We start from the raw sequence: 57671 nt of genomic DNA, 5'->3' as shown, positions 1-57671 counted from the left end.
GGGAATGACGAAATCCGAATGACGAACCTGAGGAAGGCAGGTCTCATTTTGTCGCAAGCCTCTGCGATGGAGATCGTTCTTTCTGGCCATGTTCCGACCCTTTTTAGTTCTTCTCCTTGGCCTTGTTTCCTTTTCCACGCTTCCGGCGGCGGAGAAGCCGAACATCATTGTGATCATCGCGGATGACCTGGGGTATGGGGATCTGAGCTGCTATGGGGCCACGGAACTGACGACGCCGAACATTGACAAGATCGCGGCGGAAGGGCTGCGGTTTACCAGTGGGTATTGCTCGGCCTCGACCTGCACGCCTACGCGGTTTTCGCTGCTGACAGGGACTTATGCGTTTCGCCAGAAGGGCACGGGCATCGCGCCGCCGAATGGGCCCGCGATCATCAAGCCGGGCACGGAAACGATTGCGTCGCTTTTGAAGAAAGTTGGTTATGCCACGGCAGCGATTGGGAAGTGGCATCTCGGGCTGGGGGATCCGAAGCCGGACTGGAACGGGGAGTTGAAGCCGGGACCGCTGGAGATCGGCTTTGATCATTGTCATCTGCTGCCGACCACAAACGACCGTGTGCCGCAGGTGTATGTGCATGATCATCGGGTGCTGAACCTGGATCCGAAGGATCCGCTCTGGGTGGGTGACACGGCCCCGGATGAGAATCATCCCACGGGACTGAAGAATCGCGATACCCTGAAGCTGGACTGGAGCCATGGGCATAACCAGACGATCCACAATGGCATCAGCCGCATCGGGTTTTACACGGGGGGTGTGGCGGCACGCTTCCGGGATGAGGATCTGGGGGATGAATGGGTGAAACGCTCCAATTCATGGATTGAAGCGCACAAGGATGGGCCGTTTTTCCTCTATCTGGCCAGCCATGACATCCATGTGCCGCGCATGCCGCATGAGCGCTTCCAGGGGAAGACGAAGCTCGGGCTGCGAGGCGACAGCATCGTGGAGTTTGATGCGACAGTGGGTGAGATCCGCAAGACGCTGGAGCGGCTCAAGATCGCCGAAAACACGCTGATCGTGATCTGCTCCGACAACGGGCCGGTGCTGGATGATGGCTACAAAGATGGTGCCGTGGAAAAGCTGGGCGATCACCAGCCTGCGGGACCTTTCAGCGGTGGCAAATATAGCGTGCTGGAGGGTGGCACGCGCACGCCTTTCATCGTGAGCTGGCCGGGCCGGGTGAAGCCGGGAGTTTCGGACGAAGTTGCGTGCACCGTGGACCTCGCGGCGAGTTTCGCGGCGCTGACGGGAGCGGCTTTGCCGGAGAATGGCTGCCTGGACAGTCTGAATGTGCTGCCTGCCCTGCTGGGAGAGGCTGGAGCGAAGGGGCGTGACCATCTGCTACAGCAGGACAACAATGGGGTGAACCTGGGACTGCGTGTGGGTGAGTGGAAGCTGGTGAAGCAGAAAAATCAGGTCAAAACGCAGGCCACGGTGAGCCGGAAGAAGGCGGCCGAGGCCGGTGGCAAGGGACCGTTTCGGCTTTATCGGCTGACGGATGATCCGGCGGAGACGAAGGATCTGGCGGCCCAGGAGGCGGGGAAGCTGGAGGAGATGAAGGCGAAGATGGAGGAGATCCTCACGAAGGGGCGGACGAGGGTTGTGCAGTAGCCGCCACACCTTTGGTGACGACGCGGGTGCATCTCGATTTGCCAGCCCCAACGCCATCGAATGACGACCATGAAAATGCCTGCCTTTAATCGCGAAGCTCTCACCTTTGCCGTCATGTGTGCTGTCCTGGCTCTGGTATCAACGTGGGTGCCTTTGGCCCAACAATTTCCACGGTTAAAGTGGGGCTTTTTTTTCATGGCCCTTATTCTTGCTGAATTGATGCTAACCACCCATTGCTGGCCTGTCGGGAAGGACTGGAGAATGTATTGGGGAACCCAATTTTGGATTCTACTGATCTTTGCTTCCGTTTATACTCTCCGTCTAAGATGATCATTCGGACACAGGGCGACACTCATGAGCGCCTGCTAACCTGTTCGATTTGAATATTTTAGACACGGAGCAGCGCCACCCTCGACACCGGAGGACTACTGTGCATTGACATTCACCTCCCGGGCTACGATGTGAAGGGTTCCCAAAACCGCCCCTCCGCTCGAAAATGAAAACTGTCGCCATCGTTGGCCGCCCGAATGTGGGCAAATCTGCCCTGTTCAACCGCCTCGCCGGGCTGAACATCTCCATCGTGCATGATCTGGCCGGGGTGACGCGTGACCGCATCACGGCGGAGTGCCGTCGCGGACCGCAGGTGTTCCAGATCATGGACACGGGCGGTATCGGCGCTAACACGGAAGACATCCTGACCGAGCAGGTGCAGGTGGAGGCGAGCATCGCCCTGGATGTGGCGGACCTGCTGCTCTTCGTGGTGGATGTGTTTGAGGGTGTCTCGCCCATTGACCAGACCCTGGCGACCATCATGCGCCGCACCCGCAAGCCAGTGATCCTGGTCTGCAACAAAGCGGACTCGGAGAAGCGCCGCCTAGGCTCTGGCGAGTTCTCCCGACTGGGCTTTGAAGACATCGCCGAAGTCAGCGCGGTGCACGGATTCGGCATCGATCCGCTGGTGGACATGATTTCAGAAAAGCTGGAGCTCAGGGAGATCAGCGAGGAAGAAGAAAATGAGGTGCAGGAGCAGCGCCGCAACCGCCCGCTGAAGCTGGCGATCATTGGTCGACCGAACGCAGGCAAGTCCTCCCTGGTGAATGCCATCCTGGGCCAGGAGCGAGCCATTGTGAGCGAGGTGGCTGGCACCACGCGCGACAGTTTGGACATCCACTGCACCTTCAACGGCAAGCAGTACCAGCTCATTGATACCGCAGGCATCCGCCGTCAGGCGAAGGTGGACACGGATGTGGAGATCTTTTCCATCCAGCGGAGCTATCAGGCCATCAAGCGTGCAGACATCTGCCTGCTGGTGGTGGATTGCGCCGAGGGTGCGAAGATGCAGGACCGCAAGATCGCCCAGCTCATTTTGGAAGAGAAGAAGCCGTGCATCCTGGTGATGAACAAGTTTGACCTGTTCCATCCGACCGCGAAGCAGAAAGACCGCCTGGACGAGCTGAAGGAGATGATGGGCCGCGAGTTCTTCTTCCTGACTTATGCGCCGCTGGTGGCCACCTCCGCGAAGGAGAAGGACAACATCGGAAAGCTCTTCGTGCAGATCGAGGCCGTGCGCAAAGGCGTGCAGACACGCATCGGCACAGGCGTGCTGAACCGCCTGCTTCATGAGGCGATTGAAAACACGCCGGGGCCGCTTGGGCGCAGCCGCTATGCCTTCAAGCTGCTCTACGTCACGCAGGTGGGTGACACGGATGAATACGCACAGGTGCCAGTGCCGCACTTTGTGATGTTTGCCAACCGCGCCACCAAGATGACAGAAAGCTACCTGCGCTTCCTGGAGAGCGTGATCCGCACGGAATGGCCCGCCCCAGGTGTGCCCTTCCGCATGAGCGTGCGCGGCAAGGACCCCAAGGCCACCGGCAACCGAGTCGGTGGAAAAGGCGCGCGAGGCGGGAAGGGCAAGTCTTAGACCTGCTCTCAAGAATTCTAACCGCAGATAGCGCTGAGATCACGGATGTCTGATTGCTTCAGACACCTGGGCTGGAGACCATGACTTTCCGTTCCTGCCACTTCCGTAGCAGGAAGAAGGGGAAGTAGAGGATGGAGTAGAAGACCACGCAGAGGCCGACCATGCTGGCGATGTACCAGGGCCAGGCACCGAGGTGGTCCATGAGGCTGGCGGCCTCAGGCTTGTGGCAGAGGAAACCGTAGTTCGTGCTGCAGACCTTGTTCACCAGACCCGCCAGAGCGGCATAGGAAAGAGTGAGGGCGACCATGCGGGGCAGGCAGCCGCGACGAGGAGGGCAACCCATGGCGGTCGTGACATGGATGGCAGCGATCACGACCCCGGCGTGGGTCATGAAGAAGGCCAGGAAGCGCATGTCCGGGAAATCAGCCTTCAGGTTAGGCGTGATCAGGCCCTGAAGAGTGCCTGCGAGGCCGAAGAAGTAGAGGATCTCACTGGCGGTGCGGTTCTGGGTCCAGAGGGCGATGCCTCCGCTGATGGCGGCGATATCGCAAAAATGACAGGGCAAGGCATTGTCCATGGTAAAATCTCCCGCGAGGAGGTGCCCGGCCATGCTGGCCGGCCAGGTCGTGAGGAGGAGGGACCCTAGGATTTTCTCACCCAAAACGGCCATTTTTGGGGACCAGCGGCGCAGGATGGCGAGCAGGATGATGGAGAGGACCGTCAAGGCCAGCACCCACTGATGACTCGGGCTGAAGGCATGAAAAGGGACTGAAGATAACATTAAGACCTATCTTGGCCGCTTCTGGCGGAAGGAAAAGATGATTATAGCCGATGTGGAAAAGGCTGTTGCCAGTGCATGACGACCCGCTAGACTCCGCCGCTTTTTCCCAACCAACCATCCGCCCTCCCACCTGTGAACTTGTCATTCCTCCTTACCCAAGGCATTCCGACCTCCCTTGCCCTCGCAGTTGTGGGCTTGGCTTTCGCGATCCTGCTCATCCGCAACGTCATGGGAGCCTCTGCGGGCAATGAAAAGATGGCCGAGATCGGTGGTGCCATCCAGCAAGGTGCCAAGGCTTATCTGAACCGTCAGATCCGTGCGGTGAGCCTGATCGCCGTGGTCATCTTTGTGGCCGTGTATTTCATCCGCGGTGGTCTCGCCAGTGCAGGTTTCGTGGTCGGCGCAGTCTGCTCCCTGGTGGCCGGTTACATCGGCATGATGGTGGCCGTGCGTGCGAACGTCCGCACTGCCTGGGCTGCCAGGATCGGCGCTCATCCGGCGCTGAAGATCGCCTTCAACGGCGGTGCCGTGACCGGCCTGCTGGTGGTGGCGCTCGGTCTGCTCTCCGTGGGTCTCTTCTTCCTCGTGGTGGAAAAGATGTACAGCACCAAGGCCAGCATTGATGCCCTCATCGGCCTGGCCCTGGGCAGCTCGCTGATCTCCGTGTTTGCCCGTCTCGGCGGCGGCATCTACACCAAGGCTGCTGACGTGGGTGCTGACCTCGTGGGCAAGATCGAGCAGAACCTGAACGAAGACGATCCTCGCAACCCAGCCACCATCGCCGACAACGTGGGCGACAATGTGGGTGACTGCGCAGGCATGGCCGCTGACGTGTTTGAGACCTATGCGGTGAGCCTCATCGGTGCCCTCTTCGTGGGCCACCTCACGGCTCCTGAAGGCAACCACGCGGTGCTGGTTTATCCTTTCGTGCTTTGCGGCCTGTCCATCATCGCCTCCCTTCTCGGCATTGGCTGGGTGAACTTCGTGAAGCAGAAGGCCACCCCTGCCCTCGTCGGTGGTGTGGCTGTGTCCGGCATTGTGGCCGCCATCCTCTTCAAGTTTGCGACCAGCGCCATCTTCACCGCTCCGGTGACCATGGCTGGCATCGCCGTCACGCCTTCCGCTCTCTTTTACTGCACGCTGATCGGTCTGGCGCTCACCTTCGCCGTGGTGTGGATCACGAACTACTTCACCAGCACCGCTCACAATCCCGTGCGCCGCATTGCCAAGGCTTCTGAAACCGGTCACGCCACGAACATCATCGCGGGCATCAGCGTGGGTCACCATGCCACACTTCTGCCGGTGCTTTGCATCGCGGCCTCCATCTGGACCTGCTGGGATCTCGCCGGTCTCTACGGTATTGCCATCGCCGTGGTCTCCATGCTCAGCCTGAGCGGCATCATCATCTCTCTGGACGCCTTCGGCCCCATCACTGACAACGCCGGCGGTATCGCCGTGATGTCCGGTCTGCCGGAAGATGTGCGCAAGATCACCGACGAACTGGATGCTGTGGGCAACACGATGAAGGCCGTGACCAAGGGGTACGCCATCGCTTCCGCCGGTCTGGCCGCCATGGTGCTCTTCGGCAGCTACGTCGAAGAATTGAAATCCTTCCTGAAGCTGGATGAGGTCGTCTTTGATCTCATGAATCCAAAGGTCATCATCGGCATGTTCATCGGTGGTCTTCTGCCTTACCTCTTCACTGCTTTCGGCATGGACGCCGTGGGCAGCGCCGCTGGAGCTGTGGTGTTGGAAGTGCGCCGCCAGATCGCGCTGAAGCCAGGCATCCTCAATGGCACTGAAAAGCCTGAATACGGCCAGTGCGTGGACATCGTGACCAAGGCTGCGCTGCAGCAGATGATCGTGCCAGCGCTGCTGCCGATCGTGTTTGTGGTTGGCGTGGCCTTCCTGGGTAAAGAAGCTCTCGGTGGTCTGCTCATCGGCACCATCGTCACCGGTCTCTTTGTCGGTATCGCGATGACTAGCGCCGGTGGTGCCTGGGACAACGCCAAGAAGTATGTGGAAGAAGGCAACCACGGTGGCAAAGGCAGCTTCGCGCATGCCGCTGCCGTGACCGGTGACACCGTGGGCGATCCTTACAAGGACACCTCCGGCCCTGCCGTGAACCCGATGATCAAGGTCGTGAACGTGCTGGCGATTCTGGTGATCCCACTGTTCTTCAAGTAAGAGATCACAAGGTTTTCAAGCGAGGCGCGGGGCAATGCTCCGCGCCTTTTTTGTGGTCGTGTGTCAGGGATTTTTAACCGCAGATAACGCAGAGGGCACGGATGGTCGGGAGCCGGTCATCTGAGATATTTGTATCATCTGGGGTGAATCGGGACGCGCAAAGGTCACATACCAGAGGTTTTTAACCGCAGATAACGCAGAGGGCACAGATGGTCGGGAGCCGGTCATATGAGATATTTGGATCATCTGGGGTGAATCGGGGCGCGCAAAGGTCACATACCAGAGGTTTTTAACCGCAGATAACGCAAAGGGCGCAGATGATCCAATCAGGTCCATCTGAGATATCTGTGTCATCTGCGGTTAAGATGTCCTGGTTGCTTCCATGCACGTAGAATCATCGGACGAAACGATCCAACGCATATGGAAACGAACTCTGAATTTCGTGAACTGGCGCCGAATCTCTGGCGGAAGGCTTATCCGCTGAAAATGCTCGGGGCGGATTTGTTGAGGGTGGTGACGATCATCCGGCTGCAGTCGGGGAAGCTGATCATTCACTCCACAGCACCGTTTACCCATGGTGATGTGGCGGCGATTCGGGCGCTGGGAGAGCCTGGGTGGCTGCTGGATGGTATTTTGCGGCATGACACGTTTGCAAAGGAAGGGCGCGCGGCTTTCCCCATCATTCCTTATCTGGCGCCACCAGGCTTTTCTGAGGCCGTGGGGTTTGCCACGGAGCCGATCATGCCTGCGCCGAGTGAATGGAGCGGTGAGGTCCTGGCGCATGAGATCCAAGGGGCACCAGTGGCACGAGACACGGCGCTGCTGCATGTGCCATCACGCACGCTGGTGCTGACGGAGCTCGTCTTCAATTTTGACGACCATCAGCCGCTGTGGACGGAGCTGCTGCTGCGCGTGGCGATTGGCGGAGAGCATCATCCTGGCATGACACGTCCGTTCAAGGCAGGCATCAAGGATGTGGAGGCCTTCAAGGACTCAATGGCGGAGATCCTGGGCTGGGACTTTGATCGCGTGATCGTGGGTCACGGGGAGGTGATTGAAAGCGATGGCAAAGCGAAGCTAAGGTCGGCTTTGACTGCGGCGGGGTTTTGAGCCGATCCTTTTTAACCGCAGATGACGCAGAGGGCACAGATAGTCGGGAGCCGGCCATCTGAGATGTCTGTGCTTGTGGTCGTGATGCGCGTTTTTTGACCGCAGATAACGCAGAGGACACAGATGGCCCCAGCAGATACGTTTGCGATATTTTTAGTTAGGCTTGATCAATCAAACCCTGTCACTCTAGGAGCTGAGCTTCTCGAGGGCGATGAGGGAGGCGGCGTTGCGGCTTTCGACGCCGAGTTTTTCGAAGATGTGCTGGACGTGCTTCTTCACGGTGTTTTCGGTGGCCTGGATGATGGCGCCGATCTCGCCGTTGGACTTGCCCTGAGCGACCCAGAGGAGCACCTCGGCCTCACGAGGAGTGATGCCGAGCTTTTGCAGAGGTTCGGGGGAACTGAAGTCGGGTGAGAAGCCGCTCTCGCGCATGGTTTCACGCTGAAGACGGGCGCGGATGGCATCGATGATCTCCGCGGCGCTCGCAGGCTTGGTGAGGTAGTCGTCGGCACCAAGATTCATGCCCTGGCGAAGGTCGGCACGATCACCGCGCGCGGTGAGAAAGATGAAGGGCGTGTGGCGCAGATTTTCATTCCGACGGACCTGGGTGAGCACGGAATAACCATCGGTGTCGGGCATGGTGATGTCACACAGGATCAGATCAGGCTTCTCCGAGATGGCGGCGGCGATGCCCTTGCCACCATCCGAGGCGGTGCAGGTGTCATAACCCTCCATGCGCAGGATGAGGGCTATGTTTTCCCGGGTGAGGGGCTCGTCTTCGATGACCAGGATTTTCATGAGGGGGCAAGGGATGGCTTGGTGGTGGCGATGGTGGCCGGAAGATGGACGCAGAAAGTGGTGCCATCACCGGGGTCGCTCTCGCAGGTGATGCTGCCGCCATGCGCGCGGGCGCAGCGTTCCGCGATGGCGAGGCCGAGACCAGTGCCGGCGGTTTCGCCGACATTGCTGCCGCGGTGGAAGGGCTCGAAAATACGCGGACGGTCCATGGTGGGCACGCCCATGCCCTGGTCATGAATGGTGAAGCAGACGCCGATGTCATCCAGGCAGACATTCACATCCACGCAGAGGCCGGGAGGGGAGTATTTGACGGCATTGCTGATGAGGTTTCCGAGGATGTGATGCAGCATACTGGTGTCCAGCATGAGGTTCGGGAGGGTCTTCTCAACGCAAAGTTCGATAGGGCAGCGGGCATCACTGACGGAGCGGATCTGGTCTACAAGACGCTGGCAGAAGGACTGCATGTTCACCGGCTCCGGATTGCACGGCAGACGGCCCGCCTCGGCACGGCCGAGCAGGAGCACCTCCTCCATCATGTCCGCCATGCGGCGCACGTTCAGCTGGATGCCGCTGATCTGGCGCTCATGCTCCTCGGGTGTGAGCTTGCCCTTCGCACGCTGCAGCACATCACTGCAGGACATGATGATGGCCAGAGGATTGCGGAACTCATGACTGACCGTGAAGACGAAGCGGCTTTTCATCTCGCTCAGCTCCTTTTCCTGATCGAGCTGCTCCTGAAGCTGGAAGGCGTTCTTGCGAAGCTGGGCGGTCTGCTGAGCCACCTGCCTGCGCAGCACAAAGATCCACATGACCCCGAACCCGAGCACCGCAGCCCCGACCAGCACCCAGCGGATGACTTTGGCACTTCTCCACGCGGGTGGCGGCGGCAGGCTGTGGATGCTTTCCATGTCATTCAGATTGATCCGGAAAGGCGTGCGCCCGACGACGTTTGGCGCAGTGGTCACCACGCCGGTCATGTGCGCGTAATCCCCCACTTTCACGGGGGCCTTGGCCTTCCGGCGCATCTGCACAATGGCGCTGAAGTCGACCCCTTCCGACTGCATCCAGAAGGTGTGGACGGCAAAGCCCTGGTAATCCGTGGAGATGTCCACATCCACCACGCGACCGGTCACGGATACCGGCCTGCCATCATAACCACCTTTGATAATGGCGGAGGCCGAGGCAGCCAGGAAGGGCGGCGGCTCGGCATGACCGGTCTGGCGCCACTCACAGCGGGTGAAGGAGATGCTGCCGGTGGATTTGACCTCGGGCATGCCGACGACCTCCACGATGTCACCGGGAGAAAGCTGAGGCTCAGAACGATCACTGCGATACAGCCAGCCGATCTGCTGCGGCATGAAGTCCGCGTTGTTCACGCGGGCGGTGCCCGTCTCGTCCTGCAGATGAAACCAGCCAGCATCCGACCAGTAAGTCACGACGCCCTTGATGAGGTGACGCTGGTTCTGATGAGAGGTCATGCCGCGGAAGCTCTCCAGCGTGCGCAACGGGCGGGTAAAGATGTCTGGCGAGCCATTCTTCAGTACCTTCAAATCCTCCGGATCCGCAGAGGCCATGATCAGCCGGAAGCCATTGCGATAGCCCGCCTGGCTAAACTGCGGCACGGCGGCCCCCACGAGCTCCACATCCGCATCCATGAGATCCATGCGCGGAGCGAGCACGCGAGTTTCCGAATGGGGCTGATAACCGGGCCACATGGCGATGAAGGAGGCGCTGCCGGACTGCACCTGGAGGACCAGCATGCCGCTGCTGACACCGACCTCATGCACCGTGCCTGTCACGCGCACGCGCTGATGCTGCGACTCGCTGGCATCCAGCTGCTCCCCGGTGAAGGTCTTTGTCGCTGGCAGTGCTGCGATGCCGGTCTTGGTCAGCGAAAGGCCATTGAGGCCAAGCCCGGCCCCCTGCCCCGTGGTGGTGCCTTTGATCTCCACGTAGTCTCCCGGAGCCACGGGCTGGAAGACGGCCGCGCGGATGACGCCGATGGCCCCGGTCTCGTCCTGCACATAGATGCGCACCACATCCATGGCAGTGACCACGCCGCGCACGGCGGCGGGAATGTTCGCCTTGTTCTTGGTGCGGATCTCTTTGATGGTCATCAAAGGCACCGAGTCAGCCATGGCCAGCCCGGAGTTTGGCCCCTGCCCGCACAAAGTCCCGGCCATGCACAGCATGGCTGCCAGCAGCACGACGGCTGGGAGACGGTGAATCATGGGAGAGCGGGGCCTGGAGACTGCGGGACAGATCGGGAGATCTCACAAAAAGAATCGCGGGGAGGTCCGGGTGCCACAAGACATTTCACTAATGACTACCTCCAAAGTAGGAGGCCGGAGCGGGCTGCTGCGGGAGAGAGCGAAAAGGTGTTTCGGAAGGTGCTTTACAGGAGGCCAAGAGTCACCATTCATGGCTGTTCTCCCCCTACTTTCCGACCCCATCGATGACGACCAAGCTCGATCCCAAATTTACCGCCCTTCTCAACGACACCGCCGCCAAGCTCGAAACACTGGAGGTGCTGAACAAAGTCCATGCCGAGGCAGCTCCCGTGCTGACCGAGACCGCCACTGAACTGGGGCGGCAGTTGCGCGCCTTTGCGGCGCATCTGGCGGAGGCTCAGGAAGCGAAGCTGGCGGCTGACATCGCCTCCCGCGAGGCGTTGATCCTGGCCCGTGAGCATGAGATCGCAGAAAAGGCTGCTGAGAAAGCGCGCCAGGCCGCCGAGAAGGAAGCGGCGAAGCTGGCGGCTGCCGAGGCGCGCATCAAGGCTCTGGAGGAGAAGGAAGCGGCGCGCATTGCCAAGGAGCAGGCGGAGGCAGAAAAGGCTGCCGAGAAAGCCCGGATCCTGGCTGAGAAAGAGGCGGCGAAGCTGGCAGCCATCGAGGCGAAGGCAAAGGCCGAAGCTGAGAAGGAAGCGGCGCGTCTGGCCAAGGAACAGGCGGACGCTGAGAAGGCGGCCGAGAAGGCTCGTCTACAGGCCGAGAGAGATGCGGCGAACCTGGCGGCAGCTGAGGCACGCATCAAAGCGGCTGAAGAGAAGGAGGCTGCTCGTGTGGCCAAGGAAGAGGCCGCTGCCGCAGCAGCGGCTGAGAAGGCTCGCCTTCAGGCCGAGAAGGAAGCTGCCCGTGTGGCGGCTGCCGAGGCCAAGGCTCAAGCGGCGGCTGAGAAGGAAGCGGCGCGCATTGCCAAAGAGCAGGCCGATGCGGAAAAGGCGGCTGAGAAGGCACGCCTGCAGGCGGAGAAGGAAGAGGCACGCAGGATTGCTGCGGAAGCCAAGGCCAAGGCGGATGCCGAGAAGGAAGCCGTGCGTGAGGCTGAGCGCGCGCAGGCGAAGCTGGAACTTGAAGCCGTGAGAGCGGCGGCTGCGGCGCTGAAGATTCGTCAGGACGCTGAGAAGGAAGTGGCCCGCAAGGCCGAGGAAGAAGCGAAGGCACGCCGTGAAGCCGCACAGGCCAAGGCGCGCGCTGAGCAGGAAGCCAAGGATCGGGCACGCCGGGCCTCTGCCATGGCTGTCATGGCCGCTGAGAAGGCGGCGATGGAGGCTGAGGAGAAGCGGAAGAAGGAGGAGGCGAAACAGGCGGCTGAAGCGGCACAGGGATGAGTCCCTCAGGGGGCAGATAGTAGGCGCGACTCGTCGACAGATGAGCCGCGCTGAAGTGCCTCTTATGACCATCTTGGAATGGTGCGATTTTTCGTCCCGATGAGTGCATGACACGCGCTTTCAGCGCTTTGCGGTCTGTGAGGCTGCCCGTCCCTGGGGTTGAAACCCCAGGCTTTGATGGGACGCGCACGTTGGCGCTTTGAGGGATGGGTGCTCGAAGGTGTGATGATCTATCCGTGGCTTGCTTCGTTTCTGGGTTGCCACTCAGGTTTGGGCCGTTCAGGCTGAACTCATGATGTCATTCTCTCGCTGTTTTGTTCTCGTCTTTAGCGTCTTCAGCTTGAAGTGCTTTGCGGCTGACCGGCCGACGGAGGATCTGGCGGGGCCACCGGCGGTGACGGCGAAGTCATGGATCATTGCTGATCTTGAGAGCGGTCAGGAGGTCGCCTCGTTGCTGGCTAATGAACCGCGCAAGGCGGCGAGCACGACCAAGATCATGTGTGCCTACGTGGTGCTGGAACTGGTTCAGAAGGATCCGGCGGTACTGGATGAATGGGTGAGCATTTCCAAGCTGGCGGACAGCACCGCTGGATCCACGGCCGATGTCAAGGCGGGTGAGAAGGTGCAGGTGCGTGATGGTCTCTATGCGCTCATGCTTCCCTCTGGCAATGACATGGGAAACGCCTTTGCCGAGCACTTCCATTCGCGTCTGGCCGCACCTGGTGAGGAGACACCTAAGGGGGTGAAGGCTCCGGCCTATGCCTCAAGGGCCAACTTCATCGCGGAGATGAACCGCACGGCTGGGAGGCTCGGTATGACTGACTCCACGTATCGCATTCCCTTTGGGGATGGCGGCGCGGAAACGGACTACACCACCACCGCGCGTGATCTGGTGAAGCTCACGCTGGCGGCGCGCAAGCATGCGCTGTTTCGCGAGGTAGTTGCGGCGCAGACACATCGGGCGCAGATCCGGATGCCTAACAAGAAAGAGCGCGAGGCGGAGTGGAAGAACAGCAATGAGCTGCTGAAGCTGGCCAACTATGATGGTGTGAAGACTGGGACCACGACAAGCGCGGGGGCGTGTCTCGTGGCCACGGGGTCCTATGAGGGACGCGGGTTCATCGTGGTGACGCTCGGGTCCGCCTCCGAGGAGGCGCGGTTTGCGGATAACCGGAATTTGTTTCGCTGGGTGTGGGGAAAACGGGATTGATGCGTTTTTCGTTAGGCTATGCTATACCTATATGAGCGCTGGGCGTATCAGCAGCGAACGCGGAGGTCTTTGACTTGAAGACTTTCTTGGGAACAGGGCACCATACCTCGCGTTCCACCTGCTGCGGACTGAAGTCCGCGCTCCTTGGGCACGCTGGTCTGCGACACGGTTAGGTGTCTGATGACTCCAAAGATGCGAGGCTGGGCCGGCCAGAGAGGTCTCAGGCGGCTTCGGGGAGGGCGGCTTCTTCCTTGAACTCGAGTTCCTTCTCGATGCGGAGGTTCGCGACGATGTCGGTCTGGCGCTCGGGGGTGTTCTTGCCCATGTAGTAACTGAGGAAGTCCTTCATGTTCTTGTAACGGGAGATGAAATTGTTGGGAGCTGCCCCCTCAACCTCTCCCTCCGCTTCCGTATGAGCCACCGGACTCGCGAAGTGGGGTCTGATCACCGGCTCCAGGCGCATGTTCGGCCCGATGAAGTGCTTGAACTCGTCCGGGCTGATCTCACCCAGACCTTTGAAGCGGGTGATCTCGGCGTTCTTGCCGCAGCGATGGATGGCGCGCTGACGCTCCTCGTCACTGTAGCAGTAGAAGGTTTCCTTTTTGTTGCGCACGCGGAAGAGCGGAGTCTGCAGGATGTAGAGGTGACCTTCATTCACGCCTGGATCACGAGCCAGCTGGGGAAAGAACTGCAGGAACCAGGTGATCATGAGCAGACGGATGTGCATGCCGTCCACATCAGCATCAGTGGCGAGCACGATCTTGTTGAAGCGCAGGTCCTCAACGTCCTCGTCAATCTGCAGGGCGTTGGCGAGGAGGTAGAACTCCTCGTTTTCATAGACGACCTTCTTGGTCATGCCGTAGCAGTTCAGCGGCTTTCCACGCAGGCTGAAGACAGCCTGGGTTTCGACATCGCGGCTCTTGGTGATGCTACCGGAGGCGCTGTCACCCTCGGTAATGAAAATGGTGCTTTCCTCGCGGCGCTTGTCCTTCGTGTCGAGGTGGATGCGGCAGTCACGCAGCTTTTTGTTATGCACCTTGGCCTTGCGCGCGTTTTCACGGGCGGCCTTCTGGATGCCGCTGATTTCTTTGCGCTCCTTTTCGTTCGCCAGAATCTTCTCCTGGAGGGACTTCGCCACCTCGGCATTTTTGTGGAGGAAATTGTCCAGCTCCTTCGCCACGGTGTTGATGATGTGGGTACGGAGGTTGCGGCCGTTGGGCTCCATGTGGGTGGAGCCGAGCTTGGTCTTCGTTTGAGATTCGAAGACGGGCTCCTGTACCTTCACTGACACGGCGGCGATGATGCCGGTGCGGACGTCGCTGGGCTCGAACTGCTTCTTGAAGAACTCACGGCACTCCTGCACCACGGCCTCGCGGAAGGCGGCCATGTGAGTGCCGCCCTGGGTGGTGTGCTGGCCGTTGACGAAGGTGTAGAACTCCTCGCCATAACCAGTGCCGTGGGTGAAGGCGACCTCGACATCCGTGCCATCGAGATGGATGACGGGATACTGCGGGGACTCGGTGAGCTTCGCGGCGATGAGGTCACGCAGACCGTCCTTGGATTTAAAGGTCTCGCCATTGAGCTTCAGGACCAGGCCGGGGTTCAGCCAGGCGTAGTAGCGCAGCATCTCGCGGATGAAGTCGAGATTGTACTTCACCTTCGGCGAGAAGGAGGTGGGGTCCGGACGGAAGGAGATGCGGGTGCCATCGGCTTCCTCACTCGCCTTGGGCTTGCCCATGTCATACTTCACCTCGCCGCGGCAGAACTCGATGGCGCGTGTCAGCTTTTCACGCACGGCCTTGATCTCGAAGAACTCAGAGAGAGCGTTCACTGCCTTGATGCCGACGCCGTTCAGACCGACGGAGCGCTTGAAGACCTCGCTGTCGTATTTGGCACCGGTGTTGATCTGCGCGGCACACTCGAGCAGCTTGCCGAGCGGGACGCCGCGACCGTAGTCGCGAATGGTGACCAGATTCTCCTCACTGACCTCGATCTCGATCAACTTGCCGAAGCCCATGACGTGCTCGTCGATGCAGTTGTCGACCACTTCCTTGAGCAGCACGTAGATGCCGTCCTCAGGCTGCGAACCATCACCGAGCTTGCCGATGTACATCCCCGGACGCAGGCGGATGTGCTGGCGCCAGTCGAGGGACTTGATGCTGTCTTCGGTGTAGTTGTGGGCGGGGGTGGCCATGGGTGTAAGAATGACGAAATCCGAATGTCGAATGACGAAGGGGTAGGAGACGGGTGAACAGTGCCCTTTTGAGGTAGAGGAAGATCAGCGTGAGTCAATCCCGGGGATAGTGTTCAGGAGATCTTGGAGCTGGTGGCCTCAGGGGCGTGAAGATGGAACGCCCCTTACTGGAGGGCTGCCATGCCGCCGGACATGATCCACGGTTTCAGCGCCGTAAACTGCTCAGCGTCAATGGGGATGGCAGAACCGAAGGGGGCGCTGTTCACGGAGGTGAGGTCGATCAGGCCCTCCTGGACGTCGAGCGTGGGAAAGCCGAGTTCGTGGCGGCGGTAGAAGCCCGGGTGGGCCTTCAAGGCAGCTTCCTGGAACTCCGGGGAGTAGACACTGAGGCCGCGGAAGTAGTGGTGGCCATTCCGCTCCACATGGGTGATGCCGAGCAGGGCCATCATGGCGAGGTCCTGAAGAAGCGAGACTGGGCCGGTGTTGGCCAGATCTTCACCGCTTAGGATGGGGGGGCGGGCCATCTGCGGAGCGCGCACCTTGAGCAGGGCGGCATTGACGATGCCCTTCACGATACCTTTGCAGCTCTTGTGACTGGTGCCGTTGTAACCGAGCTCCAGGGCACGCGGCAAGTCGGTCAGCGAGCCATCGGACTCGTCCATGATCATGCCGGGGCCGTCTTTCCAACCGGCGATGGCGGCGGCGACATCGTCTTTAAGAGCGTGATCGCGATGCAAGGGCTGCTCGATGAGGAGCAGGCTTTTGAAGAGCGAGGCTAGCGCGGGGTCTGCGGCCAGGATGTCATAAAACTCACGGAAGGAGGCGAGGTCGGTGAACTGCTCATTGCCATCCAGCGTGGCGTGGAAGCCCTGCGGGCAGCCAGCCTCCAGAACCTCGGCAATCTGATGCAGGCGCGGGATGTCCACCTCGATCTGGCCGGTGACCTTGATCTTAAAATAGCGCAGACCATAGGCGCGGATGGAATCTGCCAGGGTTTCCGGCAGGCCATCGTTCAGGCCGGGAGAGTCTTCAGCGCGCAGGGGATCTCCCAGACCGATGGTGTGGCGCACGGCGACCCTGGCGAGAGGTTCCGGACTCAGGACATCCTTCACCTGCACGCCGCGCAGTTCTTCATGCACCGCGCCGAGATCGATGCCGAGGGCGTCTGTTTTGAGGACGCGATGCAGGGGCTGGCCGGCGGCTTTGCAGAGGCCATCCAAGACAGCGCGCTCCATGAGGCTGACGCCGAGGTTCGCGAGGAGCGGTGGCTGGGAGCGCAGCTTGGCCCAGCGGCCCTGCTCGGCATACAGGTCCTGCCACCAGGCGAAGTAGCCCACGGGCTTGAGAGCGATGTTCTCCGCGATGCGGGCCGCGTTTTGAATGACGGCGATCATTTCCGCCCAATCCAGCTCCAGCGAAGATTCAGGATTCTTGGTGAACCACTTGGGGGCGAGACCTTCCGAAGCGAGCCCCTGGGCCGGTTTGCCATCCACCACGAGGTCCGCCGTCACAAACAAATGCGGGATGCCGATCATGCTGGCGATGCCATAGCGGAAAGGAAAACGAGTCCGCATGGGCAGAACGTGGAAACGGATGTCCTGGATCGAGAAAGTCATGGCGACGCACTCACTCAGATTCGCGGGGCTGACAAGCGGCACGAGCTGCAAAAGCAGTGTTTCACCAAGCCGAGGCAGAGGAATGCAAAAGCACGCGGAGGCTGGGCATGGAACCGCCCTCATCAAGACACACTTTTCGTTATTCCAATCCTGTGAGCCGCGCGCGAAACGCCCCCCCTTTGGCGGCGGGCCACATACGTTTTCCAAGGGGAAAGCGGCCCTGCTCTTTTTGCGAACTGGCTCAATTATAAGTTACTCCGTTTTTGAATATTCATCAAAAAGCCCAGGTCTAACCCGGCGTCATGAAAACATATCTTCAACGCATCATTGCCGCGCTCCTGATCGGAGCGACCGGTGTCAGCTGCACAACCGCCTACGACGCGTATGGGAATCCTCGTCCCGTCGTAGAACCCGGAACGGCAGCCCTCGGCATGGCAGCAGCCGGCCTTGCCGGTTATGCCATTGCCAACAGTCGAAATGACAGTCATCGTCACCGCCACTACAGCCGTGGCTATGGCTACAGCGGGTATCGCAACGTCGGGTACCGCCCCTACTATGGGCGCTCCTCCTACGCGCGCTCGCCGTACCGGTATTCTGGCTACGCCCCTAGTGGTCGCACCTTCCAGGGCTATCGCCAGATCCGCTACTAACGCTATCTAAAATCCGCTTATGAAGTGTGGCAGGCAGATATCATCTGCCTGCCACTCCGCCTTTAATCTCAGTGGCGTGGGTGCGGAGCACCTCGATACCGCTGATGATGGGCTGAGCTGATTCTCCGGGCGTTTTCGTCGCAGGAACGAGGTCGAGACGCAGGACATCTGTCACAGGAATGTTTTGGAATTCTTCGACCAAGGCTTTTTGAGTGGCGCCAGCTTTGGCGGTGACATCAAGCCCTTGGATGACTGGCTTGCCCTGAAGCTGCACGTCAAACATACGCTGGCCGGGCTTATCGCCCTCCAAGGCAGCGAAGTAGAGGCGGACTGTGTAGGTTTCGGCCTTCTCGCCTTTGCCGATAAGCGGCAGCTCCACATGCTGAAGGCCACGCGCGCCAGAGGTGTAAACCCAAGGGGTTTGAGTATCGGCGATCTTGTGGGACTCTTCGTTGAGGGCGTAGAACTCACCGCCCTTCACGAAGTCCTGATTGAGGTCGAGCGGGAGATCGATGCCCGCACGTGAAGATGGGCGTGGATAGCCGAGCCAGAGCTTGCCCTGATTATCACGACGATCTCCTGGAGCACCGAGATTCAAGGCCATGTGCTGCACGGGAGTGCTGGCACCGGTGGCGCTGTAGACGCCCCAGCTCATGCGATCCGCACGCGGCTCAAACACGACCGTGGCGGCGATGGAGAACAAGCAGACACAACCGGCGCTGGCTTCGGGGATCATGACGAGACCATTCGCGGGAATGGTGTTGATCCAGCAGCCGAGACGCTGGCCGGCGAAGTGCTCCGTGCCTTCGTCCTCATCCATGTTGTAGTAGGCGGTGGATTTGGAGCGGAAGAACATGAGGTTCGCGGTGGCGGAGATGGCGCCGCAGTGATGACCGGGACGTGCAAACATCCATGGGGTTTTCTCGCCCGTCAGCGGATGTGTACGCATCTTTTGTTCGCCAGTGTAGAGATCATAAGCCCAGGGTTCGGCGATGACCTCATTGCCAATGACGACCGGACGATGACGGTAGTTTGCATCCTTGGCCCAGATCTTGTTCCCCTTCTCCGCATCGAGAACGACAAGCCTGCGGCGGGCGAACTCGCCCGCGAGGAACTGCTCCCAGTAGTGACCATTGGCATTCGCACCGCCGAGCACGAGGTGGCCGTTTTGATACATCATGGTCAAGGCACCGCCGCCGATGCCGATCTCGCTGCAATCCGTGACATCCACCGGCTGCGCCCATTTCTGCGCGCCGGTTTTGGCATCGAGTGCCACCGCCAGACGAAGGTCGGCATTCTTCGTGCGCTCTTCGGCGAGGTCCTTGGCCTTGCCAGTGAGCTTGGCGAGATCTGACTTGTCCTGACGCAGCATCTCCTCACGCTGGGCCGGTGTGAGGGAGGCATCGACAAAGAACACGCGGCCATCACCGATGGCGATGGAGACATGCGAGATGTGCTTGCCCTGATGAGACCACTTCAGCTCACCGGTCTTCACATCATAGGCAAAGAGCGTGTCTGTGGAGATGGAACCGGTTTTACCGCGACGCGCGACTTCCGCGGCATTCTCAACGCGCTGTGTCTCGGTGCCGTAGAGCATGCCGTCATAGTAGGCGATGTAACCCCACTCGAGGTTAGGCTTGCCAGCGCCGGGGATTTTCAGTTCGCGTACGGTCTTGCCGGTCGCGGCGTCAAACTGGATGCACTTGTCTTCCAGCAGCATGAAGAGGTAGTCATCACTCGCGGCCATGTTTCCTGGCTCGCGTGAGTTGTAGACGCCGATGCGCATGGCACCGGGGTTCTTCACTTCCCAAAGGAACTGCCCATTGAAGGCATCATGGGCCTGGATGCTGGTGTCACCTTGCGTGAAGAGCCTGCCGTTCACCGAAAGAGGACCGACAGCACCATCATGACGGTTCACGGTTTCCGCCGGACCTGGATCGCCATACCAGAGGACATTCAGGCCACCTTTGACGCGCTGGTCGTTGTTGCTGCTGGTGTTCGCGGCATTGCCGTATTGATGCGACCAGGAGTCGGCTCCGGGCAAAGCAGCACGTGTGAGCAGTGACCAGTCGCCTGACTTCGTGAACGTGGCTTTTTCTTCGGTGAGCTTGGTGGCTGCGAGCCACTCAGCGGCATTGGTTTCCTTGCCGGAGGCACCGAGACAGATGACACCGCCGATGGGTTTCAAGGTGCGGGCCACTTCGACGGGAATGCCGGGGACTTTGCCGGTGATCAAGGCAGCGTCTGACACGATGAGGTTCGCGAAGTAGCTGGAATACGGAACCATGGAGAGATCGAGATGATCGATGGTGATGCGCGAGCCATACAGGCCTGTGCGCAGCAGGACCTCACGTGAAGACTTCACCTTGGCTTCGTCAGGCTCGACCCCAAAGACAGCCAGCTGGCTGCGCTTCGCGATCTCATAAGCGAGGCGGCCCTGCTCGCTGCCGAGCACGAGGCAGAAACCTTGCTTCACCTGGGTCTCTTTGAGGATGGACTCGGCGGCCTTCGCATACATGTCACTGAGGGCATCTTGCGGGAATGGATCCGTGATGATCTTTGGAGTCTCCGCGAGTGCTGGCAGGTTTGGACGAGAGGCATCCGCAAAGGCATACACATGGCCGGAGGTGGTGCTGACGATGAGGTGACCTTCTGAAACAGCGAGGCCGCGCGCATCACCATCGACCTTGCCCTGCCAGAGCACCTTGCCGGTTTCAGCATCGAGGCAGACGACTTCACCTTTACCGCCAACGATGACCGTGCCGCCGGCATGGATGAGCGCGGACTCATGCGTGGAAGGCCAGGTCCATTTGATGCCGACGCCTTTCATGCCAGCGAGCTTCTCTTTGTTCGCCGCCACGAGGGCTTTTTTTTCCTTATACTCGATCCGGAGTGGCTCATACTTCTGCGCGGCCTTGGCCAGATCCTTTTGCAGAGCTTCTGCTTCGGCGGGAGCGGCCTTCTTGATCGCGGCGGTGAGCTTGTCGATCTTCTTCAGTTCAGCCAGGGCTGGATGCTTGGCGAGATCCTTGGAGAGCTTGGAGGTGGACAGCTCAAGGGCATGGCGTTCGCGCGTGCCTTCTGCATGTTTGTCACGATCAATGGCGACGATCTCCTTACCCGTGGCCATGAAGCCGGCATTTCCCGTCATGGTCATCTGGGTGCCCTGGAACCAGGCATAACCTGTTTTGCCGGTCTTTTGATCGAGCGAGAGGATGTGGTGCTCTCCCACGGCGAAGATTTGATCATCCACCAGCATGGCCTGAGTGCCGCCGATCTGGCCGCCGGCATCGCCACGCCAGCCGGGGGTGGGTTTGTTCACCTGCTTGCCGGTCTTGCGATCAAAGGCGACGGACAAAGCGCGGCCTGAGGGCACGAAGAGAAGCTCTTTGCTGGCGAGCAGATAGCCCTGAGGGGAGAGGTCATTACGACCTGCGTCTTCCTGGCTGATGGCGTCATTCACCCACTGAACCTTGCCGGTGGCAGCATCGACCGCATATAAATAGATGGTCTCATGCGGGAACACGCCTGCGCCGAAGTAGACGGTGCCGTCATCAATGAGCAGGCCGGTGCGCACCGGCCAGCGTGAGATCATGCGGCTGCGGGCGAGGATGCGTTCATCATTCGGACCGGCGCGCAGCTTCCACACCAGGGCACCGGTTTGGGCATCGAGGCAGTAGGCATAACCATCATCGGAACCGAAGTACACTTTGCCCTCCGAGATGGCAGGCGCGAGGTGCACAGGGCCGTTCGTGAAGAAGGACCAGACCTCTTTACCCGAGGCGAGATCCACGCAGTTCACCCGGCCATCGACGGTGGAGCCGAAGTAAACTTTGCCAGCACTGATGGCGACGTGGAAGCAGTCATCAAAGCGGACGCGATTGAAGAGCTCAAGCCCTTCGATGACGCGACCATCCTCGCCCGAAAAGGCCATCTGGGGTGGTGAGGGTGAGGTGATGTCCCAGCGCGGGGCGAGCGGTGCCTTCAAGGGCTCCTCAGTGTGGCCGACGCGGCTGTTGTCATGCTGATAGGCCGGCCACTCGGCACGGGCGATGATCAGCGAGGCAAGGAGCAGGAGGAGAGGAAACGCTTTCATGAGGGTGGTCGGGATGCCAACGCGATGCAAAGTGGTGGTAAGCAGAAACGTAACTTTCCGCTCCCAGCTATCTGCCCGCCACATGCCCGTCCACACTTCCCCTTCCCTGTCCGGGCGCATGCTTGCTTTCCTGCTGCTGTCAGCCGCCTCGGCGCTGGCCTGCTCAGTTCCGGTGTTTCGCTATGCACTGGAGCACTGGGAGGCGGATCCTTTTCAGGCGATTGTCTATCATCGCGGTGCGCTGACGGCGGAGCAGCAAAAGCAGATCACCGCGCTCAAGCCGCCCGCCGATGCAGCGGAGAGCGCGAATCTGAGTGTGACGACGGTGGATGTGGCGGCGGAGATGAGTCCTGATCATGCGGAGATCTGGAAGCAGCAGCCTCAGGACAGCGAGCTGCCGCATGTGGTGCTGCGCTATCCGCGCAGCACGGGTGTGCGAGAGGACATCCTCACCACGCCGCTGGCCAGGGCAGCGGCGCTGAATCTGACCGACTCTCCGGTGCGGCAGGAGATCCTTCAGCGGCTTGGCGAAGGACAGAGCGCGGTGTGGGTGCTCTTAGAATCTGGTGACGCGGCGCTGGATGATGGGGCGGCGAAGCTGCTGCAAGACCGGCTGGACTATCTGATGGGTGTGCTGACGCTGCCGGAACTGGACAACCAGGATATCGCCAACGGACTGGTCTCGGTCGGTCAGGATGAGCTGAGGCTGGAGTTCTCACTGGTGCGTGTCTCACGGAAGGACGCGAAAGAAAGCGCGCTGATCTCAACACTGATGGGGTCCGAGAAGGATCTGAGCGAGTGGACGAAGGAACCGATGGTGTTCCCTGTGTTTGGACGCGGTCGTGCGCTGTATGCGCTGATCGGCAAAGGCATCCGGGCAGAGACGATCGAGGAAGCGGCGACCTTCCTGATCGGTAAATGCTCCTGCCAGGTGAAGGAGCAGAATCCGGGGATCGACCTGCTGTTCACAGCAGACTGGAAGAAGCTGGCGAAGGGATCTCCGCTGCTGGATCGCGAACTGCCGGACCTGACGGAACTGGCGAAGACCTCCGAGCCGGTGACGGTGAGGACCAGCCCTGAGGGGACGGTGGTCTCCATGACGATCCCGATTCCCCCCTGGGTGATGATGGGGGGCATGGCGCTGGTCCTGATGGCTGCGGGCTTTTTGTGGAAGAAGCGGTGAGGTGAGTGATGATCATGTTCCTTTCCATGATTCAGGCGCATTCGCTCTTCTCTGATCTTGTTTCGTCCTCCGGCAAAAACGGCGAGGAAGTTTTCACGACGCTCTTTGAAAAGGCGGGTGTGAAAGTGGAGCGCATTGACTCCTATGGACAGACGAGCCCGGAAGGGTTTTGGTATGATCAGGCGCAGGATGAATGGGTGCTGCTGGTGAAGGGTGAGGCGAGGCTGGAGATCGAGGGACAGGCGGCGCTGGAACTACGAGCCGGGGATCATGTGCTGATTCCTGCAAGGGTGAGGCATCGGGTGGCGCGGACGACGGCGGATGCGGTTTGGGTGGCGGTGCATGTGGGGTGAGATCGTTCGCAGTTCTCGGTTCACTGTTCCCGGTTGTGAAAGGACGGAAATGAAGATCTGGGCGCGGTGTCCAAAGGGGCTGCTTGGGTCACTTTCTCGAGGGACGGTGATGGTGGAGAGTGCGGGGCTATGAATGCGTTCTTTTCACAGGAGATTTGGAGTTGGGGACAGACCTTCGCCATGGCTACGGACTGCAAGGTGGGGGAGTATTGGCCTACGGAAGACACGGGAGGGGGAGGGAACGGTTTGAGGTTATTGACGGTGGTTTCAGAGGAGAGGGGCGATCCGAGTCAATCCGACTGGATCCGACCTGTTGCGATGGGGGGGGGACGAGGGGAGACTGCGGGGTCGTGGGCTCATCACACGGAGTGTGATGGCTGCTTTGCTGGCGCGGTGCCGGGTGCCGCGAGATGGAGAGATCCGAGTGAATCCGACCGGATCCGACCTGTGGCGAGAGGGGGTGGAAAGTGTTGGCGGGGCTTGGGCTCAACTTTCGGAGAAAGTTGGCCACGTTGAGCGATCCAGGCTAATCAAGGTAGATCCAGGTTCAAAGAACGGCAGGCTGACGCCAGCCGCTACGTGGGGTCAGGGGCGATCCAGGTGAATCCAGGTAGATCGTGGTTGGCGATTTTCGGGAAGGCTTTGAGGGGATGAGGAGCTTGGATGCGTGTTTTTTGACTGTTTTCGGAGTCCGGACCTCGAACGATGATCAAATACCCCTCGGAAAATCCAATTTTCAGCCCATCAAGGTGATCGAATTCATGAAATTGACCTCAAAATAGCCAATTTTCGATTGCAGAAACAGACTTTTGAAGCAATTTCACCCTCGAAATCGCAATTTTCACTCTCAACCACCATGAGCCAGCAAAAAATGGACGGAGCACAAGCCCTTATCAAAACTCTCGCCGACCTCGGCATTGAGTATGTCTTCGGTTATTCGGGGGGCGCTGCCATCCCGATCTTTGACGCCCTGCAGACCGTGAAGACGGACATGAAGTTCATCCTGGTCCGCCATGAGCAGGGTGCTGTTCACATGGCTGACGGCTATGCCCGTGCCACTGGCAAGCCTGCCGTGGTTCTCGTGACCTCCGGCCCTGGCGCTGGTAATACCATCACCGGTCTGATGACGGCCCAGATGGACAGCGTTCCGATGATCGTCCTTTGCGGTCAGACGGTGAGCTGGATGCTGGGCAAGGACGCTTTCCAGGAAGCGGACATCTTTAACATCACGAGCCCGGTCGTGAAGCACAACTACCTGGTCAAGAGCAGCAATTCCCTGCCCCGTATCGCCAGGGAGGCCTACCACATCGCCACCACGGGCCGTCCAGGTCCGGTGCTGATCGACATTCCGAAGGACTACAGCCAGGGCGCCTTCACCGGCACCTTTGATGAGCCGATGGACCTGCCGGGCTACAACCCCGAGGAGAATTTCAAGATTGATCCGAAAGGCATCAAGGAAGCGGCGCGCCTCATCTCTGAAGCGAAGCGTCCGATCATCCTCGCCGGTCAAGGCGCGATGATCGCCCGTGCGGACAAGGAACTGCTGACGCTGGCGGAGACGCTGGGCTGCCCGGTGACCACCACGCTGCTGGGCAAGGGTGTCTTCCCTGAAACCCACGCTCTCTCCCTGGGCATGCTGGGCATGCACGGCACCGCTTATGCCAACAAGGCGATCTGCGAGGCTGACCTGATCCTGAACGTCGGCTCCCGCTTCGATGACCGCATCATCGGCAAGCCGCACATGTTCGGCCGCAACGCCAAGCTCATCCACATCGACATCGATGCGGCTGAGTTTAACAAGATGATCAAGGTGGACGTGGCGATCAAGGGTGATGCCAAGGCCGCGCTGAGCGACCTGCTGCCGCACATTGAGAAGCTGCCGACCGAAGGCTGGCTGGAGCATCTGGATGGCTACAAGAAGAAGTACCCTCTCGGCTACAAGAAGCAGGGCGGTCTGCGCATGCAGCAGGTCATCGACGAACTGTACAACCTCACGAAGGGCAAGGCGATCGTCTCCACGGATGTGGGCCAGCACCAGATGTGGGCGGCGCAGTTCTACAAGAACGACGCCAGCTATCATTGGCTGAGCTCCGGCGGTGCCGGCACGATGGGCTTCGGCTTCCCGGCCGCCATCGGCGCGCAGCTCGCCTGCCCGGACAAACTGGTCGTCTCCATCTCCGGAGACGGCGGCTTCCAGATGACACTGTTTGAACTGGCCACCGCAGCCATTCACAAGCTGCCGATCAAGATCCTGGTCCTGAACAACAGCTACCTGGGCATGGTGCGCCAGTGGCAGGAGCTGTTCTTTGAGAACCGCGAGAGCGGCGTGGACCTCATCGGCAACCCGGACTTTGTGAAGCTGGGCGAGGCCTATGGCATCAAGGGCTTCCACATCCGCCGTCCGGCTGATGTGGAGCGCATCCTGCAGCAGGCGCTCGATTACAATGACGGTCCGTGCATCATCGAAGCTGAGTGCATCAAGACAGAGAACGTCTTCCCGATGATCCCTGCCGGGGCAGCGCTGGAAGACATGCTCATCGAGGCACCGAAGCAGAAGATGGACAAGCCGACCGGTTCCACGTGATCCCTGCTATCAGGGGCCTTTTAGACAGGATTAACATGATTGCAGGATTTCAGGATTCTGAACTTTGGAGTCCGATGGTTTCAGCCAAACGCACCGACCTTCGCATTTCCCCAGACCAATCCTGTCATCCTGAGATCTTGTGAATCCTGTCCAGATAAAGTCTCGAATCCTCCACGGCGACGCGATCGCGAAACTGAAAACGCTTCCCGCATCCGTCGCCCAGGTCATCATCGCCGACCCGCCCTACTTTAACGTTCTTGAAAATGAAGACTGGGACACTCAATGGAAAACAGCCACCCACTACGTCGCCTGGTGCGAAGCGTGGGCAGCTGAGGCCATGCGCGTGCTCCGCCCTGACGGGCTGTGCTTCATCTTCGGCCAGCTAGGCAAGCGCGAGCATACCTTTCTGCACCTCATGTCACGTCTCACCCATCAGCATCAGTTTCACGATCTCATCATCTGGGATCGTGCGGTGGGCTACAATGAGCGGCGAGACAGCTTCACCCCGCAGTATGAGATGGTGCTGGTGCTGCGCAAAAGCGACGACGTGAAGTTTAACAAGGAGGCGGTGCGCATCCCCTACGACGCGAAGACCATCGAGAGCTACATGCGCGACCCGCGCTACAAGAACAAGGCCACGCGCCGTGAGCACCTGGAGGCGGGCAAGTTCGCCACGAACGTGCTGCGCGTACCAAGCCTGAAAGGTGCCTCCAAAGAAAAGTGCGGGCATCCCAGCCAGAAGCCCATCGACCTGATCGAAAAACTCATCCTCTGCTCCACGGACGTGGGAGACCTCGTCGTGGATCCTTTCCTCGGCTCCGGCACCACGGCCGCTGCAGCAAAGAAGCTGAAGCGCAAGTGGCTCGGCATTGAAAAGGACTCGAAATACATCCGCATCGCCAAGAGCCGACTGACGAACCAATTATCCAACAAAAAATCAACGAAACCCTAATCCCATGAGCGACCGCATCCCCGCTACCACCGACAAGAAGCCATCTCCGCAGGCTGACATCGTCAACATCCACACCCTGAGCGTCATGGTGAACAACCAGCCAGGCGTCCTGGGCCGCATCTGCGCGGTGTTCAGCCGTCGTGGATTCAACATCGAGTCCCTGGTGGTTTCGCAGACGCGTGATCCGCGCTTCAGCCGCATGACGATCGGCATCAGCGGTCATCCGGAAGGCCTGAACCAGATCATTCTGCAGGTGAACAAGCTGATCGACGTGATCCACTGCATCGAGCACACGGACCGCGACGCGGTGGCCAAGGAGATGGTGCTGATCAAGATCGCCGCCGGTCCAGACCAGCGCACCGAGATCCTCCAGATCGTGGAGCATTATGCCGGCAAGACCGTGGACCTTCAGGAAGACAGCCTGATCGCCCTGCTCAGCGGCAACACCGACAAGATCGACGCCGCAGTGCGCCTGCTCGGCAAGTTCGACATCGTGGAAACCGTCCGCACCGGCAAGGTCGTGATGGCACGTGGCCTGGCTGAGACCTGATCTGGCACAGCATTTGAGTTTGAACAAAGAGGCCGCTTCCTGTGAGGGAAGCGGCCTTTTCTTTTTTGGTTAGGCTATCCCGCGACTCTGAAGGATCAGAGCCGCGAGAAGACTCGTGGACGACATCACGCCATCACACGCGCCATGATCTTCTCCGTGCGGGCGACCACACGCTGAGGATCATCCAGCAGGCCAGCGCTGAGCAGAGCATTGTCCAGGATCTGCTCGCTGAGGAGCTTCGCGAGATCACTGTCGTTCTCACGGAGGCCGTTGACCTTCTTCACAAGGTCATGGCGAGGATTGATCTCGAGAATGATCTTCGGCGCGGTGACTTCATCTGGCTTCATGGCCTTCATCATCTGGCGCATCTGCGGGTTCATCTCACCTTCCGGCGTGATGGCCAGCGCAGGGGCACTGACGAGGCGCTTGCCAGCGCGGACTTCTTCCACGCCTTCGGCCAGAGCTTCCTTCAGCCAGCCGGCAAGAGCGCTCGTCGCATCCTCGCTGAGGGACTCGCCTTCATGCGCCATGTCGCCAAGATCCACATCCGGGCTGTTCACGGCCTGCAGCTTCTTGCCATCAAACTCAGGCAGGCTGGAGATCACATACTCGTCGATGGTCTCGTAGAGGAAGAGCACTTCATAACCCTTGGATTTGAAGGCTTCGAGATACGGGCCGCCTTCGATGGAACTGCGGCTCGGTGCTACCTGGTAGTAGATGGCCGTCTGATCTTCCTTCATGCGCTTCACGTAGTCGCCCAGACCCACGACCTCGCCCTTCTCGGTGAGGCTGGATTCAAAGCGCAGCAGCTTCGCGATGGCATCGCGGTTCGCATGATCCGTGGCCACGCCTTCCTTGAAGAAGCGGCTGAACTTCGCGTAAAACTCCTGGAACTTCTTCGGATCATCCTGCGCCTCTTTATCGAGGAACTTGATCAGACGCTTGCTCACCACCTCGCCCAGCTTGCGCACCAGCGCGCTGTCCTGCATGGACTCGCGGGAGATGTTCAGCGGCAGGTCCTCGCTGTCGATCACACCTTTCACAAAGCGCATCCAGTCTGGCAGAAGCTTCGGCGGATGCGGGTCGATCAACACCTTCTTGCAGTAAAGGCCCACGCCGGGTTCCATCTGGCCCATGCCAAACAGTTCCATATTTTGCTCGGGGAGGAAAAGCAGCGCATTGATCACCAGCGGCGCATCGGCCTGGAAGTGCAGACGGTAGCTCGGCTTGTCAAAGGCATGCGCGGCGAACTTGTAGAAGGCCTCATACTCCTCCTCGGTCACGCTGTCCTTGCTCTTCAGCCAGATGGCCTCCACCGTGTTCACACGCTCGCCATCGAGCTGGATCGGGAAACCCACGAAGTTCGAGTACTTGCTCAGCACACGCCTAACCGTGGATGCGTTCGCGAACTCCTTCGCATCTTCCTTCAGCGTGATCACAATCTTGCAGCCGCGAGCCTGGTCCGGCGCTTCATCGATCGTGTAGGTGCCGGCGCCCGTGCTGGTCCAGCAGAGATGCTCGCCATCGTTGCGCCAGGAGTGCGTGTAAACCTTCACCTCATCCGCCACCATGAAGGCCGAGTAGAAGCCCACGCCAAACTGGCCGATGAGCGAGGCATCGCCACCCTTCCCGGCATTCTTCAGCGCCGCCGCAAAAGCCTTCGATCCCGAATGCGCGATGGTGCCGAGGTTCTCCACCAGCTCCGCGCGTGTCATGCCGATGCCCGCATCCGCGATGGTGATGGTGCCGGCCGCCTCATCCGTCGTGATCGTGATCTCCAGCGGAGCCTCGGACTGGAAAACGTCGTTCTCCGTGAGCTGCGTGAGGCGCATCTTCTCCAGCGCATCCGCCGCATTGGAAACCAGCTCGCGGATGAAGATCTCGCGGTCCGTGTAGAGGCTGTGGATCACAATGTCCAAGACCTGCTTCACCTCAGCCTGGAACTCGTGGGTGGTGGGTGTGCTCATAGGGGTATCAATAGGGTGTGGGAAAGGAAAACGGGCCGCGATGGTAGATGGATGCGGGCTAGGGTCAAGGTCTCCTGCACTGGCCCTTGCCATCGGATTCCAGCCCCCCATTCACCGTTTACAAGTTTCCAGAAGCATCACGATCTGAGAGTGTCCTAACCCAGCAGACTCCTTTGACAGACCGCCAAATCGTGGCAGATAGCTTTTCACCCACCTAGAGGCACGGATAGCTCAGTGGTAGAGCGGCTCGCTTACACCGAGTTGGTCGGGGGTTCGAATCCCTCTCCGTGTACCATCCATTGCAGTTGCCACGACGAAGGCAGCCTACCAAGAAAAAAGCCCCGCCCGGAGTGGGGCGAGGCTTCTACAGAAAGGTGAGACAGAGTAATCTGCGGCCTCTGCGCTATCTGCGGTTAAATCATTGCTTCCTAACCCATCAAGGCAGCGGGCGGATCCAGATGTTGCGCAGGCGCACCGGGGGCTCGTTGCCGTGGTCCTGGATGCGGATCGGGGCCTTGGCGGGGAAGCTGCCGTTGTAGTCGGTGACGTTCTTGTGCTTGGTAGGGCCCATGATCTTGGTGTGGACCTGCACGCAGACGCCGTTGACGAAGGTGGTCACGTAGGCGGGTTCGATCACCTTGTCGCCTTCCAGCTTGGGGGCGGTGAAGATGATGTCATAGGCCTGCCATTCGCCGGACTTGCGCACGGCATTCACCAGTGGAGGGGTCTGGCCGTAGATGCAGCCGGTCATGCCGTCGGCATAGGTGGGGTTGTTGTCGTTGTCCATCATCTGGCACTCATAGCGGTCCATGAAGAAGGTGCCGCTGTTGCCCTTCTTCTGGGAGTTGCCCTTGGTGTGAGGCTCGCTCTTCCACTCGATGTGGAACTGGCAGCTGGCGAATTCCTGCTTGGTCCAGACGTCGCCGCCCTGGATCACGAGTTCGCCGTTGTCGATGGTCCAGGAGCAGGGAGCCCACTCATTGGTGGCCTTGCCCTTTTCGTCCTTCTTCTTGGACTGGAAGGCATCTGTGCTGGTGCCGTTGAAAAGCACGATGGCATCCGCCGGGGCATCGCCAAGCTTGTCGCCAGGCTTCACGGCCTCAGGGCGTGGGCGGTCGATGTCATGCACCTTCCACTGCGTGCCAGGGATGATGGGGGTGTCGGAGTAGCCGATCGGGGAGGGCTTGTCGTCCGCGGCGAAACCGGCGGTGCTGGTCAGCGCGAGAGCGAGGAGGAGCTTGGTGGTTGTTTTCATGAGGGAAGAGCGCAAACGAGCCGGGGTGCGGCTTGTTTTCAAGCGTTGTCTGCAAGGCTCAGCGGATCTCCGCCGGCAGAAAGTAGGTCGTGCCGCTCCGGTGCGCCTTCAAAGTGGCTCCGTCCGGGGAGATGCCGACATGGATGCCACCGGTGACTTCGAGCCGCAGATGCGGGATCTCCTGCTTCAGGCAGTAGGCGTCAAAGCGGAGTGGAGTCTTGACCTCCGCGAAGCGCGAGTCGCTCTCACTGATGATGACACGGGGCTGGGCGGCCAGCATGAGCTCCGTCAAACCACCAGGATCCGTGGAGTGGCAGCCATGCACCAGGATGTCACAGCGCAGGTCGTGACCCCGCTCCAGCAATCGCTTCTCCGTGATGAAACCCGCATCACCCAGCCAGAGCACACGGGTGGGGCCCAGCCGAATCATGAGCACCAGGCAGCGATTATCTGCCGTGTCATAGAGATCCGCAGTGCCAGGATAAAGCACCTGGATGGAGGAATCATTCTCGATCGGGATGACATCCCCCATCTTGTGGCGATGCCAGACCGGGCCATCCATCCGCGTCCTCTGCCCGAGTTGATCAAACAATGTTAGGCCAGGATCCAGCGTCCAGGGTTCATGAATGCTCGTGATCAGGCGAGGCACGCCCGTGTCCAAAGCCAGCGGGGCTGCACCGACATGAGCCACATCACGATGCGTGAGCACCACCCCCTCGAGCTGATTGATCCCCTGATGCCTCATGAACGGCCGCACGACCCGGCGCCAGGGCCGGACATTGCCCGTGTCAATGAGCCAATCCTTGTCATGAGCGCGCAAGTAACCGGAAGAACCACCACCCTGCATGTGGAAGACCTGCATCTCCATCGGCGGCGGCGTCTTTTCAAAGCGCAGGTCGAGCACCATATTGGCGCCCGGAAGCCCCGCGAACCAGCTGGCGCTGAAGACCATGAAGGTGGCGAGCCAGGCATTGATTTTATTGATGAAGATCTGCAGCGTGCTGAAGCCCAGGAAAGCAAAAACCAGACTCGCACATGAAAGGCCGATGCTGATGCCGGAAACCGGAACCAGGATAAGATTCGCCACCAGCCCCACAAACGTGATGGTCCGGAAGTGACCGATTGTGAAAGGAAAACTGCCGATCCACGCGGCCAGTGAAGTGCAAGCAAGACCGGCTGACTGCTGCCGCAGCCAGCGTCCGCCCCAATGATACCACGAGGCCAGTGAAGGCGGATAAAAGGGATCTAGCTCTGTCCAGGGGCGCAGGCGGTCAATCATCGGCGTGGCCATGAGCGCAATGGCCCAGAGCACCGCGAAGCTGAGCTGGAACCCTGGCATAAATAATTGGTTAGAATCCCAGACCAGCAGCACCAGGAGAGCCAGCCCGAGACTGTTGTGCACATCTGCCCGCTGATTCCAGCGCACCGCCCCCAGCACGATGGCGATCATGAAAGCCGCGCGTGCCGCCGAGGGCCGCCAGCCAGTGATGTAGGCATAGGCAAACACCACCAGGATGATGATCACCGTCATGCGTGACTGCCCCACACCGAGCCAACGCAGCCCCATGCCCAGCACCGCAGCGAGCATGACCACATGCAGTCCACTCACCGCGAAGATGTGCAGCGTGCCGCTGTCACGAAAAGCATCCTCGATGTCATCGCCGGCCGCATCCGAAGCTCCCAGAGCCATGGCGAGCAGAACAGCCGTGTCTTGCGGGCGATCCTCAATGCCAAGAGACAAGGCCCGCATGATCCACTGACGGCAGTATTCAGCACCAAACAGCAGATGAAAAGACGGCGCCCACTTCTCTTCCTGCTTCAGCAGGATCTGCTCTGCCTTCACCGAGGCCACCCAGCCATTGCGCAGGCTGAACTCCACTGGATCATACTGCCCAGGGTTCATCGGCGGCCTCGGCAGGGAGATCTGCCCCGTGATCTCATAGATCCCCGGCTTCTCCAGCCGAAAGCCCTCAGGCAGCGAGACCTTGACGCGCGCCTTCTTGAAATGCTTTTCGTTACCCATCCGCACCTCGGTCAGATCACCAATCGCCGTGGCATCATCAAGCTCGGCACCTTCCGTCCAGGGATAGAGCCTGCCGGTGACATGCACGAACTGCGGCCGGTCAGGCAGTGAGAGCAGATGCTCGCGCAAAGGATGCTGATAGGTATCCGCAAGCCGCCAGCCATGGATGCAGACAAAGAGCACGGCGCTGAAGGGCAGCCATCTCCACCACTGCCGCAGGCGCAGAGCCAGCAGGAAAGCTGCGATGAGCATGACGTAACCGAAGATCCCGGGAACATAGCCATAGTGATCTGTGAGCATCACCGCAGGCACCGCCACGAGACCAATGGTCATCAAAGGCCGATGCCGAAACTGATCGATGAACCATCGTCGCAGCCTATGAGGCCAGCTTGGAGGTGGTGCTTGATCTGGCGGCAGCTCGGTCATGAAGGATCTTTATCTTGGCGATCGGCCTGGGCTTCTTCCTTCACCTCACCTTCCCCGCCCTGCTCCTCCGGCTTCGGCACATCCTCGGATTCAGGGGTGACATTCCCCCCTGACATAAAGATGGAGGTGGCGAAGGCCTCGACGATCCAGGGGAGGACAACCTTCACCACCCAAAGGCCCACGATGGCCCCGAGGGTTATGAAGTAGAGAAGGGCGAGGATGGGGTCATCTTCCACGGTCCCCCACAGTCTCCACGCCCCCCAGGCGATCAGAAGGTAGAGAGCCGCGCGGATCAGTCGTCGAGCTTTCATGACAGATCAGGGAGTTACTTTTCACCCTCTTTGGTGGCCTTGGTGATGAGCTGGCTAAAGCCGAGCGCATTCGAGGCGTGGGCCAGACAGTCAAAGATGTTTTGCTCTTCACGCGCGGCGATAGCTTCCGGAGGGAGGTCTGTGAGCTTCGGCAGCGCAGCAGCGGCGGCACGAGTCTTCACAAGGTTCAGCGTGCGGGAGAGCTGCAGCCCGGGCTTCTCCGGAAAGCTAGTCCAGTACCCCTCGGTAAGGCAGGGAATGCGCAGAGGATCACGCGTGATCATCTCCAGATGAAACGTGGCGCGCGGAGACTCGCGCGAGACCGTGGAAATGATCTCGGGCAGGTTCAGCATGCCTTTGCCCAAGGGAACTTCAGCCATGTAAAAACCATCATCGCAAGGACAGACGGCGATGTCCTTGAAATGCAGCGTCAAAGTATACGGCGCGAGCTGGCGCACCACCTCCATCGGGTCCTCTAGCAGCGCGAGACTATTCCCCGTATCAAGGCAGACACCGAGATGCGGGCTGGAGATGCTGCGCAGCGTGGCGACCTGCTCATGGAGCTCGAAGTCCTTGTGATTCTCCAGCGCGAGACGCACGTCCTGACGTCGGGCGGCGGACTCCGCCAGTTCCAATGCTTTGCGCGTGGTGGTGAGCCACGTCTCAAAGGCAACGCGGCTGTTGAAGATCTCATAGCGCCGGCCTCCTGCGGCGACACGAAAGATGGACATGCCGGCTTCCTTCCCCAGGCGCAGGTCGCGGGTGAAGCGGTCGACATCGCCTTCACTGCGAGGCAGGCTCACGATGCCCTCCAGCCGCATGTCATAGGATTCGCTGGTGGCGCGGGCCTCGTGCGCCATGTCGAGCGTCAGGCCATCCACACCGATCTGCAGGCTGCTGGAGCCCAGGTCCTTGAGGTAGTCCATCACGTCCAGCACATCCAGAAAGGGGCGGAACTTCACACTGGAGTGCTTTGAGCGCCAACGATGCGCAAAGGAGTGGATGACCATGCCCAGGCGCCGCCCCGCCAGCGCCGCACGCACACTCTCTGGCACAGCCAGCAAGGCCGTGGCGGAGGTGAGCAGATGACGGCGTGTCATATCAGGAATCTTTTCTGTTTTGGAGGCATCGTCAATGCAGGAACCACGCCGCTTCTTGCATTCATACGGACATCGCGCCAAACAAGGGCGTGTCCAACCCCGCATCCGTCGATCCTGATGGCTATGACTTTCGTCGTGGTTCGTCGTGGATGCTGATCTCCCTGGTGGGGTTCACAGCCATGGCGCTCCTGGTGAAGCATCTGGGCAGCACGCGAGGGGTGAGCCCCTGGTGGGCGCTGTTCTTTCGCGCGTCGATAGGGATGATCGTCGTGGCAGTGATCTACGGCCCGGGAGGCAAGGTGAGTTTCAAGCGCGCGGCCACAGGACGTTTGCTCGTCTCACGCGGTGTGCTGGGCGCCATCGGCACAGCGGCTTATTACACCACGCTGCCCGTGCTCGGCGCAGGCAAGGCCACGCTGATTGGCAACACCTGGTCCATCTGGGCGGCTCTCATGGCAGTGCCGCTGCTCGGAGAGGTGCTGACCATGCGCAAAATCATCGGCCTGCTGCTGGCGATCGCAGGCATCGCGCTCATCACCGAGATCGAAAAAGGTCACGCGGCTCATCTCGGCATGCATGAGATGATCGCCATCGGCGGTGCGCTGGTGGCGGCTTGTGTGGTGGTGGTCATCCGGCAGCTCACGCGCACCGAGACCAGCGGCACCATCTTCGCCAGCCAGTGCCTGTATGCCGGCCTTCTGGCGCTGCCCTTTTGTGTGATGCACCCGTGGCCTGGACTCACAGATGTGGCATTGCTCACCTTCGCAGCCCTGGCAGCTTCATGCGGGCAACTGGGCATGACGGAAGGTTTCCGCTATTTGCCGGTGAGTGTCGGGGGCGCGTTTCAAATGCTGCTGCCACTGCTGATCACAGCAGGTGGGTGCCTGCTCTTCGCGGAGACCTTCACCCTGATGCAGAGCCTCGGCGCGGCGCTGATCCTCGCAGGCTGCCACGGGGTCGTGGCGTCGGGAAAAGCAAAGGGTGCTGGTAATGCCCCGAAGGGCTGATCGGACATAAACACCAGGCACGGCAGGGACCGAAAAGGTCAGCGAGCCATGCAGACCAACAAAAAAGCACGACCCGGCAGGGTCGTGCTTCTGAAGGAATGGGATGAAGAATCCCGGAGTCGGATCAATAGCGATCCTCACGGCCACCGCCGTAGCCACCACGGCCACCGCCGCCGCCGCCACCACCGCCGCCGCCGTAGCCACCACGGCCACCGCCGCCGCCGCCACCACCGTAGCCGCCGCGACCACCGCCGCCGCCGCCACCGCCACCGCTATAAGCAGGACGATCTTCTTTCGGACGAGCTTCATTGATGGCCAGAGGGCGACCCATGAAGTCTTTTTCATTCAGGCCCTTGATGGCCTCTTCCATGGCGGTCGGAGTGTCCATGGTCACGAAGGCGAAGCCACGAGGGCGGCCGGTCACACGGTCGATCGGAAGGAAAACATCCGTCACGGTGCCGTATTGGGAGAAGAGCTCACGGATGTCAGACTCCATGGCGCTAAAGGGCAGGTTGCCCACGTACATCTTGGTATTCATATCTAGTATCTAGCTTGGGTTAACGCCAACCTGGCAGTGGGGAATCCCAAGCTCCGATGCGGATTTAAGAACACCACGAAATCCCGGAGAATCACCTGATGAACAGCTTGGTCTTGCCTGAACCAGGTTGACTTCGGCGCAGCCAGTCGTCTCGTTTGAGGTACTTAGCAAACCCTCATTTACATTTCGTCAGGCGGTTTCGGAGGCTTGTAAGAACGATCTCAAGGCTTCTCAAAGCGCTTCCGCAGCTCGGTGAAATAGCGGCGGACCTGCTCACGGCGTGAAGGCGGGAGAGCGGCTTCATCCAGCGCCTCCTCCTCGGCGGAAATGGCTTCAGTGGCGATCTCTGAGGCACTGCGGGAGGCGCCTTCTTTGCGCGCGCCGCCCTCGACACTGCGCACGCTGGAGGCTCCATCGTTGTTCTGCTGCGCGGCGACGACGGATTGATTTCCTGCTTTTTGTTGGGCCGTGGCATCGGCATTCAGCTCGGCCGTGCCCACGCCAGCTTCCTTGCCACCGGGCATGGTGATCGCCATCGGCGGGCCGTCGCCTGGATTCTGGCCGGGCGGGCCGAGCATAAAGGACTCCGGCTTATCACCGGGCTTCTGGCCAGGGATGGGGGCAAAGAGCATGGGCTGGCCCTCTTTGGGCTGCTGGCCCTGCTGACCGGGAGGCTGCTGGGAGAGCATCATCTGCTGTTGCTGGCCTTTGCCGTTGCCGGGCACAGGGTTCTGCTGCATCATGCTTTGCTGCTGCTGGCTCATCTGGCCCATGCCGGGAGGCTGGAGTTGCTGCTGCTGCTGGCCTTGCTGCTGAGCCTGGGACTGCCCCACCTGCGGGGTCTGGCCTTGCTGCTGCTGTTGTTGCCCTTGCGGGCCCTGCTGGCCGGCGGCCGCCATCTGCTGCATGGAGCCGGCCTCGTTCTGGCCGGTGATGTTGCTGCCAGCATCACGCAGTTGCTGGGCCAGCTTCTCCAGCTCTTTCTGCGCCTGCTCACGCCGTGCCTGGTCACGCATCTTTTCGGCGAGCTTCTGGAATTCAGCACCGGCTTCGACCGGCTTCGTTTTCTGCATCTCGGAAGCGGCGGCCAGCACGTGCTGGCCCACGGTGCGCGTGCGGTCCTCCTTCTCGGCGCTCTTCTCGCTGTCCTTCAAAGTCTCGTTCACACGCTCGCGAGCATCATTGGTTAGCTGCGGAGACTTGAGCTGCTCGGAGAGAGCCTCGGCGGACTTCGCAGCCTGCGTGGCATTCTTCGCGGCCACGGCATCGCCAAGGTCGGCGGTGTCCGCATGCTCGCGAAGAGACTGGATCAGCTTGTCCGAGGCCCACATGTCCTTGTCAGCGGCGAGACGTTCCGCGAGCTTCTCGGCTTCACGGGCACGCTTCTCAAGGTCAGACATGACATCACGCGCATCCTTGCCCCCGGCCTTCTCCAGGTCCTCGGCAGTCTGCTTCAGGCTTTCCTTCAGCTTCTCCAGGGCGGCCTGCTCTTCGGCGGTGAGTCCTTCGAGCTTTTTCTTCTGCCAGTCCGTGTCCGCGAGTTTCTGCGCTTCTTGCTTGGCCTTCTCCTCCATCTTTTCATCCAGCGTCAGAGTCTGCGGCGCGGGATGCACGATGGCGCTGACGAAGAGCGCTGAGACCGCCAGCGCGATCGGCAGCCAGAGCCAGCGGTGAGGCTGGAGCGGGAGATCGGCGGCGAGGCTCTTCTGAGCCTCGGGCAAAAGAGCCCGCTGGGCGGCGATGTGCGCGCGCTGAGCTTCCGTGAGCTCGCTCTGCTGCTCAAACCACCACGCGGAGGCGAAGGCCTCGCGGCGGCCCGTTTTTTGATCCCAAAGCGAAAGCACGCTGTAGAGACCCGGAGTGCGCACAAAGGCCCGGAAAGCGGCGAAGGCGATCCAGCCGATGACCAGGGTCCAGGTGGCGAAGACGAAGAGACTCCGCCCCGTGAGGACAGCCAGCAAGGCGCACAGGGCCACCGCACCGACCGTCCACCACAGTGACTCCCCCAGCCAGCCAAGGCCGCGTCTCAGCGCCACACGACGCGCCACCTGCCGGGCGACGGGTGCAAAGCTGGCATCAGTGGAGGCGGACATGGTCTGGCTCTCATTGTGGGCGAAGGGACCGCCGATGCGAGAGCTTTTTGAAGGGATGAAGCGGGATGGCCGTCCCCTGCCCTCTCACCAAAAACCCCATTGCTGTGTGCGCAGCGCATAGAGGCCGAGCAGGAGGTTTCCCAGGGCATGCATGATCACACAGGCGCCCAGGCTGCGGGTGCGCACGGCCAGCCAGTAGACCAGCGAGCCCCAGATGAGGGCAACGAGATAGTCCTCCGGATTGTGCGCCACCATGACCAGCACGGTGACGATGCCAAAAGCGCGCCAGGAGTGCGTGCCAAAGGGAACACTGCGCCATGAGGCATCTCCGGCATTCAGGTAGCGCATCAGGAAGCCGCGCCAGAACAGCTCTTCCACCAAGGGCACCACGATGACCATGCGGACGAAGCGCATGACGATGGCCGCATTCTCCCATGCAGGCCAGGGCGAGAGGACCGTGGGATCGAAGCCTTCCTTCCGCTCCACCAGCCCGAACCATGACCACCATTCGGGAGCGCCTTCACCCGCGACAAGCCTTTCATAGAGCCAGGCGGGAAAGATCCACGCAGCGATGCCGACAACCGCCAGGAGCACGGCAAGACCGAGTCCACGCCAGGGCTTGAGCACATAGTGCCGGCGAAACCAGAGCAGCAGCACACCACAGAGGAGAGTCTGCAAAGGATAGACCCAATGCTCCGGAGCCTTTTGAAACCAAGGCAGCTCGGGATTGTCGATCCGGAACCAGCCCGGCACCGTGAGGAAGACCATGAACACGAACAACGGCGCCACATGAGCGGCGGTGTCAGAGTCACGGAGGCGAGGCATGGGGAGGGAGACAGGATCTGTGCAGTCCTTATTTGAAGCTTCCCGATGAGGCGAGCGCAAAATCAATCTCATGAGCCGTCCGCTTTCCATAAAGAGCCCGGTGAGGACGGCCGTTTGTCATCAGGCATGATCTTCCCGACCCGGGCCTTTTTGCCCACTTTGTCATTCTTTTTGTTAGCCTTTTCGTTACGGTTGGCAGCGGCACCGCCTGGCTTCAAGCCGAACATGGGGCCGGAGCTGCCGAGGATCACGGTGAACTGCGGGGAGGTGGGGATGCTGCTGAGGCAGGCCTCGCAGTGGACACCGGGGAGGCTTGATTTTCGCGGGAAGGCGATGACGACGGAGAGCAGTGCTTATGGGACAGTGTTTTCGTTTCCGGATATCGGGTTCATCGGCACGGGGCATCTGGAGAATTAACCAGAGGAGCTGCTGTCGCTGGCCTTCTATCTGGATGGAGAACGCGTGGAGACGCCGATGGCAGAGATGAAGGGGAAGACGTTCCGGCTGGAGCGGAAGTCACGTGTGCGCAAGCTCTTTGACCTGGAGTGTGTGATCGAGATCAAGGATGACCGCCTCTATGAGACGTCCACGGTATATGCGGCGGAAGCGGTGCCGCTGAAAATGCTGTATCATTTCATGCACGCGTGGAAGCCCAGCGTGTCCGCCTACGCGGCGGGAATTGATGCGCAGCCAGACAAGATCATCGCCGGACCGCTGACGGATGCTACGGACACCGTGAGGAAGTTTTACATCACCCAGCGCGTGGACTGGATGGCGGTGCATGAGCCCGAGAGCGGGCAGTTTGCCGTGTCACGTTTGCTGGAGGCACCAGAGCTGGGCAAGCATGTGACGATGCTGTGGAATGTGCCAGGAGCTTACCGGAAGTTTTATCTCATGTGCTTTAGCAAGGAAACGGTGCCAGCGGGATTCACAGGAGCCTGGAAGATGGTCACGGCGTTTGGGGCGGCTGGGACTGAGACGTGGGAGAGCCAGGCGAGGAAGGTGGCGAAGGAACTGAGGTGATTGAGGTTGGGAAGATGGTTCAGCAAAGCAATCGGACACTGGGAGTGCCCTGACTCCCGGGTCAGGAGGTGCCCGGGATAAATTTAGGAAAGTCTTACAACCAGATGCGGCGGTTCATACGAACCTCAGCCGCAGACCAGGACTCGTCCGTCCTGATCCCGACTCAACAAACACTACAGCTAATCATGAAGCATACACTCATCACGATGGCAGGCCTGCTGACTCTCTCCGTCACAGGATCTGCCCTGGCAGGTACAGGCTCCTATGGCAGCTACCCCGCCACCTCCTCCAGCGGAACGAAGTGGCGCTATACCGTGGACAGCCATGCCTGGAGCGGTGTTCCAGAAACCGATGCCCGCCGCACCGGCCAGGTCACGCAGTGGAACATCAGCAATCCACGCACGGCCTCGAGAAGAGGCCGATAAGAGAGCGGCCTGGGATCCTCGCTCGCAGAGACATCTGCAACGCAAACCGCCCGCGCTTCCGTGAAGGAGGCGCGGGCGGATTCGTGTTGGATGATCGTTGGTTAGCCTTTCTTCTTCAAGATCACGTCACCGAGGCTGAACATAGGGCCGTAGATGGCGTAGATGAGGAAGCCGACGATGACTCCCAGAATGAGCATGGTGAGAGGCTCGATGAGCTTGTCGAGCGAGGCGGCCATGTTGTCCAGCTCCTCCTCGTAGTCGTCAGCGATCTCGGAGAGCATCTCCGTGCCTGAACCCGTCTCGCTCGCCAGCTCGATGAGACCGCAAAGATTGCGTCCGTCACTCCCAAGCCAGTGAGACTCAAGCAGGAAGCCTTCATGCAGGTTACGACCCACCGTGATGTGGTCACGGAGCCGGTTGAAGAACTCCTTGTAGTGATAGTGCCAGGTGGCCGCGGAAGTGATCTCCAGCGCGCTGGTGAGACGGATGTTGGACTCCGTTAGCATGGAGAGCGTGCGGAAGCTCGTGGAGGAAGCAGCCTTGCGCACGAGCGCACCGACCACAGGGATCTTCAAAGTGAGATCCTGCATCCAGCGCTGCGCCATGATCTTGTTAAAGTTCGTGAAGAGCATGTAGAGCCCGACCACCGGCACGGCGACCATGTAAGGGCGGTGCAGGAAAAGGTCTGACAGGGCGATGAGAGCCTTGGTGGCAAAGGGCAGCTCGGTGCCGAAGCTGTTGAAGAGCTTGGCCAGCGCGGGCACGAGCGTGAAGCTCATGACGATCACCACGGCGATGCCGAGCACCATGACGACTCCAGGATAGATCATGGCACCTTTGAGCTTCTTGAGAGTCTTCGAGGACTTCTTCTGGGAAAGGCCCACACGTTTGCACACTCGGGCGAGCTGACCGGCCTCCTCACCCGCATAGAGCAGCGACAGAATGTCCTCCGAAAAAAGATCCGGGAACTTGGCCATGGCGTCACTGAACTTCTCCCCCTGGGTGATGGAGGCGATGACGTCCGCGATCATGCCCTTGTAACGGGGGGAACGCACACGGTTCACCTGCAGCTTGAGGCTCTTCACCATGCTGATGTTTCGCTCAAGACAGCGTGCGACGCCTGAGAAGAAGGCGCCAGCGTCCTCCGTTCCCGGCTTGGGGGAGGTGAGAAGCTGAAGCTTTTCATCGGCGCCCGTGACGTCCTCGATGACAGCTGTTTCGTTAGGCGAGATGCCACATCCGACGATCGCCTTCTCATGCGTGTCCGTGGCCACCAGGGTGGTGACCTTGTTCCCCGTATTGACGTTGGTGATGGTGACTTTTTTGATCATACAGAGTCAGGAGGCCGGGGTTCAGGGGACGACGGGACGGAGAGAGTTGGGCAGGCTGGGGCGGTACACGCTGAGGGTGAGCGGCGCGCCCTGCGTCTCGACCTTGATGTTCTGGGAGATGTTCACGGAGGCTGTCACCGTGGCGACCTGCATGGTGCCGAGGCCGGCGGGGGTGGTGGTGCCTGTCTGGACGATGAAGGGCGTGCCGTTGATGATTTGATTGAGCGTGATGTTGTCCGTCTGCGAGGGCATGAGGCTCATCACCTGCCGCTGGTCGATGCCGAGCTGCCAGACACGGGCCATGTTCTCCTGGTAGTTGCGCACCACGGCGACGCGCCAGCCCAGCTCCTCCTGGATCATGAGCGTGCCGCTGAGCGAGGCCATGGCCGTCATGCCAACGGCGACCACCGCGGAGGAGGCGAGAACCTCCATGAGGGTATAACCAGAAGTTGATCGTTGTTGACGGTTGTTGAGGCCGCTACGCGATGTTGACGATGGTTTTCCCATCCGGTTTTCAAACCATTGTAAACAACGGTCAACGACCGTAAACGACTGTAAACGGTTTGGCTTCATGGCGGCGGTACGGGGAAGAAATAGGACTCGAGCCATGCATCACGCGGGATGACGGAGGCAAACGGGGGCCCGGCGGCAGGCAGCGTGCTGAGACTGCCGTCGGCGGCAAAGGTGAGACGTCCGCGGTTGCTGCCGCCGGCAGCACGGCGCTTGAAGGTCCAGTTCGTCATGACTCCGCCCAGCCAGCGAACGTTCTGGGTGATGCTGGATGGCATGTTCAGGACCACGGTCTGATATTCGTTGATGAAAACCGTGCGCCAGCGGAAGTCGCCGGTGACGGGAGTGCCGACCCAGGAGATGTCCAGCGGCGCGGCATTCCAGTGCTTCGCACCGATGACGATGCGGCGGTTGTTGTCTCCTTCAAAACGGATGTCACGCACGGAAGGTCCGCCGTCTCCCATGGGCAGGAAGGTGAAGATGCGGGGAGCCAGGGCACCTGCCGCGTCGAAGTCGGCCGCGGAGGACTGCCCTTTGAAGACAACCTGATGCACCACGCCATGGATGCGCATGTTCGGCAGAAAGGTGGAGTCCAGCTTGATGAAGAGGACGCGCAAACCTGAGGCAGGATAACCGCTCGGCCACATGGGCGGCTTGTAGGTGGGGTCCCGCTGCTCCTCCATCCAGTAGTCACCCGTGGGACTGGCTCCTGTCACATAGACGTCCACGGTGCGGTAGTCCGAACGTCCGGCCGTGCGCTCGCGGTCCATGAAGTGCCACAGTGAGTTGTCTGGATTGTCGGGATTGTTGACCACATTGAGATAGCCCATGTAGCGATCCACCGCAGGAGTGCTGGACACCGGTCCTGTGGTGCTCGGGACAGCGGGAAGGTTTGAAGGCAGCAGCTTGACGACGGAGTTTCCTGGGCCGGAGGCGGAGCCGCAGATGGCCCGGGAATTGTAGCCATCGTGAGACTGGATGTAGAGGCTGCGCGTGGTGAAGGGCAGTTGCATCGGGCTCGGGGTGGTGAGTGAGAAGTGCGACTCCGGATCCCGGATGACAGTGCGGCCCTCCACGTCCCAGAAGGCATGATGATCCGCGGTGGTCGTGTTGATGTCGATCTGAGTCCCGGCGAGGGCTGGCTTGCGGTAGGCGATGAAGAGATCGCCGGCGAGCACGGGCGGATAGGTCTTGAGGAAGAGATAACTGTTGAAGTCATCCACATCACTCAGCGTGGCTGGGCGCACCAGCTTCTCCGTGCTAAGGTAGGAGGTCATGGGCCTCATTCCCGCGTAGTTGTAAGGGAAGACCGTGGTCATGGTCTCCGCCGTCCGGGTGGAGGCGTAGACGTTCAGCGCCGTCCAGCCATCATCACTGCCCACACCACCGTAGGCACCGCCTAACAAACCATTTGTATCAGCGGAGAGCGTGCTTCCTGGATCAAAGGCCTTTTCCATGGCGGTCTGCCAGGCGAACTGACGCGAGTTCTCCAGGGAGAGACGGCGCTGCACCGCGATCTCCATGTAGCTGATCTGCACGCCACGGGCACCGATCAAGGAAACCCATGAGGTCATGAACATGCCCGTCACCAGCATGAGCAGCAGCGCGGCCACCATGAGGGCGCCTAGCTGGCTCTTGCGGGATTTGGAAGGCGGGATGTGCATGAAGGGCTATCAGCTCTTGGTTGGACTATTTGTTAGAGCGCCGGAAACATGGGCACGGTGAACATGAAGGAGGTGCGCCCGCCCATCTGGTTGTAGGCCTGGCGCGGGTCCGCAGGGTTCAGGGTGTTCGTGACAGGCCCGAGGTGGCGCGCGGCAGGATCCGGCCACCAGATGAAATAGAAGGGACGCTCCGCAGCGACCTTGAACCGGTCCGTCGTGGTGCCTTCAGCAATGGCCAGGCGCGTGGAGCGCTCAAAAGTGATGAAAAGCGGTGTGAAGCCATCTGAGCCCCAATCCTGCGGACGTGCAGCCACCGGTGCGGGAATGGAGGGCGGGTAAAACACCTCATAACCGCCGGAGAAGGCGAGCGGATAGGTGCCGTCGCGTGAATCATCACTGTACCTTTTCACACTGGCATAAAACCCCAGCGGGTCGGTGGTGCCCGTGAAGCGGACGACATCAATCTCATAGAGGGCCAGCACCTTCAGCCTTAACTCCACCTTGCTGTAACCCAGGATGAAGATGGACACATTCTCGGAGGGCGTCGTGGCGTTGCTGTTCAGGGGATTGCGGTAGTCCCGGAAAGGCATCGGAATCACACCGATCGCCACGAGATGGGCGCGAAACTTCTGCGGGGTGTCCAGCTCTCCATGCAGCAGCGGGTCGTACGGGATGGACGAGGGCTTGTAGGTGCTGACACCGTCACGCGGCAGACAGAAGACAGCCGTGGCACTGATCACGTCCGCATTGAACTGCTCACGCAGCTCTTCTGCCTGTGCCACCATGCCGAAATGAGGTGCCGTGACGACGTTGCGCGTCGTTCCATCCTGGTCCGGATAGGCAAAGGCCGCGGCACGTGTGGCCCCCAGTGGAACGGTGACCAGGCTGGACACGCCAGGCCGTGTGCGCACGATGGTGCCATAGCCAACGATGAGGGAACCCAGGATCAGCGCGGACATGGCCAGCACAGACACAAGCTCCACTGCGGTGAAGCCCCTGCCCTGCCGGCGTAGTCTGGCGCGTGCATGTCTCATCTGGGTTTCTGGGCGTGGTTGCCAAAGAGCATCCTCAGCACGGAGGCTTCAGGAACATTGGACGGCTGGGCTGGACTGGACGCGGACTGGGCCTTGATTTCCTTCTCCTTCTGCCGGGCCTGTGCCGGAGCTTCGTCCTCGACCGCCAGCGCTTTCAAGGGAGGCGGCTCGGCAGGTGCAGATGAGACAGCAGCCGTTCCTTTGTCTTCCGGATCAGCACGGCGGGAGAAGGCTGAACGCCCCTCCATGCGGAGGGTGCCGATGCCGCCAGAGCCGCCATCCGCCGCACCGGAAGGCATGCGGTAACGGACGCGGGGAGAGACATCCACATTGATGACGAAAGGCTTGGGCGGCAGGCCGGTGGGCTTTTTTTCCACCCAGACCATCTCGATCTGCGTCGGTGTGATGGACTTCACCTGCAGCTTCACCTGCTGGTCAGGTAATACGTTAGGCACCATCTGCCCGGCTTCCAGACGCATGCTGCCCAGCATGACACGCATGCCGCTCATGCCATTGCCGCCGCCTTTGGCGGGCATGGAGAGGAGGATGTCACGCACCCGGTTTTCCTCGGTGTCTCCTTCCTTGACCGTCTTGTCCATCACAGTCTCGAAGGGGTTGTTCTCGTCTGCCTTGATGACCTCAGGGTTCTTCTCATCCGGAAGGATGAGCGTGTACTGCACACGGTCATTGGCCTCGTCCGAGCCTTCAGGCGGTGCATTCTGGGCCGTGGCGACTCCGGCCGCGAGCAGCATCCATGCTAGGTGTTTGAAGAGCTTCATGAGCGTGGATCAGGATTTCTTTTTCTTGTCTTCTTTGACATCCAGGGTGGCCCCGGCATCGACGATGGGAGTCTCGATGGTCACATCCAGCCGCATCTGGCGCACGGTGCTGCCTCCCGTCAGGCTGCAAGCCGTCACTTTCGCCAGAGGCAGGCGTTTTTCGATGTCGCCAAACCAGTTCATGACCTTGGCATACTCATCCTCGATCACCAGCTTGGTCTGGATGACCTTGGGCATGAACTTGTCACCACGGCTGGCCTTGGAGCTGCTGCTTCGTGAGTTCACCAGGGAGATGCCACGCTCACGCAGGCTGAAGTCGAAAGCGTTTTCCACATCCTGCTCAGTCTGTGTGCGCTGGGTGAAAGGCAGCCATGCAGCAAGGAAGCGGCGTAGCTCCTCTGTTTCCGCGCGGGTCTTCGTCACCAGGATCTCGGCGGTCTGGCGGGCGGTGTCCGCTGCATTGGCAGCATCTTCCGCGCCTGCGGCCTCTTTGCGCATGGCGGTGACTTTCTGGTGCACGGTCTGCGCGCAGTAGGTGACGATGCCGATGAAAATCATCAGAACGACACAGGCAAGTTGCTTGGGATTCATGGAAGCGCTGGTGTTTGATTCTAAAGTCTGGGTCCAACCTCACTGCTCCTGCCTGACAAGCGTGGAGCGGTATTCGATGACCTCCTCGTTCTTGCTCTGCTGAGGAGAGAAGGAACGGTATTGAAGACGTGACAGGCCGGTCTCGATCAGGCCCACCTCCGCGGCGGAGCCGCCATTGATGCGCAGTGAGAGGGAGAGGTTTGAGGGCACCTGCTCGCTGCGTTCGATGCTAAGATCGGAGAGGCGCACCTCAGGAGGCATCGCACGTGCGATCGCCGTGGTGATGGGCTGCACGTTGCGCGCGCCCTCCATCCATTTGGCGAGGAGCCCGGCCTTCGCCGTCTCGTTGTCGAGCACGGACTTCTCGTCGATCAGCTTCTTCGCCGCGTCATCAAGCTCGGTCTTGCGTGCCTCGGCCTCGACCTTGAGCTCCTGCGCCCGCTTGTAAGACATCCAGTCCATGGTCATGAAGTAGGCGGAGCCGGCCAGGGTCAGATAAAAGAATAACGGTACGGCCTTGAACGTGTCCGGCAGGCGCTTTGAGGTGTCATTGCGCGGTGTTTTGAAATCGTGGCAGATGTAGTCGCTCATGAGGGTGCGCTGTTGAAGGTCAATGGATGCCGATCACACGCCAGAGGAGGTCTTCCTGGGTCATGTCCACGGCGCTGATTTTCTCGAGATGCGCCATGATCTCGCTGCGGAACTTGAGGTCCTGGCCGTCACTGACGAAGTGCACCGGGCTGCCCTGGGGAAGCTTCTGCACCAGCGGTGTGATGATCTGGAGGGAGGTCTCCACCGCATCCGGGCCCATGCCGCTGCGGCAGCGGAGTTCCTTCCACTGGCCGTCCTGCTGCACAAGCACCGCGATGGATCCCTCACAGGCGGCGACAAGCGCGGAATTCGACGGCGCCGAAAGCCGCTGCTTCACATAGAGCTCCATGACGGCGTGCTCCATGAGGGCAAAGAGTCCGCAGCACACACGGCCGGTGCGCAGGCCGATGTTTTTGAGCACGTCCTCGGTGCTCTTCACCATGCTCTCCTCACAGGCGAGCAGCATGCTGGCCGTGGTGTCAGGATGATGACACATGGCATAACGCTTGCCACGGTCATACTTGGGTCCGAGCACCGCACGGGGATTGGTGCGCAGGAGATCGGTGACATTGTCCCCGCGCATCATGTTGTTCTCCAGGCTGATGATGAAGCGGTTGTTGACGCTGACGGAGCACCAGCCGCCTTCGGCCAGCTGGCGCCATTCGTCGGCACGCTGGGGCGCGATGTCGGCAAACTCGCCCTCCATCACTCCGCTCTCGTCAAAGCGCCCCTTTTTGTTCAGGGAGCGCCAGCTTGTCTGAGAACGGCTGACGTTTATGAGGAGGGACTTGCGGCCCTCATAACGCTTCGTCCAGGCGACATTGCTGTCATCCGGCTCGGGCTTGAACGCCGCGAAGGTCAGAACAGATTTGATTTCATCCAACAGCATAAATCGAGGTCAGGTTTTCGCGTTGCAGGTAGTCGTAAACTTCATGTTCGGCATAGCCGGTCTTCTTCGGCTGGGTGGGCTTCCAGCCGTCTCCCATGCGCATGTTCAGGCAGCGCTCGAAGTTCAGCATGCCGCGGGTGAATCCGGCCTCGAGCTCCTGGTCGAGATTCTTGAACTCGCCACGGCGGATCATGCCGCACACAGAATCATAAGGCAGCAGCAGCTCATGAATAGGAAAGCGCTTGCCGCGGGTCTCATCAAACATGAGGCGCTGGCAGAGAATGCCGCGGAAGCTGTCCGCAAAGGAAAGCGTGGCGTTTTCCATGCGGTCGCTGGGGATGAGCTTCAGGTAACGCTGCACCGTTTGAGCGGCGCTGCTGGTGTGAAGCGTGGCCACCACCACGTGACCCGTTTCAGCGGCCTGCAGGGCGATCTCAGCCGTCTCGCCATCTCGGATCTCACCGACCAGGATGACATCGGGAGCCTGACGAAGAGCCGCGCGCAATGACTTGCTGAAGTCCAGCTCATCCGTGCCGATCTCACGCTGGGAGACAAGGCTTGGGATGCCTGGTGGATAAACGAACTCCACGGGATCCTCGAAGGTCAGCACGTGCTCCTGGCGGCGCTTGGCGCGCTCAAGAATCATGGAGGCAATGGTGGTGGACTTGCCGGAACCCGTGGCACCACAGACGAGGAAGAGGCCGTTCTTCGCCTCCAGGAAGGCCTTGATGGCGGCAGGCGGCACCATCAGCTTGCAGATGTCAGGGATGCTCTCTGGAAGAAGACGCATGACCCAGCGCGGACGGCCACGCGTGACCATGCGGTTCACACGATAGCGGCGGTTTCCCAGGGCGAGCGCATAGTCCACGCAGCCTGCGGTGAACTCCAGCGGCCGCTCAGGCTGGTAAATGAAGGAATCAAAGAACAGCTTGCCATTCCGCTTGTAGGTCAGCGGCTCCCAGGGGGTGATGTAGAAGTCACTGACACCGGAATCCTTCGAGAGATGAAGCATCCGGTATCCAAGCTGACTGCGTTCGTTGATGTCTTCCATGGTGAGTGTGAGGTGCGAGAAAATTCAGCGATTGCTGACGAAGCGGGCGCGAAGCTCCGCACGGGCGGAGGCTCCTTCATAGATGAGGAATTGGTTCCCCTGGGCGACGCCGGCGCCAGGATCCAAGGTGGCCCAGCTCAGTTCGAGGCGGTAAGTGACACCATCCACAATGGCGGTGAAATCGGTGCTCGGATTCCGCAGTTCCACGATGTCCGCGCTGGCCGTGCGGTCACTGGTGTTCTCCGTGCTGATGAGGCCGAGGTTGACGTGCACCACGCCCGTCTGCGCCGGCTCGGAGAGGTTGAGATTGACGCTGAGCGTCACACCATCCGCCTCGCTGCTGTAAAACGTGGTGCCGTTCAGCATGACCATCTCGCCAAGCGCGAACCAAGTATTCGGAACGATGGTGTCAAAGGGCCTGCGGGAGAAGCTCAGCACATTCTCCGTGCCAGCATCCAGAAACTCGCCATTGCCCAGATCCAGCTTGGTGTTGCCGTGCTTGAACGTGGACTGGTCCACGGCGTTTTGAGTGTCAATGACGAGGTTGGGACCGCCATTGGCATTCCCCCAGGTACCGGTGCTGTTTCCCGTGAAGCCGGAGATCAGTCGGTAAAAGCTGGCTCTGTTGGTGGAGCTGTCCCGGTAGTTGACGGTGTCGAGGGCCACATTGCGGGCATCGACCTGATCCGGAGAGGCCAGGCTGATCGCCGTGCCTTCATAAGCTGTCCATGCTCCGCCGTTTTTCCGGTATTCAAGGCGGGACACACTCCCTCCTGGTGCCCCGTTGGGGTTCAGTGTCACTGACGTGGGGAAGCTGGAGTAATTAAAGGTTCCACCTCCTGGAGAGATGCTTGGTCGTGGCAAGGTGGCCGGAGTTGGTGTGGTTCCACCGCCCCCTGGATTACCGCCACCACCATTCCCAGGATCATTATCATCGTCATCAGGATCCGTGGCAGGGGGTGCTGGCACTGCCTCGTTTGGATTGAAGGGGTCCACAGTGCCGGGGCCATTGGTACTGCCCGGTGTATTGTAGGTCGGGCCGGAGGTTGCTGCCAGATTCCCCCAAACCCAGCCTCTGTCCTTGTTGTAGAGCTTGCGGGCAGTACCGCGGGCAGTGTCGTAGCCAAAGTCAGTGTTACGCAGACTCTCATCAAAGTAGAATTCAGTCACGGCGGTCCCGCCGGCGTTGGTCAGCTCAAAACGCTTTTTCTGCGTGTTCCAGCGGGCGCGCAGTGATCCATCTCTCGGCGCAGATGTACTGGTTCGGGCCTTCAGCCGTGTATCCACCAGCCTGCCCGAGGTAGCACCGGTGTGCTGCCGCTTCACATCCAGGTCAGGGCGGGTGCGCTTCAATTTGTCCAGCACTACCTGGGGACTGGTGAGACCGTGGAGCGCACGGCTGTCCTCCCCCCCATCCGCGAGATAGGCGGCCACCAGTTGATTCAAGCTGGCCACGTCAGAGGACAGCTTGATCTCCCTCACCCTGGCCGGCTGGTTGCCGATCATCATCACCGCCACGGTACTAAGTACCCCCATGATGGCGATGAGCGTCATGATCTCGACAAGCGAGAAGCCAGCCCACGCTTGGCACTTCGCAGCGCGAGAGTCGCGCAGCATCGAAATAGCAAATGTGTTTTTCATACTGGTTTTAGTGAATAGTTAATAATAGCGAAATTTTATCGCATTGGCAAATAAATACCATAAATACAATGCAAATTAGTTTTTGAATAGGCCTGATACATTGATGTTTAGCCTCTTTTGAATACTAAATGAGGAAAGTGATAAATTTCAGTTGTGTTAATTTAACGCAATTAATATATTTACCATAATTCACCACTTTATGCGTCTACCCATCGCCTACAGCCTCTCCCTGCTCGCAGGAGCGATGCTTTTTCATCCTGCTTCTGCTGCGGCTCAGAGGATGCCAGACTCGACCACCACATACTCACCGGAGTATGAGAACATGGCGTCCGGCCTGCGTCAGGCGGCGCCCGAGCAGTATGACATGACGGATGCGATGGTGGGAGATGTGATCCGTTTCCTGGCGACGGACGCGGGAATCCAGTTCATGTCCCTGCCCCAGGACAGCCCTGAAGCGTCCAAGCTGACGACTTTTAACATCAAGGCGGCACCTTTCACGGTGCTGGAGGCTGTGTGCCGGAACAACGGGCTGAATGTGATCTATGAAGGTGGGATCTTCACCTTCCGCTCCGCAGATGACCGCGAGCTGATCGGCAAATCCTACATCATCAAGAACAACTCCTTTGAGCGCGTGGAGAAGATCGTCAGTGACAGTGGTAGTGGCGGCGGTGGGGGTGGGGGCGGCGGAGGCGGCGGTGGTGGGGGCGGCGGAGGAGGTGGCGGCGGCGGGCAGAACAGCCTCAGTCTCCAGGGCATCCAGGAAACTTTCGCACTCAAGCCCAGTGAAGTGATCCGTGAGATCCGTGATCTTCTAGGCCTGCCACCAGACGATGGGGGCGGAGCTGGCGGAACAGACATGGGCATGTCAACGCCCGGCGCCAGCGGCGGCCCTGGAGATGCTTCGAAGATGCTCAACTCCAATGAGCTGAGCAGTTTCCGCAAGCCCAAGGTGATCTGGAAATCAGACTCGAACACCCTCTATGTGGTGGCCACGCGCCAGCAGCACATGTGGGTGGAAGGTTATCTCGCAGCCGCAGACAAGCCACAGCCACTGATCGCGCTGGAGGTGAAGTTCATCGAAACCTCCCGTGATCCGAAGCGTGAGTTCGGCATCGACTGGGGCGGCACCTTCGAGCAGGGTACGTTTAACCAGGTCACAAGCGTCACCAAGGATGACAAGGGAACCGCCGTGGAGTTTGAGCAGGTCGGCACGAATGGCGGCTTCCGCACGGATCTGTCCAACCTCTGGTCACCCGCGAACCTGAACAGAGCAGGCGGAGCCCTCGGCTGGCCTGCACTGGGCGTGCTGAGCGCCCAGGACATCAACGTGAAACTGCGCGCCATGCTGCGTGATGAAGAAACGCAGACCACCTCCTACCCCCGCATGGTGACACTGAACAATCGCGAGGTCACCATCCGCAGCGTGCTGAACCAGCCCGTGCTCGGCGGCAGTTCATCATCCTCACTGGGTGCCGGCGCCACCACCACGCAGAGCATTTCATATCTGCCCATCGGCACGGTCCTGAACATCCTCCCGAAGCGCATGGATGGTGACAAGATCCTGCTCAACATGGCCGTCACCGTGTCCAGCATCGTCGGCACGGAAGTCATCGGTGGAAACCCCTTCCCCATCGCCTCCTCACGTGTGTACTCCGCGCCGGTGGAGATCGATTCCGGTTTCACCGTCGCTGTGGGTGGTCTGGATGAAGCGCGTGAACGCGAAGGCAAGGCGGGCATCCCTTTCCTGCATTCCATCCCCATCCTCGGCAAGGCCTTCAAATACGACAGCAAGAGCAAGAACCACAAAAACCTCATGCTCTTCATCACGCCGACGCTCATCAATGGCCGTGATGGCGGCCTTCCTGCCGAGCCTCAATCTGTAATCCCGCAGAAGCCTGGCCGCCTCCAGCCGAAGATCCCGCAGGTCGATCCCGATTCAGGAGCACTCATCGGGGGGGCGGATTCCCTGCCGAACGCCGTTTCCTATCTCGAGCGCGAGACGGACATCCTGCATCACACCATCTATGAAGCCCGCGTGACGCCTGATGAGTCACGCAAGCTCAAGGAGCTCAAGATCGCCGTGGATCAGATCGCCGCGAACTGTGAAGGCATCCTCCTGCACCAGCCGCAGAATGCAGCGCAGGTGGAGCCTTACCATCAGCGCATCAAGAAACTGCAGGTGCGTCAGCAGGAGCTGGCACGTCTTCTCTTCAGCAAAAAATACTTCTAAAAGCAGCCTCTCGCTGCTTCCCAGAGCTGGTCCGCACCTTGGTTGTGATCTTCACAACGCTCCCTCTGCATGCGTCCATCCACACGTCCCCGGCCTTCGGACACCTCGCGCGTGATCATGCGCTGGCATGGTCTCGGGGCAGCCCTCGCGGTGGCCTTTTACAGCCTGTTCTTTGCCGCGCACCTGCGGTTTCAGGAGACACCGATCTACATCAAGGACAATATTTTGTTCGGCAGCTCCACGCACACAGTCTTCAATGACCTGACCACGGAGCGCCTGGGAGATCACAACGCTATCAGCCCGCTGCATCCAGCCTTCACGCTGCTGCACCAGCCTGCCGCGCAGATGATCATCAGCGGCTGGCAGGTGCTGGGGCAGAATCTGCCCGCCGCGCAGAAGCATGGTGTGGCCGCGCTCACCTGCGTGGCTGCGGCCCTGACGGTGGTCATGGTGTATCACACGCTGCTCTGGTGTGGTGCCACGACCTTGCGCAGCACCTTTCTCGCCATGATTTTTGGCGCCAGCACCTGCGCCTGGATCATGGCCCCCCTGCCGGAGACCTGGATCTTTGCGGGTCTCGGTGTGGCCGCGCTCATCGCCGTCACAGCCCGTGGCGCCCTGGCGCATCCCGCCTGGCATCTTGTGGCCTCGGTCTATGCCATGAGCACCTTCCTGGGAAACGTGATCCCTTGCCTCATCATGGCCATGACCCGCTGCGCGCAGGACCGCAAGCAGATGGGTAGCTTTCACGCCCGTCCAATCTTGATCTTGATCGGGGCCTTCACCATCACCTTTGGTCTCGCGAACCTGCAGCGCGTGGTCTATCCGACCTCGGCACCTCTGCCCAAAACCTCGGCGGACTGGCTGGCTCTGCGCAGCGACTGGAAAGCCACGCGCGACACGCAGGCGCTGGTGGCACGTGAAGTGTTCGTCTCCAACATTGTGGCCCCCAGCTACGCGGAGATCAAACTGGACAATTCACGCAGCAAAGTCGTGCTCAACGAGCCCTTCTGGTCCGTCCTCGGACTGCGTCGAGGTCTCAGCGGCGGCTGGCTGCTCATCCTGGCGCTGGCTTTTGCCGGTCTCGTCTGGCGGGCGCAGATCGAGCCCTTCACCTTGGGAGTCATTGGGGTGCTCGTGTGGAGCATCGCCACGGTCGGCTGGTATGGCAGGCAGGACCACCTGCTGCTGTATGCCTGTCTCTGGACCGCTGTGGTGGTCATCGCCACAGGACTCGGGCTTGAGCGGGCTCTGCAGCACTGGAAGAAGCTCATCGTGCCCGTCACCCTCTTCCTCGGCATCTTCATCATCGCGCTGCTGACGCGGAACTGGCTGTTCATTTTGGATGTGGCGGAGATTCCGCGGAGCTAATGCAAAATTGGCTAGACGCTTCCTTTATCGTAAGGCCGAGAAATAGAACGTCTTCACGCCGATCTCCACACAGTCTGGAAACCAGTTCACGTCTCCAGACTGGACCATGCTGAGATTCACGTGGGCGCGACACCGCCCCTCCGCATCATAGAGCCTGGAGAAGCCCGGAGCATCACTGCTGCTACCAGGTGGTCCCCAATACATGGGCAGCCTATAGGTAACCACGCGCCACGTTCGATCAGGACTCCAGTTCACATAGACCTGCTTCGCAGACGTGCTCAGGATCATGTGCCACGCAGTCAGCACCGTCATCAACACCGCGAGCGACATACCGCCCACCTTCAGCCACGGACGCCCGGAAGATGCACGCCACGCGAGAAAGAAGAAGATTACCGCCCCCGTAAGGACTGCGAATAGAATGAAGCCCTGGGTCAGAATCATCAGCACCAAAGCTACGCCTCCCTATGGCTCCATCATATAGAAAGATTGGGAGTAGAAAGGATTTCAGTGAATCTTGCTGCCAACACTCTTCCCCTGCCCCGGGCCAGGGGAAGTATGGCACTTCAGCCGAGCTGAGAATGCCTGCTTGCCATCCATGCAGGTCTCCGCTGTGATGTGAGCACCAACTCATGAAAATCACTTTCTGCGGCGCGGCTGGCACCACCACAGGTTCCAAGCATCTCATCGAGGTCAACAACACCCGCATCCTGCTCGACTGCGGCTTGTATCAAGGCAAGCGCTCGGAGTCTCTCGAACGCAACAGCCAGTTCCCTTTTGATCCGGAGAAGATCGACTGCGTGGTGCTTTCCCATGCGCACATCGACCACAGCGGCAACCTGCCGCATCTGAGCAAACGCGGCTTCACCGGCAACATCTATGCCACACCAGCCACGCGTGATCTGTGCAGCATCATGCTGCCGGACGCGGCGAAGATTCATGAGCATGACATCGCCTGGCTGAACAAACATCGCAAACGTGATGACCTGCCCGAGTTGGAGCCGAGCTACTCCATGGTGGATGCGGAGAAGTGCATGCGACAGTTCGTCACGGTCAGTTACGACCGTGGCATGTTCATCGCGGATGGCGTGCGCCTGACCTTCATCGATGCCGGACATGTGCTGGGATCCGCGCAGGTCATCTTGGACATCCATGACCACGTGGACAACAAGCAGAAGCGCCTCCTGTTCAGCGGTGACATCGGCCGTCCGGGTAATGATCTGCTGAATGATCCTGCGCCGAGCGACCGGATCGACTACGTCATCATGGAAAGCACCTATGGCGGGCGGAAGCATGAGCTCGCCACGGACAGCTCGGATCATCTGTGCAAGATCGTCCGCGAGATCCAGCAGCGCCGTTCACGGCTCATCATCCCCGCCTTCGCGGTCGAGCGCACACAGCAGCTTCTCTACACGCTGGACAAGCTTCGTCATGAAAACTGCTTTGGTCCGGTGGCCACGTTTGTGGACAGTCCGCTCGCCGTGAAGGCCACAGAGATCTTCCGCCTGCATGTGGATGATTTGAGGACCGCAGCGGCGCAGGCCTTGTTCATGCGTGATGACCCCTTTGGCTTTGACGGCCTGCGCCTCATCCGCAGCGTGGATGAATCCAAAGGACTCAATAAAGTGAAGGGCCCCGCCATTATCATCTCCGCCTCCGGCATGGCGGAGAGCGGACGCATCCTGCATCACCTGCGGCAGAATGTGGGCAATCCCGACAACATCCTCCTCTTCGTCGGCTACTGCGCGGAAAACACGCTCGGCTGGAAGCTGCGCAGCGGCTTCAAGCACGTGAACATCCTCGGTGATGAGTTTGATGTCCGCGCAGAGATCGAGACGCTCGATTCCTTCTCAGGTCATGCCGACCATGACGAGATGCTCGGCTGGTTTGACCGAGTCCAGGGCAACAAGAGCCGCGTCTTCCTCGTCCACGGCGAGCCTGACCGTAGCAACGTGCTCTGCGATGCCCTCAACGAGAAACACTCCGCCGGTCACGTGGAAGTTGCGAAGCTGATGCAGAGTGTGGATCTGTAGGAGGCTGCACTCAGCCGACAATCATCTGCCCTACCCTGTTTTGGCAGCAATCATCTCATCCATCTTTCTGATCAACAGCGTCAGTCCATCGTCCGTCGACTTGCGCACGATCGCTGAATGGTCGTCAAGCGGCCTGTCATACTGTGCATACAATCCTCTTATCATTCTTTCCCAAGGAGCCAAATCAGGATCGTTGAGCATGGTGTGCGCCGCATTTCTGATCAACGTGAGTTGGTCAGCGTCCGTTCCGTTGATAGTCAAATACTGATGTTTGGCAGCCCACTTGGCCTCTTCTTCCAACGGCTTGTTCCCACAATCAGCCGCACACTTGGCTAGATACTGACAAAAGTCCCGATAGGGCTCGGCAAAGAAACTAGCTCCACTGTCGTCAGCATTGGCCGCACTTGGGGAGAAGATGATTTCATAACTCATTGGCTCGATCGTCTCAAAGTCAGCGTGACCACCAAAGCATCATTAGTTAGTTCCGATACGCCGAAGCGTTCCTGAAGGGATTGTAGACTTTGGTGGAGCCTTTCTCCGGAGCGTAGACAAAGCCGACAACATCTTTCTCGATGTCCACGGGCTGAAGGAGCAGGCCTTTGTTGCTGGCCTTGGTGGTGTACTCTTTGAGCACGTGCTTGGTACCGTTCAGGCCCCAGCCTTTGAAGCCGGTGCCGAGGAAGCCGCCTGTGGGGTAGAGTTCATCCAGGCTGGACATGGCGTGGAAGCAGTTGATGGCGGTGCCCTTCTTTCGCGAGATGCGGTCGTCGGCCAGATACTTGACCTTTCCGGCTTCGAGCACGCGCAGGCGCTTGACGCCAAGGTCAAAGCCTCCACGGGTAATCTCATAAGGTCCCCACATGCCGACCGCGACCTGGGCACTCACCGCCAGCTTCAGAGTGCTGGCGAGATCGAAGCTTTTGCCGACCACCGCCGAGCACTCATTGCAGGAGGGAACCACCAAGGCCCCAAAGCCCTCAAACACGCAGAGATGCGGGTTCTCCGCGAAATCGGCTGGCAGCCAGCTGATGGTGAAGGCTTCGAACTCCCGGTCTTTGTAGCGGCGGGTGCGGAGTTCCGGCGTCAGCTTTGAATGACTGCCATCTGCGAGCACGCGGATGACGGAGATGAAGGAGTGAGAGAAGTGTGGCTCATTGCCCCGGTTCTCGTAGGCGAAGGGGATGATGAAGTAACGGTCTTCTTTGATCCTGCCTTTTCCGAGACGCTCGTAGACGTTGTCCTGAATGCGTTCGAAGACCTGTACCGTCAGAGGCTGATCATAGTGCGAGAAGTCGACAGTGCGGGGTTTCAAGTCGACCGGAGCCGTGGTGCAACTGACGGGCAGAACAACGCAGCTAATGAAACCTGCCGCCAGGGCAAGCCGGGAGAAAGTCTGGGAGAGCATGGCAGGCCCAATTTGTACACAGACGGTCAAATCCCGCAACGAGAGTTCTTGGATCAGTATGAGGACGCATCTCCGGGGATGATCGAGGACGCAACCTCATTGGAATGAGGTTGTACGTTCGAGCAGGTTGGAA

At 60.0% G+C, this 57671-nt stretch carries 47 protein-coding genes and 1 tRNA gene (1 of these 48 running past the window's edge); 21 read left to right on the top strand and 27 right to left on the bottom strand.

Annotated elements, in window-relative coordinates; all coding sequences use genetic code 11:
- The 3 genes from BGE01nite_RS02820 to der form a co-directional block, all read left to right on the top strand.
- Positions 1 to 8, top strand: the final stretch of a protein-coding gene (locus BGE01nite_RS02820; RefSeq protein ID WP_170266548.1) for a DUF2452 domain-containing protein. Its footprint begins 439 nt before the window's first position; 8 of the gene's 447 nt are visible here — the last part of the coding sequence; the start codon falls outside the window, past its left edge; it ends in the stop codon at positions 6 to 8.
- An 80-nt stretch (positions 9 to 88) separates the two neighbouring features.
- Positions 89 to 1627 carry a sulfatase family protein gene (locus BGE01nite_RS02815; RefSeq protein WP_146848740.1) on the top strand — a complete coding sequence of 513 codons (1539 nt, stop codon included), beginning with the start codon at positions 89 to 91 and terminating at the stop codon, positions 1625 to 1627.
- Positions 1628 to 2123: 496 nt separating this feature from the next.
- The gene (der, locus tag BGE01nite_RS02810) at positions 2124 to 3551 is read left to right on the top strand and encodes a ribosome biogenesis GTPase Der (protein WP_146848739.1); all 1428 of its coding nucleotides are present in this window, start codon (positions 2124 to 2126) and stop codon (positions 3549 to 3551) included.
- A 58-nt stretch (positions 3552 to 3609) separates the two neighbouring features.
- On the opposite strand, the gene BGE01nite_RS02805 is transcribed toward der, so the two are convergent.
- Complete coding sequence (locus tag BGE01nite_RS02805) at positions 3610 to 4332, bottom strand: YwaF family protein (protein WP_146848738.1); 723 nt, start codon at positions 4330 to 4332, stop codon at positions 3610 to 3612.
- Positions 4333 to 4464: 132 nt separating this feature from the next.
- Between BGE01nite_RS02805 and BGE01nite_RS02800 the strand changes: the two genes are divergently transcribed.
- Both BGE01nite_RS02800 and BGE01nite_RS02795 read left to right on the top strand, forming a co-directional pair.
- A complete protein-coding gene (locus BGE01nite_RS02800; protein ID WP_281292026.1) occupies positions 4465 to 6519 on the top strand; it encodes a sodium-translocating pyrophosphatase in 2055 nt (684 codons plus the stop codon).
- Positions 6520 to 6939: 420 nt separating this feature from the next.
- Positions 6940 to 7629, top strand: coding sequence for a hypothetical protein (locus BGE01nite_RS02795; protein ID WP_146848736.1), 690 nt, complete (start codon positions 6940 to 6942; stop codon positions 7627 to 7629).
- 186 nt (positions 7630 to 7815) lie between these two features.
- Here the strand turns inward: BGE01nite_RS02795 and BGE01nite_RS02790 are convergent, their stop codons facing one another.
- On the bottom strand, positions 7816 to 8427 hold the full coding sequence (locus tag BGE01nite_RS02790; RefSeq protein ID WP_146848735.1) for a response regulator transcription factor: 612 nt from the start codon (positions 8425 to 8427) through the stop codon (positions 7816 to 7818).
- The gene (locus tag BGE01nite_RS02785; RefSeq protein ID WP_146848734.1) at positions 8424 to 10658 is read right to left on the bottom strand and encodes a sensor histidine kinase; all 2235 of its coding nucleotides are present in this window, start codon (positions 10656 to 10658) and stop codon (positions 8424 to 8426) included. The genes BGE01nite_RS02790 and BGE01nite_RS02785 overlap by 4 nt, the downstream gene beginning before the upstream one ends.
- Before the next feature lie 224 nt (positions 10659 to 10882).
- On the opposite strand from BGE01nite_RS02785, the gene BGE01nite_RS02780 reads away from it, so the two are divergent.
- Together BGE01nite_RS02780 and BGE01nite_RS02775 are read left to right on the top strand one after the other, a co-directional pair.
- On the top strand, positions 10883 to 12040 hold the full coding sequence (locus tag BGE01nite_RS02780; protein ID WP_146848733.1) for a hypothetical protein: 1158 nt from the start codon (positions 10883 to 10885) through the stop codon (positions 12038 to 12040).
- A 292-nt stretch (positions 12041 to 12332) separates the two neighbouring features.
- Entirely contained in the window at positions 12333 to 13250 is a 918-nt protein-coding gene (locus BGE01nite_RS02775; protein ID WP_146848732.1) for a D-alanyl-D-alanine carboxypeptidase family protein, read from the top strand.
- A 220-nt stretch (positions 13251 to 13470) separates the two neighbouring features.
- Here BGE01nite_RS02775 and BGE01nite_RS02770 read toward each other — a convergent pair whose 3' ends face one another.
- Both BGE01nite_RS02770 and BGE01nite_RS02765 read right to left on the bottom strand, forming a co-directional pair.
- The gene (locus BGE01nite_RS02770) at positions 13471 to 15444 is read right to left on the bottom strand and encodes a DNA topoisomerase IV subunit B (RefSeq protein ID WP_146848731.1); all 1974 of its coding nucleotides are present in this window, start codon (positions 15442 to 15444) and stop codon (positions 13471 to 13473) included.
- A gap of 164 nt (positions 15445 to 15608) precedes the next feature.
- Entirely contained in the window at positions 15609 to 17060 is a 1452-nt protein-coding gene (locus BGE01nite_RS02765; protein ID WP_146848730.1) for an enolase-like domain-containing protein, read from the bottom strand.
- 302 nt (positions 17061 to 17362) lie between these two features.
- Between BGE01nite_RS02765 and BGE01nite_RS02760 the strand changes: the two genes are divergently transcribed.
- The gene (locus BGE01nite_RS02760; RefSeq protein WP_146848729.1) at positions 17363 to 17710 is read left to right on the top strand and encodes a hypothetical protein; all 348 of its coding nucleotides are present in this window, start codon (positions 17363 to 17365) and stop codon (positions 17708 to 17710) included.
- 40 nt (positions 17711 to 17750) lie between these two features.
- Here the strand turns inward: BGE01nite_RS02760 and BGE01nite_RS02755 are convergent, their stop codons facing one another.
- Positions 17751 to 21806: an outer membrane protein assembly factor BamB family protein gene (locus BGE01nite_RS02755; RefSeq protein WP_170266547.1), complete on the bottom strand. Its 4056-nt coding sequence runs from the start codon at positions 21804 to 21806 to the stop codon at positions 17751 to 17753.
- Positions 21807 to 21888: 82 nt separating this feature from the next.
- On the opposite strand from BGE01nite_RS02755, the gene BGE01nite_RS02750 reads away from it, so the two are divergent.
- From BGE01nite_RS02750 to ilvN, 5 genes are all read left to right on the top strand, one after another.
- Positions 21889 to 22989, top strand: a complete 1101-nt coding sequence (locus tag BGE01nite_RS02750) for a hypothetical protein (protein ID WP_170266546.1) — start codon at positions 21889 to 21891, stop codon at positions 22987 to 22989.
- A 14-nt stretch (positions 22990 to 23003) separates the two neighbouring features.
- The gene (locus tag BGE01nite_RS02745) at positions 23004 to 23342 is read left to right on the top strand and encodes a cupin domain-containing protein (RefSeq protein WP_218032877.1); all 339 of its coding nucleotides are present in this window, start codon (positions 23004 to 23006) and stop codon (positions 23340 to 23342) included.
- Between the two features lie 856 nt (positions 23343 to 24198).
- Positions 24199 to 25926 carry a biosynthetic-type acetolactate synthase large subunit gene (gene ilvB / locus BGE01nite_RS02740; RefSeq protein WP_146848726.1) on the top strand — a complete coding sequence of 576 codons (1728 nt, stop codon included), beginning with the start codon at positions 24199 to 24201 and terminating at the stop codon, positions 25924 to 25926.
- Positions 25927 to 26065: 139 nt separating this feature from the next.
- A complete protein-coding gene (locus BGE01nite_RS02735) occupies positions 26066 to 26878 on the top strand; it encodes a DNA-methyltransferase (RefSeq protein ID WP_146848725.1) in 813 nt (270 codons plus the stop codon).
- Between the two features lie 4 nt (positions 26879 to 26882).
- Positions 26883 to 27428: an acetolactate synthase small subunit gene (gene ilvN / locus BGE01nite_RS02730; protein ID WP_146848724.1), complete on the top strand. Its 546-nt coding sequence runs from the start codon at positions 26883 to 26885 to the stop codon at positions 27426 to 27428.
- A 125-nt stretch (positions 27429 to 27553) separates the two neighbouring features.
- On the opposite strand, the gene htpG is transcribed toward ilvN, so the two are convergent.
- A complete protein-coding gene (htpG, locus tag BGE01nite_RS02725; RefSeq protein WP_146848723.1) occupies positions 27554 to 29395 on the bottom strand; it encodes a molecular chaperone HtpG in 1842 nt (613 codons plus the stop codon).
- 220 nt (positions 29396 to 29615) lie between these two features.
- Here htpG and BGE01nite_RS02720 point away from each other — a divergent pair.
- Positions 29616 to 29690: transfer RNA gene (locus BGE01nite_RS02720), tRNA-Val, on the top strand.
- A 141-nt stretch (positions 29691 to 29831) separates the two neighbouring features.
- Here BGE01nite_RS02720 and BGE01nite_RS02715 read toward each other — a convergent pair.
- The 4 genes from BGE01nite_RS02715 to BGE01nite_RS02700 are packed head-to-tail and all read right to left on the bottom strand — an operon-like array spanning position 29832 to position 34510.
- Positions 29832 to 30650 carry a 3-keto-disaccharide hydrolase gene (locus BGE01nite_RS02715; protein WP_146848722.1) on the bottom strand — a complete coding sequence of 273 codons (819 nt, stop codon included), beginning with the start codon at positions 30648 to 30650 and terminating at the stop codon, positions 29832 to 29834.
- Positions 30651 to 30708: 58 nt separating this feature from the next.
- The gene (locus tag BGE01nite_RS02710) at positions 30709 to 33099 is read right to left on the bottom strand and encodes a ComEC/Rec2 family competence protein (protein WP_146848721.1); all 2391 of its coding nucleotides are present in this window, start codon (positions 33097 to 33099) and stop codon (positions 30709 to 30711) included.
- The gene (locus BGE01nite_RS02705) at positions 33096 to 33410 is read right to left on the bottom strand and encodes a hypothetical protein (RefSeq protein WP_146848720.1); all 315 of its coding nucleotides are present in this window, start codon (positions 33408 to 33410) and stop codon (positions 33096 to 33098) included. The genes BGE01nite_RS02710 and BGE01nite_RS02705 overlap by 4 nt, the downstream gene beginning before the upstream one ends.
- A 14-nt stretch (positions 33411 to 33424) precedes the next feature.
- Positions 33425 to 34510, bottom strand: coding sequence for a sugar phosphate isomerase/epimerase family protein (locus BGE01nite_RS02700; RefSeq protein WP_170266545.1), 1086 nt, complete (start codon positions 34508 to 34510; stop codon positions 33425 to 33427).
- An 89-nt stretch (positions 34511 to 34599) separates the two neighbouring features.
- On the opposite strand from BGE01nite_RS02700, the gene BGE01nite_RS02695 reads away from it, so the two are divergent.
- Positions 34600 to 35517, top strand: a complete 918-nt coding sequence (locus BGE01nite_RS02695; RefSeq protein ID WP_146848718.1) for a DMT family transporter — start codon at positions 34600 to 34602, stop codon at positions 35515 to 35517.
- Between the two features lie 124 nt (positions 35518 to 35641).
- On the opposite strand, the gene BGE01nite_RS29680 is transcribed toward BGE01nite_RS02695, so the two are convergent.
- The 3 genes from BGE01nite_RS29680 to BGE01nite_RS02680 all read right to left on the bottom strand — a co-directional run bounded on the left by BGE01nite_RS29680 (position 35642) and on the right by BGE01nite_RS02680 (position 38973).
- Positions 35642 to 36055, bottom strand: a complete 414-nt coding sequence (locus tag BGE01nite_RS29680) for an RNA recognition motif domain-containing protein (protein ID WP_146848717.1) — start codon at positions 36053 to 36055, stop codon at positions 35642 to 35644.
- Positions 36056 to 36276: 221 nt separating this feature from the next.
- Positions 36277 to 38148, bottom strand: coding sequence for a hypothetical protein (locus tag BGE01nite_RS02685; protein WP_146848716.1), 1872 nt, complete (start codon positions 38146 to 38148; stop codon positions 36277 to 36279).
- An 84-nt stretch (positions 38149 to 38232) separates the two neighbouring features.
- Entirely contained in the window at positions 38233 to 38973 is a 741-nt protein-coding gene (locus BGE01nite_RS02680) for a CAAX prenyl protease-related protein (protein WP_170266544.1), read from the bottom strand.
- A 126-nt stretch (positions 38974 to 39099) separates the two neighbouring features.
- On the opposite strand from BGE01nite_RS02680, the gene BGE01nite_RS02675 reads away from it, so the two are divergent.
- The 3 genes from BGE01nite_RS02675 (at position 39100) to BGE01nite_RS02665 (ending at position 40421) form a co-directional block, all read left to right on the top strand.
- Positions 39100 to 39390: a hypothetical protein gene (locus BGE01nite_RS02675; RefSeq protein WP_146848714.1), complete on the top strand. Its 291-nt coding sequence runs from the start codon at positions 39100 to 39102 to the stop codon at positions 39388 to 39390.
- Positions 39391 to 39435: 45 nt separating this feature from the next.
- The gene (locus tag BGE01nite_RS02670; protein WP_146848713.1) at positions 39436 to 39996 is read left to right on the top strand and encodes a hypothetical protein; all 561 of its coding nucleotides are present in this window, start codon (positions 39436 to 39438) and stop codon (positions 39994 to 39996) included.
- Between the two features lie 185 nt (positions 39997 to 40181).
- The gene (locus BGE01nite_RS02665) at positions 40182 to 40421 is read left to right on the top strand and encodes a hypothetical protein (protein WP_146848712.1); all 240 of its coding nucleotides are present in this window, start codon (positions 40182 to 40184) and stop codon (positions 40419 to 40421) included.
- A 101-nt stretch (positions 40422 to 40522) separates the two neighbouring features.
- Here BGE01nite_RS02665 and BGE01nite_RS02660 read toward each other — a convergent pair whose 3' ends face one another.
- The 10 genes from BGE01nite_RS02660 to BGE01nite_RS02615 form a co-directional block, all read right to left on the bottom strand.
- Positions 40523 to 41752 (bottom strand): type II secretion system F family protein, encoded by a 1230-nt coding sequence (locus tag BGE01nite_RS02660; protein ID WP_146848711.1) that lies wholly within the window; start codon positions 41750 to 41752, stop codon positions 40523 to 40525.
- A gap of 21 nt (positions 41753 to 41773) precedes the next feature.
- Entirely contained in the window at positions 41774 to 42184 is a 411-nt protein-coding gene (locus tag BGE01nite_RS02655; protein ID WP_170266543.1) for a hypothetical protein, read from the bottom strand.
- 137 nt (positions 42185 to 42321) lie between these two features.
- Positions 42322 to 43926 (bottom strand): hypothetical protein, encoded by a 1605-nt coding sequence (locus BGE01nite_RS02650; protein ID WP_146848709.1) that lies wholly within the window; start codon positions 43924 to 43926, stop codon positions 42322 to 42324.
- A 32-nt stretch (positions 43927 to 43958) separates the two neighbouring features.
- Positions 43959 to 44960 (bottom strand): hypothetical protein, encoded by a 1002-nt coding sequence (locus BGE01nite_RS02645; RefSeq protein WP_146848708.1) that lies wholly within the window; start codon positions 44958 to 44960, stop codon positions 43959 to 43961.
- Entirely contained in the window at positions 44957 to 45739 is a 783-nt protein-coding gene (locus BGE01nite_RS02640) for a hypothetical protein (RefSeq protein ID WP_146848707.1), read from the bottom strand. Before BGE01nite_RS02640 ends, BGE01nite_RS02645 begins: the two co-directional genes overlap by 4 nt.
- Before the next feature lie 9 nt (positions 45740 to 45748).
- The gene (locus BGE01nite_RS02635; RefSeq protein ID WP_146848706.1) at positions 45749 to 46330 is read right to left on the bottom strand and encodes a hypothetical protein; all 582 of its coding nucleotides are present in this window, start codon (positions 46328 to 46330) and stop codon (positions 45749 to 45751) included.
- Between the two features lie 39 nt (positions 46331 to 46369).
- Complete coding sequence (locus BGE01nite_RS02630; RefSeq protein ID WP_146848705.1) at positions 46370 to 46921, bottom strand: hypothetical protein; 552 nt, start codon at positions 46919 to 46921, stop codon at positions 46370 to 46372.
- Positions 46922 to 46940: 19 nt separating this feature from the next.
- Positions 46941 to 47810, bottom strand: coding sequence for a hypothetical protein (locus BGE01nite_RS02625; protein ID WP_146848704.1), 870 nt, complete (start codon positions 47808 to 47810; stop codon positions 46941 to 46943).
- Positions 47797 to 48822 (bottom strand): type IV pilus twitching motility protein PilT, encoded by a 1026-nt coding sequence (locus tag BGE01nite_RS02620; RefSeq protein WP_170266541.1) that lies wholly within the window; start codon positions 48820 to 48822, stop codon positions 47797 to 47799. The genes BGE01nite_RS02625 and BGE01nite_RS02620 overlap by 14 nt, the downstream gene beginning before the upstream one ends.
- Before the next feature lie 63 nt (positions 48823 to 48885).
- Positions 48886 to 50502 carry a choice-of-anchor K domain-containing protein gene (locus BGE01nite_RS02615; protein ID WP_146848702.1) on the bottom strand — a complete coding sequence of 539 codons (1617 nt, stop codon included), beginning with the start codon at positions 50500 to 50502 and terminating at the stop codon, positions 48886 to 48888.
- Between the two features lie 199 nt (positions 50503 to 50701).
- On the opposite strand from BGE01nite_RS02615, the gene BGE01nite_RS02605 reads away from it, so the two are divergent.
- Together BGE01nite_RS02605 and BGE01nite_RS02600 are read left to right on the top strand one after the other, a co-directional pair.
- The gene (locus BGE01nite_RS02605) at positions 50702 to 52732 is read left to right on the top strand and encodes a type II secretion system protein GspD (RefSeq protein WP_176601357.1); all 2031 of its coding nucleotides are present in this window, start codon (positions 50702 to 50704) and stop codon (positions 52730 to 52732) included.
- A 69-nt stretch (positions 52733 to 52801) separates the two neighbouring features.
- Positions 52802 to 54103, top strand: a complete 1302-nt coding sequence (locus BGE01nite_RS02600; RefSeq protein WP_146848700.1) for a hypothetical protein — start codon at positions 52802 to 52804, stop codon at positions 54101 to 54103.
- A 24-nt stretch (positions 54104 to 54127) separates the two neighbouring features.
- On the opposite strand, the gene BGE01nite_RS29335 is transcribed toward BGE01nite_RS02600, so the two are convergent.
- Positions 54128 to 54544 (bottom strand): hypothetical protein, encoded by a 417-nt coding sequence (locus BGE01nite_RS29335; RefSeq protein ID WP_146848699.1) that lies wholly within the window; start codon positions 54542 to 54544, stop codon positions 54128 to 54130.
- A gap of 188 nt (positions 54545 to 54732) precedes the next feature.
- Between BGE01nite_RS29335 and BGE01nite_RS02590 the strand changes: the two genes are divergently transcribed.
- Positions 54733 to 56133, top strand: a complete 1401-nt coding sequence (locus BGE01nite_RS02590; RefSeq protein ID WP_146848698.1) for an MBL fold metallo-hydrolase RNA specificity domain-containing protein — start codon at positions 54733 to 54735, stop codon at positions 56131 to 56133.
- A gap of 30 nt (positions 56134 to 56163) precedes the next feature.
- Here the strand turns inward: BGE01nite_RS02590 and BGE01nite_RS02585 are convergent, their stop codons facing one another.
- Complete coding sequence (locus BGE01nite_RS02585; RefSeq protein WP_146848697.1) at positions 56164 to 56565, bottom strand: hypothetical protein; 402 nt, start codon at positions 56563 to 56565, stop codon at positions 56164 to 56166.
- Between the two features lie 46 nt (positions 56566 to 56611).
- Complete coding sequence (locus BGE01nite_RS02580; RefSeq protein WP_146848696.1) at positions 56612 to 57538, bottom strand: hypothetical protein; 927 nt, start codon at positions 57536 to 57538, stop codon at positions 56612 to 56614.
- Positions 57539 to 57671 lie beyond the last annotated feature (133 nt).

The organism is Prosthecobacter gellanilyticus (genome assembly GCF_007992435.1).
Classification (GTDB): Bacteria; Verrucomicrobiota; Verrucomicrobiia; order Verrucomicrobiales; family Verrucomicrobiaceae; genus Prosthecobacter; species Prosthecobacter gellanilyticus.
Note: the sequence above shows the minus strand (reverse complement) of the source record. Positions and strands in the feature narration are given on the sequence as shown.

Bases quoted from the DNA above. Each gene is read 5' to 3' on its own strand.
- BGE01nite_RS02795 (WP_146848736.1), top strand. From the start codon at position 6,940: ATGGAAACGAACTCTGAATTTCGTGAACTGGCGCCGAATCTCTGGCGG.
- BGE01nite_RS02635 (WP_146848706.1), bottom strand. From the start codon at position 46,330: ATGAATCCCAAGCAACTTGCCTGTGTCGTTCTGATGATTTTCATCGGC.
- BGE01nite_RS02605 (WP_176601357.1), top strand. From the start codon at position 50,702: ATGCGTCTACCCATCGCCTACAGCCTCTCCCTGCTCGCAGGAGCGATG.
- BGE01nite_RS02665 (WP_146848712.1), top strand. From the start codon at position 40,182: ATGAAGCATACACTCATCACGATGGCAGGCCTGCTGACTCTCTCCGTC.
- BGE01nite_RS02785 (WP_146848734.1), bottom strand. From the start codon at position 10,658: ATGATTCACCGTCTCCCAGCCGTCGTGCTGCTGGCAGCCATGCTGTGC.
- BGE01nite_RS02655 (WP_170266543.1), bottom strand. From the start codon at position 42,184: ATGGAGGTTCTCGCCTCCTCCGCGGTGGTCGCCGTTGGCATGACGGCC.
- BGE01nite_RS02675 (WP_146848714.1), top strand. From the start codon at position 39,100: ATGATCTTCCCGACCCGGGCCTTTTTGCCCACTTTGTCATTCTTTTTG.
- BGE01nite_RS02700 (WP_170266545.1), bottom strand. From the start codon at position 34,510: ATGACACGCCGTCATCTGCTCACCTCCGCCACGGCCTTGCTGGCTGTG.
- BGE01nite_RS02780 (WP_146848733.1), top strand. From the start codon at position 10,883: ATGACGACCAAGCTCGATCCCAAATTTACCGCCCTTCTCAACGACACC.
- BGE01nite_RS02750 (WP_170266546.1), top strand. From the start codon at position 21,889: ATGCCCGTCCACACTTCCCCTTCCCTGTCCGGGCGCATGCTTGCTTTC.
- BGE01nite_RS02765 (WP_146848730.1), bottom strand. From the start codon at position 17,060: ATGACTTTCTCGATCCAGGACATCCGTTTCCACGTTCTGCCCATGCGG.
- ilvB (WP_146848726.1), top strand. From the start codon at position 24,199: ATGAGCCAGCAAAAAATGGACGGAGCACAAGCCCTTATCAAAACTCTC.
- BGE01nite_RS02645 (WP_146848708.1), bottom strand. From the start codon at position 44,960: ATGAGACATGCACGCGCCAGACTACGCCGGCAGGGCAGGGGCTTCACC.
- der (WP_146848739.1), top strand. From the start codon at position 2,124: ATGAAAACTGTCGCCATCGTTGGCCGCCCGAATGTGGGCAAATCTGCC.
- BGE01nite_RS02650 (WP_146848709.1), bottom strand. From the start codon at position 43,926: ATGCACATCCCGCCTTCCAAATCCCGCAAGAGCCAGCTAGGCGCCCTC.
- BGE01nite_RS02620 (WP_170266541.1), bottom strand. From the start codon at position 48,822: ATGCTTCATCTCTCGAAGGATTCCGGTGTCAGTGACTTCTACATCACC.
- BGE01nite_RS02640 (WP_146848707.1), bottom strand. From the start codon at position 45,739: ATGAAGCTCTTCAAACACCTAGCATGGATGCTGCTCGCGGCCGGAGTC.
- BGE01nite_RS02685 (WP_146848716.1), bottom strand. From the start codon at position 38,148: ATGTCCGCCTCCACTGATGCCAGCTTTGCACCCGTCGCCCGGCAGGTG.
- BGE01nite_RS02770 (WP_146848731.1), bottom strand. From the start codon at position 15,444: ATGGCCACCCCCGCCCACAACTACACCGAAGACAGCATCAAGTCCCTC.
- BGE01nite_RS02600 (WP_146848700.1), top strand. From the start codon at position 52,802: ATGCGTCCATCCACACGTCCCCGGCCTTCGGACACCTCGCGCGTGATC.
- BGE01nite_RS02745 (WP_218032877.1), top strand. From the start codon at position 23,004: ATGTTCCTTTCCATGATTCAGGCGCATTCGCTCTTCTCTGATCTTGTT.
- BGE01nite_RS02805 (WP_146848738.1), bottom strand. From the start codon at position 4,332: ATGTTATCTTCAGTCCCTTTTCATGCCTTCAGCCCGAGTCATCAGTGG.
- BGE01nite_RS02715 (WP_146848722.1), bottom strand. From the start codon at position 30,650: ATGAAAACAACCACCAAGCTCCTCCTCGCTCTCGCGCTGACCAGCACC.
- BGE01nite_RS02585 (WP_146848697.1), bottom strand. From the start codon at position 56,565: ATGAGTTATGAAATCATCTTCTCCCCAAGTGCGGCCAATGCTGACGAC.
- BGE01nite_RS02580 (WP_146848696.1), bottom strand. From the start codon at position 57,538: ATGCTCTCCCAGACTTTCTCCCGGCTTGCCCTGGCGGCAGGTTTCATT.
- BGE01nite_RS02760 (WP_146848729.1), top strand. From the start codon at position 17,363: ATGAAAACATATCTTCAACGCATCATTGCCGCGCTCCTGATCGGAGCG.
- BGE01nite_RS02680 (WP_170266544.1), bottom strand. From the start codon at position 38,973: ATGCCTCGCCTCCGTGACTCTGACACCGCCGCTCATGTGGCGCCGTTG.
- BGE01nite_RS02705 (WP_146848720.1), bottom strand. From the start codon at position 33,410: ATGAAAGCTCGACGACTGATCCGCGCGGCTCTCTACCTTCTGATCGCC.
- BGE01nite_RS02710 (WP_146848721.1), bottom strand. From the start codon at position 33,099: ATGACCGAGCTGCCGCCAGATCAAGCACCACCTCCAAGCTGGCCTCAT.
- BGE01nite_RS02815 (WP_146848740.1), top strand. From the start codon at position 89: ATGTTCCGACCCTTTTTAGTTCTTCTCCTTGGCCTTGTTTCCTTTTCC.
- BGE01nite_RS02615 (WP_146848702.1), bottom strand. From the start codon at position 50,502: ATGAAAAACACATTTGCTATTTCGATGCTGCGCGACTCTCGCGCTGCG.
- BGE01nite_RS29680 (WP_146848717.1), bottom strand. From the start codon at position 36,055: ATGAATACCAAGATGTACGTGGGCAACCTGCCCTTTAGCGCCATGGAG.
- BGE01nite_RS02630 (WP_146848705.1), bottom strand. From the start codon at position 46,921: ATGAGCGACTACATCTGCCACGATTTCAAAACACCGCGCAATGACACC.
- BGE01nite_RS02660 (WP_146848711.1), bottom strand. From the start codon at position 41,752: ATGATCAAAAAAGTCACCATCACCAACGTCAATACGGGGAACAAGGTC.
- BGE01nite_RS02625 (WP_146848704.1), bottom strand. From the start codon at position 47,810: ATGCTGTTGGATGAAATCAAATCTGTTCTGACCTTCGCGGCGTTCAAG.
- ilvN (WP_146848724.1), top strand. From the start codon at position 26,883: ATGAGCGACCGCATCCCCGCTACCACCGACAAGAAGCCATCTCCGCAG.
- BGE01nite_RS02755 (WP_170266547.1), bottom strand. From the start codon at position 21,806: ATGAAAGCGTTTCCTCTCCTCCTGCTCCTTGCCTCGCTGATCATCGCC.
- BGE01nite_RS02590 (WP_146848698.1), top strand. From the start codon at position 54,733: ATGAAAATCACTTTCTGCGGCGCGGCTGGCACCACCACAGGTTCCAAG.
- BGE01nite_RS02790 (WP_146848735.1), bottom strand. From the start codon at position 8,427: ATGAAAATCCTGGTCATCGAAGACGAGCCCCTCACCCGGGAAAACATA.
- BGE01nite_RS02775 (WP_146848732.1), top strand. From the start codon at position 12,333: ATGATGTCATTCTCTCGCTGTTTTGTTCTCGTCTTTAGCGTCTTCAGC.
- BGE01nite_RS29335 (WP_146848699.1), bottom strand. From the start codon at position 54,544: ATGATTCTGACCCAGGGCTTCATTCTATTCGCAGTCCTTACGGGGGCG.
- htpG (WP_146848723.1), bottom strand. From the start codon at position 29,395: ATGAGCACACCCACCACCCACGAGTTCCAGGCTGAGGTGAAGCAGGTC.